55 protein-coding genes, 1 tRNA gene, 1 pseudogene and 1 riboswitch (2 of these 58 running past the window's edge) are annotated in these 54,747 nt (G+C 62.8%); of the genes and pseudogenes, 31 read left to right on the top strand and 26 right to left on the bottom strand.

The window, feature by feature from the left end:
* Nucleotides 1–908, top strand: partial view of a C4-dicarboxylate TRAP transporter large permease protein DctM gene (dctM, locus tag LOY34_RS03965; protein ID WP_093387964.1) — the 3' portion only. 373 nt of this gene lie to the left of the window's left edge; the window shows 908 of its 1,281 coding nt (coding positions 374–1,281); its start codon lies beyond the left edge, outside the window; the stop codon is at nt 906–908.
* Nucleotides 909–976: 68 nt separating this feature from the next.
* Here the strand turns inward: dctM and LOY34_RS03960 are convergent, their stop codons facing one another.
* From LOY34_RS03960 to LOY34_RS03930, 7 genes are all read right to left on the bottom strand, one after another.
* Nucleotides 977–1,669 (bottom strand): sensor histidine kinase KdpD, encoded by a 693-nt coding sequence (locus LOY34_RS03960; RefSeq protein ID WP_195885675.1) that lies wholly within the window; start codon nt 1,667–1,669, stop codon nt 977–979.
* Nucleotides 1,666–3,273, bottom strand: coding sequence for a tetratricopeptide repeat-containing response regulator (locus LOY34_RS03955; protein WP_045196045.1), 1,608 nt, complete (start codon nt 3,271–3,273; stop codon nt 1,666–1,668). Before LOY34_RS03955 ends, LOY34_RS03960 begins: the two co-directional genes overlap by 4 nt.
* Nucleotides 3,274–3,508: 235 nt before the next feature.
* Nucleotides 3,509–6,229 (bottom strand): LuxR C-terminal-related transcriptional regulator, encoded by a 2,721-nt coding sequence (locus LOY34_RS03950; protein ID WP_093387958.1) that lies wholly within the window; start codon nt 6,227–6,229, stop codon nt 3,509–3,511.
* Nucleotides 6,230–6,434: 205 nt separating this feature from the next.
* A complete protein-coding gene (locus LOY34_RS03945) occupies nt 6,435–7,799 on the bottom strand; it encodes a DUF1329 domain-containing protein (RefSeq protein WP_093388214.1) in 1,365 nt (454 codons plus the stop codon).
* A 27-nt stretch (nt 7,800–7,826) separates the two neighbouring features.
* Nucleotides 7,827–9,725 carry a DUF1302 domain-containing protein gene (locus LOY34_RS03940; RefSeq protein ID WP_045196041.1) on the bottom strand — a complete coding sequence of 633 codons (1,899 nt, stop codon included), beginning with the start codon at nt 9,723–9,725 and terminating at the stop codon, nt 7,827–7,829.
* A gap of 334 nt (nt 9,726–10,059) precedes the next feature.
* Nucleotides 10,060–11,742, bottom strand: a complete 1,683-nt coding sequence (locus LOY34_RS03935) for a fatty acid--CoA ligase (protein ID WP_258664300.1) — start codon at nt 11,740–11,742, stop codon at nt 10,060–10,062.
* A 129-nt stretch (nt 11,743–11,871) separates the two neighbouring features.
* On the bottom strand, nt 11,872–12,501 hold the full coding sequence (locus LOY34_RS03930) for a LysE family translocator (RefSeq protein ID WP_045196037.1): 630 nt from the start codon (nt 12,499–12,501) through the stop codon (nt 11,872–11,874).
* A gap of 147 nt (nt 12,502–12,648) precedes the next feature.
* Between LOY34_RS03930 and LOY34_RS03925 the strand changes: the two genes are divergently transcribed.
* From LOY34_RS03925 to LOY34_RS03905, 5 genes are all read left to right on the top strand, one after another.
* Nucleotides 12,649–13,227 (top strand): NAD(P)H-dependent oxidoreductase, encoded by a 579-nt coding sequence (locus LOY34_RS03925; protein ID WP_195885674.1) that lies wholly within the window; start codon nt 12,649–12,651, stop codon nt 13,225–13,227.
* 12 nt (nt 13,228–13,239) lie between these two features.
* Entirely contained in the window at nt 13,240–13,608 is a 369-nt protein-coding gene (locus tag LOY34_RS03920; RefSeq protein ID WP_045196033.1) for a MerR family transcriptional regulator, read from the top strand.
* 20 nt (nt 13,609–13,628) lie between these two features.
* Entirely contained in the window at nt 13,629–14,591 is a 963-nt protein-coding gene (locus tag LOY34_RS03915; protein WP_195885673.1) for a 2-hydroxyacid dehydrogenase, read from the top strand.
* Between the two features lie 51 nt (nt 14,592–14,642).
* Complete coding sequence (locus tag LOY34_RS03910) at nt 14,643–15,641, top strand: class I SAM-dependent methyltransferase (protein ID WP_195885672.1); 999 nt, start codon at nt 14,643–14,645, stop codon at nt 15,639–15,641.
* A 39-nt stretch (nt 15,642–15,680) separates the two neighbouring features.
* Nucleotides 15,681–15,800: riboswitch (yybP-ykoY riboswitch) on the top strand.
* A gap of 88 nt (nt 15,801–15,888) precedes the next feature.
* Entirely contained in the window at nt 15,889–16,476 is a 588-nt protein-coding gene (locus LOY34_RS03905; RefSeq protein WP_045196027.1) for a TMEM165/GDT1 family protein, read from the top strand.
* A 63-nt stretch (nt 16,477–16,539) separates the two neighbouring features.
* Here the strand turns inward: LOY34_RS03905 and LOY34_RS03900 are convergent, their stop codons facing one another.
* Nucleotides 16,540–17,355: a M48 family metallopeptidase gene (locus tag LOY34_RS03900; protein WP_045196578.1), complete on the bottom strand. Its 816-nt coding sequence runs from the start codon at nt 17,353–17,355 to the stop codon at nt 16,540–16,542.
* Between the two features lie 155 nt (nt 17,356–17,510).
* On the opposite strand from LOY34_RS03900, the pseudogene LOY34_RS27440 reads away from it, so the two are divergent.
* Both LOY34_RS27440 and LOY34_RS27435 read left to right on the top strand, forming a co-directional pair.
* Nucleotides 17,511–18,797, top strand: a pseudogene (locus tag LOY34_RS27440) (HAMP domain-containing protein); the annotation flags it as partial.
* Between the two features lie 12 nt (nt 18,798–18,809).
* Nucleotides 18,810–19,652, top strand: coding sequence for a methyl-accepting chemotaxis protein (locus LOY34_RS27435; RefSeq protein WP_371128693.1), 843 nt, complete (start codon nt 18,810–18,812; stop codon nt 19,650–19,652).
* A gap of 58 nt (nt 19,653–19,710) precedes the next feature.
* Here LOY34_RS27435 and LOY34_RS03890 read toward each other — a convergent pair whose 3' ends face one another.
* Genes LOY34_RS03890 through LOY34_RS03880 form a run of 3 tightly spaced genes read right to left on the bottom strand, consistent with a single transcriptional unit; the run spans nt 19,711 to nt 20,789 of the window.
* Nucleotides 19,711–20,334 (bottom strand): SOS response-associated peptidase, encoded by a 624-nt coding sequence (locus LOY34_RS03890; RefSeq protein WP_045196024.1) that lies wholly within the window; start codon nt 20,332–20,334, stop codon nt 19,711–19,713.
* 12 nt (nt 20,335–20,346) lie between these two features.
* Nucleotides 20,347–20,607, bottom strand: coding sequence for a putative signal transducing protein (locus LOY34_RS03885; protein ID WP_038997143.1), 261 nt, complete (start codon nt 20,605–20,607; stop codon nt 20,347–20,349).
* Nucleotides 20,607–20,789: a CPXCG motif-containing cysteine-rich protein gene (locus LOY34_RS03880; RefSeq protein ID WP_045196022.1), complete on the bottom strand. Its 183-nt coding sequence runs from the start codon at nt 20,787–20,789 to the stop codon at nt 20,607–20,609. Before LOY34_RS03880 ends, LOY34_RS03885 begins: the two co-directional genes overlap by 1 nt.
* Nucleotides 20,790–20,913: 124 nt before the next feature.
* On the opposite strand from LOY34_RS03880, the gene LOY34_RS03875 reads away from it, so the two are divergent.
* The gene (locus LOY34_RS03875) at nt 20,914–22,077 is read left to right on the top strand and encodes a 1-acyl-sn-glycerol-3-phosphate acyltransferase (RefSeq protein ID WP_045196020.1); all 1,164 of its coding nucleotides are present in this window, start codon (nt 20,914–20,916) and stop codon (nt 22,075–22,077) included.
* A 48-nt stretch (nt 22,078–22,125) separates the two neighbouring features.
* Here the strand turns inward: LOY34_RS03875 and LOY34_RS03870 are convergent, their stop codons facing one another.
* Nucleotides 22,126–22,386, bottom strand: a complete 261-nt coding sequence (locus tag LOY34_RS03870) for a hypothetical protein (RefSeq protein WP_045196018.1) — start codon at nt 22,384–22,386, stop codon at nt 22,126–22,128.
* 159 nt (nt 22,387–22,545) lie between these two features.
* On the opposite strand from LOY34_RS03870, the gene LOY34_RS03865 reads away from it, so the two are divergent.
* Complete coding sequence (locus tag LOY34_RS03865; RefSeq protein WP_045196016.1) at nt 22,546–22,752, top strand: hypothetical protein; 207 nt, start codon at nt 22,546–22,548, stop codon at nt 22,750–22,752.
* 63 nt (nt 22,753–22,815) lie between these two features.
* Here the strand turns inward: LOY34_RS03865 and LOY34_RS03860 are convergent, their stop codons facing one another.
* Nucleotides 22,816–23,400, bottom strand: a complete 585-nt coding sequence (locus LOY34_RS03860; protein WP_038997150.1) for a YajG family lipoprotein — start codon at nt 23,398–23,400, stop codon at nt 22,816–22,818.
* Nucleotides 23,401–23,574: 174 nt separating this feature from the next.
* Here LOY34_RS03860 and LOY34_RS03855 point away from each other — a divergent pair, with 174 nt between their 5' ends.
* Together LOY34_RS03855 and mqo are read left to right on the top strand one after the other, a co-directional pair.
* Nucleotides 23,575–23,808 carry a hypothetical protein gene (locus LOY34_RS03855; RefSeq protein ID WP_195885671.1) on the top strand — a complete coding sequence of 78 codons (234 nt, stop codon included), beginning with the start codon at nt 23,575–23,577 and terminating at the stop codon, nt 23,806–23,808.
* A 605-nt stretch (nt 23,809–24,413) separates the two neighbouring features.
* The gene (mqo, locus tag LOY34_RS03850; protein ID WP_045196012.1) at nt 24,414–25,919 is read left to right on the top strand and encodes a malate dehydrogenase (quinone); all 1,506 of its coding nucleotides are present in this window, start codon (nt 24,414–24,416) and stop codon (nt 25,917–25,919) included.
* Nucleotides 25,920–25,970: 51 nt separating this feature from the next.
* Here the strand turns inward: mqo and LOY34_RS03845 are convergent, their stop codons facing one another.
* The 3 genes from LOY34_RS03845 to LOY34_RS03835 all read right to left on the bottom strand — a co-directional run bounded on the left by LOY34_RS03845 (nt 25,971) and on the right by LOY34_RS03835 (nt 27,443).
* Entirely contained in the window at nt 25,971–26,261 is a 291-nt protein-coding gene (locus LOY34_RS03845) for a PA4642 family protein (RefSeq protein ID WP_045196010.1), read from the bottom strand.
* A 70-nt stretch (nt 26,262–26,331) separates the two neighbouring features.
* The gene (locus LOY34_RS03840) at nt 26,332–26,799 is read right to left on the bottom strand and encodes a hypothetical protein (RefSeq protein ID WP_258664299.1); all 468 of its coding nucleotides are present in this window, start codon (nt 26,797–26,799) and stop codon (nt 26,332–26,334) included.
* 86 nt (nt 26,800–26,885) lie between these two features.
* Entirely contained in the window at nt 26,886–27,443 is a 558-nt protein-coding gene (locus LOY34_RS03835) for a hypoxanthine-guanine phosphoribosyltransferase (protein WP_010225758.1), read from the bottom strand.
* Between the two features lie 164 nt (nt 27,444–27,607).
* Here LOY34_RS03835 and upp point away from each other — a divergent pair, with 164 nt between their 5' ends.
* Together upp and LOY34_RS03825 are read left to right on the top strand one after the other, a co-directional pair.
* Entirely contained in the window at nt 27,608–28,246 is a 639-nt protein-coding gene (gene upp, locus LOY34_RS03830) for a uracil phosphoribosyltransferase (protein ID WP_045196006.1), read from the top strand.
* Nucleotides 28,247–28,248: 2 nt separating this feature from the next.
* Complete coding sequence (locus LOY34_RS03825; protein ID WP_093387948.1) at nt 28,249–29,523, top strand: uracil-xanthine permease family protein; 1,275 nt, start codon at nt 28,249–28,251, stop codon at nt 29,521–29,523.
* 62 nt (nt 29,524–29,585) lie between these two features.
* On the opposite strand, the gene hemH is transcribed toward LOY34_RS03825, so the two are convergent.
* Together hemH and LOY34_RS03815 are read right to left on the bottom strand one after the other, a co-directional pair.
* The gene (gene hemH / locus LOY34_RS03820) at nt 29,586–30,599 is read right to left on the bottom strand and encodes a ferrochelatase (RefSeq protein ID WP_045196002.1); all 1,014 of its coding nucleotides are present in this window, start codon (nt 30,597–30,599) and stop codon (nt 29,586–29,588) included.
* Nucleotides 30,600–30,612: 13 nt separating this feature from the next.
* Nucleotides 30,613–31,518, bottom strand: coding sequence for a TIGR01777 family oxidoreductase (locus LOY34_RS03815; RefSeq protein ID WP_195885668.1), 906 nt, complete (start codon nt 31,516–31,518; stop codon nt 30,613–30,615).
* A 186-nt stretch (nt 31,519–31,704) separates the two neighbouring features.
* On the opposite strand from LOY34_RS03815, the gene LOY34_RS03810 reads away from it, so the two are divergent.
* The 5 genes from LOY34_RS03810 (at nt 31,705) to LOY34_RS03790 (ending at nt 36,881) form a co-directional block, all read left to right on the top strand.
* The gene (locus LOY34_RS03810) at nt 31,705–32,691 is read left to right on the top strand and encodes an NAD(P)/FAD-dependent oxidoreductase (protein WP_045195999.1); all 987 of its coding nucleotides are present in this window, start codon (nt 31,705–31,707) and stop codon (nt 32,689–32,691) included.
* Between the two features lie 155 nt (nt 32,692–32,846).
* Complete coding sequence (locus LOY34_RS03805; RefSeq protein WP_195885667.1) at nt 32,847–33,815, top strand: DUF523 and DUF1722 domain-containing protein; 969 nt, start codon at nt 32,847–32,849, stop codon at nt 33,813–33,815.
* The gene (locus LOY34_RS03800) at nt 33,805–34,710 is read left to right on the top strand and encodes a MerR family transcriptional regulator (RefSeq protein ID WP_195885666.1); all 906 of its coding nucleotides are present in this window, start codon (nt 33,805–33,807) and stop codon (nt 34,708–34,710) included. The genes LOY34_RS03805 and LOY34_RS03800 overlap by 11 nt, the downstream gene beginning before the upstream one ends.
* Nucleotides 34,711–34,719: 9 nt before the next feature.
* Nucleotides 34,720–36,162: a deoxyribodipyrimidine photo-lyase gene (gene phrB / locus LOY34_RS03795; RefSeq protein ID WP_258664296.1), complete on the top strand. Its 1,443-nt coding sequence runs from the start codon at nt 34,720–34,722 to the stop codon at nt 36,160–36,162.
* Complete coding sequence (locus tag LOY34_RS03790; RefSeq protein WP_230090923.1) at nt 36,159–36,881, top strand: SDR family oxidoreductase; 723 nt, start codon at nt 36,159–36,161, stop codon at nt 36,879–36,881. The genes phrB and LOY34_RS03790 overlap by 4 nt, the downstream gene beginning before the upstream one ends.
* Before the next feature lie 24 nt (nt 36,882–36,905).
* On the opposite strand, the gene LOY34_RS03785 is transcribed toward LOY34_RS03790, so the two are convergent.
* From LOY34_RS03785 to hemA, 6 genes are all read right to left on the bottom strand, one after another.
* Nucleotides 36,906–37,424, bottom strand: coding sequence for an acyloxyacyl hydrolase (locus LOY34_RS03785; RefSeq protein WP_093387937.1), 519 nt, complete (start codon nt 37,422–37,424; stop codon nt 36,906–36,908).
* Between the two features lie 115 nt (nt 37,425–37,539).
* Nucleotides 37,540–38,340 (bottom strand): glutamate racemase, encoded by an 801-nt coding sequence (gene murI / locus LOY34_RS03780; RefSeq protein WP_195885664.1) that lies wholly within the window; start codon nt 38,338–38,340, stop codon nt 37,540–37,542.
* Nucleotides 38,333–39,088 (bottom strand): molybdopterin-synthase adenylyltransferase MoeB, encoded by a 756-nt coding sequence (locus tag LOY34_RS03775; protein WP_195885663.1) that lies wholly within the window; start codon nt 39,086–39,088, stop codon nt 38,333–38,335. The genes murI and LOY34_RS03775 overlap by 8 nt, the downstream gene beginning before the upstream one ends.
* Nucleotides 39,082–39,912: a peptide chain release factor N(5)-glutamine methyltransferase gene (prmC, locus tag LOY34_RS03770; RefSeq protein ID WP_195885662.1), complete on the bottom strand. Its 831-nt coding sequence runs from the start codon at nt 39,910–39,912 to the stop codon at nt 39,082–39,084. Before prmC ends, LOY34_RS03775 begins: the two co-directional genes overlap by 7 nt.
* The gene (prfA, locus tag LOY34_RS03765; protein ID WP_045195980.1) at nt 39,913–40,995 is read right to left on the bottom strand and encodes a peptide chain release factor 1; all 1,083 of its coding nucleotides are present in this window, start codon (nt 40,993–40,995) and stop codon (nt 39,913–39,915) included.
* Complete coding sequence (gene hemA / locus LOY34_RS03760) at nt 40,992–42,269, bottom strand: glutamyl-tRNA reductase (protein ID WP_045195978.1); 1,278 nt, start codon at nt 42,267–42,269, stop codon at nt 40,992–40,994. The genes prfA and hemA overlap by 4 nt, the downstream gene beginning before the upstream one ends.
* Before the next feature lie 176 nt (nt 42,270–42,445).
* Between hemA and LOY34_RS03755 the strand changes: the two genes are divergently transcribed.
* From LOY34_RS03755 to ppk2, 9 genes are all read left to right on the top strand, one after another.
* A complete protein-coding gene (locus LOY34_RS03755; protein ID WP_045195976.1) occupies nt 42,446–44,170 on the top strand; it encodes a tetratricopeptide repeat protein in 1,725 nt (574 codons plus the stop codon).
* Between the two features lie 4 nt (nt 44,171–44,174).
* Nucleotides 44,175–44,792: a lipoprotein insertase outer membrane protein LolB gene (gene lolB, locus LOY34_RS03750; protein ID WP_258664293.1), complete on the top strand. Its 618-nt coding sequence runs from the start codon at nt 44,175–44,177 to the stop codon at nt 44,790–44,792.
* A 3-nt stretch (nt 44,793–44,795) separates the two neighbouring features.
* On the top strand, nt 44,796–45,647 hold the full coding sequence (ispE, locus tag LOY34_RS03745) for a 4-(cytidine 5'-diphospho)-2-C-methyl-D-erythritol kinase (protein ID WP_195885661.1): 852 nt from the start codon (nt 44,796–44,798) through the stop codon (nt 45,645–45,647).
* Nucleotides 45,648–45,681: 34 nt separating this feature from the next.
* A tRNA-Gln gene (locus LOY34_RS03740) sits at nt 45,682–45,756 on the top strand.
* A gap of 48 nt (nt 45,757–45,804) precedes the next feature.
* Nucleotides 45,805–46,746 carry a ribose-phosphate pyrophosphokinase gene (locus LOY34_RS03735; protein WP_010225730.1) on the top strand — a complete coding sequence of 314 codons (942 nt, stop codon included), beginning with the start codon at nt 45,805–45,807 and terminating at the stop codon, nt 46,744–46,746.
* A gap of 137 nt (nt 46,747–46,883) precedes the next feature.
* Nucleotides 46,884–47,483, top strand: a complete 600-nt coding sequence (locus LOY34_RS03730; RefSeq protein ID WP_045195970.1) for a 50S ribosomal protein L25/general stress protein Ctc — start codon at nt 46,884–46,886, stop codon at nt 47,481–47,483.
* Nucleotides 47,484–47,560: 77 nt separating this feature from the next.
* Nucleotides 47,561–48,145, top strand: a complete 585-nt coding sequence (gene pth / locus LOY34_RS03725; protein WP_038997179.1) for an aminoacyl-tRNA hydrolase — start codon at nt 47,561–47,563, stop codon at nt 48,143–48,145.
* Nucleotides 48,146–48,166: 21 nt separating this feature from the next.
* On the top strand, nt 48,167–49,267 hold the full coding sequence (gene ychF / locus LOY34_RS03720) for a redox-regulated ATPase YchF (protein ID WP_045195968.1): 1,101 nt from the start codon (nt 48,167–48,169) through the stop codon (nt 49,265–49,267).
* A 146-nt stretch (nt 49,268–49,413) separates the two neighbouring features.
* Nucleotides 49,414–50,223, top strand: coding sequence for a polyphosphate kinase 2 (gene ppk2, locus LOY34_RS03715; RefSeq protein ID WP_045195966.1), 810 nt, complete (start codon nt 49,414–49,416; stop codon nt 50,221–50,223).
* A 13-nt stretch (nt 50,224–50,236) separates the two neighbouring features.
* On the opposite strand, the gene LOY34_RS03710 is transcribed toward ppk2, so the two are convergent.
* Both LOY34_RS03710 and LOY34_RS03705 read right to left on the bottom strand, forming a co-directional pair.
* Entirely contained in the window at nt 50,237–51,406 is a 1,170-nt protein-coding gene (locus LOY34_RS03710) for an MFS transporter (RefSeq protein WP_093387925.1), read from the bottom strand.
* A gap of 345 nt (nt 51,407–51,751) precedes the next feature.
* Nucleotides 51,752–52,969 carry an MFS transporter gene (locus tag LOY34_RS03705; RefSeq protein ID WP_195885660.1) on the bottom strand — a complete coding sequence of 406 codons (1,218 nt, stop codon included), beginning with the start codon at nt 52,967–52,969 and terminating at the stop codon, nt 51,752–51,754.
* 174 nt (nt 52,970–53,143) lie between these two features.
* Between LOY34_RS03705 and LOY34_RS03700 the strand changes: the two genes are divergently transcribed.
* The 3 genes from LOY34_RS03700 to LOY34_RS03690 all read left to right on the top strand — a co-directional run.
* Nucleotides 53,144–53,665, top strand: coding sequence for an RNA polymerase sigma factor (locus tag LOY34_RS03700; protein WP_045195961.1), 522 nt, complete (start codon nt 53,144–53,146; stop codon nt 53,663–53,665).
* Nucleotides 53,662–54,603 (top strand): FecR domain-containing protein, encoded by a 942-nt coding sequence (locus LOY34_RS03695; protein WP_195885659.1) that lies wholly within the window; start codon nt 53,662–53,664, stop codon nt 54,601–54,603. The genes LOY34_RS03700 and LOY34_RS03695 overlap by 4 nt, the downstream gene beginning before the upstream one ends.
* A gap of 103 nt (nt 54,604–54,706) precedes the next feature.
* A protein-coding gene (locus LOY34_RS03690; RefSeq protein WP_195885658.1) for a TonB-dependent siderophore receptor crosses the window boundary here: on the top strand, nt 54,707–54,747 show its 5' end (the start). 2,374 nt of this gene lie beyond the right edge of the window; the window shows 41 of its 2,415 coding nt (coding positions 1–41); its start codon is at nt 54,707–54,709; its stop codon lies off the right edge, out of view.

Genomic DNA, 54,747 nt, shown 5'->3' with positions numbered 1-54,747 from the left:
GGATGGTTCGGTCCGGTTATCCACAAGCCTTCGGCGCCGGCATCATCTGCAACGCCGGCACCCTGGGTATCCTCATCCCACCGTCGATCGTGATGGTGGTGTATGCCGCCGCCACCGAAACCTCGGTAGGCAAACTGTTCATGGCCGGCGTAGTACCAGGCTTGATGCTGGGCTTGATCCTGATGATCGCCATCTACATCGTGGCGGTGAAAAAGAACCTGCCAGCCCTGCCCCGTGCCACTTTCAGGGAATGGCTCAGTGCCGCCCGCAAGGCCGTCTGGGGTCTGTTGCTGATGGTGATCATCCTCGGCGGCATCTACAGCGGTATGTTCACCCCGACTGAAGCGGCGGCGGTCGCTGCGGTGTACTCGGCCTTCATCGCCTTGTTCGTGTACCGTGACATGTCGTTCAAGGAAGCGCCCAAGGTGCTGCTGGAGTCGGCAAAACTGAGCATCATGCTGATGTTCATCATTGCCAACGCGATGCTCTTCGCCCACGTCCTGACCACCGAACAGCTACCGCAACAAATCACCACCTGGGTAATCGAAGCCGGGCTGACGCCGGTGACGTTCTTGCTGGTGGTGAACATCGTGCTGCTGGTGGCCGGTGCCTTCATGGAGCCATCGGCGATCATCCTGATCCTGGCCCCGATCCTGTTCCCGATCGCTATGAAACTGGGCATCGACCCGATTCACCTGGGCATCATCATGGTGGTCAATCTGGAGATCGGCTTGATCACCCCGCCGGTCGGCCTGAACCTGTTCGTCACCTCGGCGGTAACCGGAATGCCGCTGACGGCAACCGTGCGCGCGGCAATGCCTTGGCTGACGTTATTGGTCGGCTTCCTGATTCTGGTCACCTATGTGCCCTGGATCTCGCTGGTGCTTCCTGATCTGCTTGGTATGTGAGCATCAGGGCTGTGACCGCCAAATGGCGGTCGCAGCTCATTGCCTCAGGTTTGCCCAGGCACTGTTGATCAAGGCAGGTAAAGCCTGAACAGTCCGCCGCCCAGGACCCCGCCGTTGGCAATCTCGATCCGCCCTTTGACCCCGTTGCGCTCATGCAGGCCGGCAATCCGTGCGGCAAAGTACAAACCCAGGCCGGTACTGCCGCTCTGGCCATCGATACCCTGCACATATTCCTGCTGGCGCTCGAGCATGCGCGCCGGGAAGCCCGGGCCGTCATCGTTGATGCTCAGCACCAGTTGCTCGCCCTCGTCATTGATGCTGATCAGCAAGGTGTGGCCAGCGTAGCGAATGGCGTTGTTGAGGATGTTGGCGACCACCGAACCGACCAGTTCACGGTCGAAAAAGCCCAGCGGGCTGGCCGTTTCGATGCGCCAGCTGGCGAGGATGTCGCGATGCTGCAGCAGGTTCTGCTGGGCCGCCAGCTGGGCTTCGATGAAGTCGTCGAGCTCGTGGTAGTCGGGGCACATGGGCAATTGGTTGACGCCCAGTTTGTACAGCCCCAGCAACTGCACCAGCATGCCGTTGAGGTGGCTGAACTCATGCTCCATCACCCCTTGCTCGCTGCCGCTGCGCAGGGCCTCGGGCAGGCGCGCCAGCCACTGGCTGTGGGCCTGGGTCAAGGCGGCGAGGGAGTTTTTCATGTCGTGCACGGTGGAGGCGATCACCGTCGAGAAATCCAGCCCCTGGTTGTCCTGGTTCATGCGCCGAAAGCCCGGATGTGCAGTTTGCGGTAGCGATCATAACGGTTATCGCTTTTCGGGATGCCGGTGACGCTGCCCAGGCACGCGCGGCATTCGTCCATGATCGCCGGTGGCGGTGTCTCACCACCGATGCGCAACAGCGCCTGGGCGGTGTTGAGGGCGATACTGATGTTCTTCGGCTGCAGCGTCAGTGCCCGGCGGAACTGCGCCAGGGCTTCGCTGAGCTGGCCGGCCTGGTAGCTGCGCACGCCCTGGCGGTTGAGGTCGACCGCTTCGGTCACCGCGCCGAGCACGCTCGGGTCATCGGTCAGTTGCGCCACGCTCTGCATGACCTTAGGGTCGTCACCGTAGGTTTCCACGCAGCCCTTGAGAATCGCGGTACCGGCAGATTCCTGGCCGAGTTTCTGCAATTGCGTAGCCACCACCAGCGCCGCCTCGACCGAGAAGAACTGGTCCATCTTCTCCAGCCGGGCCATGGCCTGCTCGGTCAGTTTCGCGGCGGTTTCGGCGTCGCCGGCCTGCTGCAGGCTGGCGGCTTTCATCAGCCGCGCACGCACCTGCAGGCCCTGGTCTTCGACGTTCTCCTTGGCCACTTCGCTGAGCACCGTGTTGATCTCGACCCGGGTGCGCGCATCCAGGCCGTTGCCGGCGTTCTTGTTCATCAATGCCTGGACCAGCCCGAGGTTGCTTTCCGGGTCTTTGTAGCGCGAGCTCTGGCCCTGGTTGACCGCATGCCGGTAGGCCTTGGACGAAGTGTCGTAGTCATCGTTGCTCAGGGCCAGCTTGCCCAGCATCATCTGCCGGCGCACAGCCAGGGGCGAGAGGCGCACGGCCTCTTCCAGCACACCCTGGGCACGCTTGCTTTCGCCCTGGGCCACCAGCACTTCGGCCAGGCCGTCGTACAGGCCGGGCATCATCGGGAAGGCCTTGAGCGCCTGCTCGTACACACCCTGGGCCTGGGTCAGCTGGTTGCGCTTGTACAGCAGGCCGCCAAGGGCGGCATAGGCCCAGGGCGTGGCCCGGCTGGCGATGATGGTGGTGAGGAATTTCTCCAGCTCATCGAAGCGGTTCAGGTCGCGCAGAGCATCGGCGCGGTAGCGCAGGCACAGCGGGGCGAAGCGCGGGTCCTTCTTGCACAGCTCGGCGCAGGCCGCCAGCACCTCGGCCGGGCGGCCGCGGTCCAGGGCCTGGAGGATCGGCTTGAGCAGGGTCTTGCGCTGCACCAGTTTTTCCAGGCGCTGGGCCAGGCCGATGCGGTTGAACGGCTTGGTCAGGTAAGCGTCGGGCTCATGCTCCAGGGCACTGAGGACAATCGCCTGGCTGCTTTCGGCGGTGACCATGAGGAACACACACTCATGGCTGATCAGCTTGTCGAGGATCAGGTCTTCGAGCACCTGCTGGCCATTCTTCTTGCCATCACCCAGGTGGAAATCCTGAAGAATGAAGTCATAGCGTTTTTGCGCACACATGCGCAGCGCCTGTTCGCCGCTGTCGGCGGTATCGACATCACGCACGCCAAGCTCGCGCAGCATCGAGCGGGCCGAACTGCGAAAATCGGAGAAATCATCGACGATCAGAAAGCTTTTCTGGCTGTAGACCTGCATCCACGAAACCTGTCATGGCAAATAAAAAAATAGACGCAGAGACACCTTCACGGACAGGCTCGGCTTCGCGGGTAGATTCGCTGCGGCGCTTAATCGGGCCGCACTCGCAGAGTATCGGCCACACAGGGCGATAGCTTGAGGCGTACAGAGCGCATATTTGCTGGACGCAAGTACCAGCAACGGAACAAATAATGGCATTGCGCCATCATCGAGGATGTTCACCGCCGAGTCAAAGCTAGTGCAGCATGCCTAATGCCTTGGCCCGGGCCACCGCCTGGGTGCGTCGCTCGACGCCGAGCTTGCTGTTGATATGGCTGGCGTGGGTTTTCACCGTGTGCAGGGAGATGAACAGGCGCTCGCTGATTTCCTGGTTCGAGCAGCCCTGGGCGATCAGTTCGAGCACAGCCATTTCCCGGGCGCTCAAGGCCTCGCCGCTACCGCCCGCTTCAGTCGATTCAAGCGCGGGCAACAGCGCCAGCAAGCTGCTTTGCGCAGGCCCCTGGGGTTGCAGCAGCAACTGCTCGCGCAGCCATTGCGGGTGATCCTGCAACAGCCGCTGGAACGGCTGCAGGACGCCGCCGCGCGCGGAATCGAGCGCCAGCGCCAGCAGGCCGCGCGCCTGGGCTTCGTTGTTGTTGGCCAGCAGCAGCAACGTCCACTGGCACAGCGCAGTAACGCAAAGCATCTGCCCGCCACTGGCCTGGCCGCGCTCCACCAGTGCCTGCAAGCGCCGCCCGGCCTGTTCCAGGCGGCCCTGGGTGCGTTCGAGCAAGGCCTGCTGCAATTCGATATGCAGCGGCAGCAACGGGTGGAACTCCGGGGCGGCAGCCGCCTGCTCGCCCCCGTAGGTCTGGCCCAGGCGCAGCAGCCAGGATTCGGCCAGGTCGGTGCGCCCCTGGGCCAGCCACAGCTCGCATTTGACCAGGGTGATCATCGCCAGATAGAAAATCGGCGGGACGTCCCAGATGTGCATCAGCCGTTCGGCTTCAGCAAGCTCGGCAAAGGCTTCGGCAAAGCGCCCTTCACGGCCATCGAGCGAAGCGATCACGCAGTGGCCGATCAGTACGCTGATATCGCGACAGGCGCGCGCCTCGATCAACCCGGCCCGCAGGCGACTGCGGCCGGCCTCCGGTTGCAGCCGGGCCGCCAGCAGATAGCCTTCGTACAGGGTCAGGCGTGCCCGCGCCGCGTACAACCGTTGCGCCGACAAACCCTGCAGGCGCTGCAGGCCCTGGCGCACTTCATCGAGGGCGCGCAACACCTCGCCACGGGCGTGCAGCACCCGTGCCCGGTCGTAATGGGCCAGGGCTTCGAACAACGGGTTGCCGACCCGCTGGGCCAGCTCCAGTGCTTCGCGATTCCAGCCACGGGCACGCCAGAAATCGGCATCGGCGATGGCCAGGTTGGACAATGTCGAGAGGCACACCAGGCGCTGCCCGTAACGCTTGAACGGCAAGCTGTGCAGCGCTTCGGAGCAATATTCGAGGGTACGCTGGCGGTCGCCGCGACCACGGGCGATCACCCCGCTGAGCGCCAGCCACTGAGCGAGCATGGATTTCTGTGCGGTGGCCGAAGGCGCCGGCAAGAAGCGGCTCAGGTGGCTAGCCAGTTCTTCGGCGGCATCCAGCTGCCCGGCCAGGCCCAGGGCCCAGCTATACAGCACGATCAGCCGCGGTGTGCTGATCAGCAGGCTGTCGGGCAGGTCCATCTTCCAGCGCAGCAGCATGCCGACGTTCTGCTCGGCCAGCAGTTGCTCTTCGGAGAGGTTCTGCACCAGGTTGGCGGCCACGTCCAGGTGGCCGGCGCGCAAGGCCTGCTCAACGGCTTCATCGAGCAGGCCCTGGCCATGGAACCAGCGACAGGCGCGCAAATGCAGGCTCGACAGCGGCAGGCTGGCCTGACGGGTGCGCAGCAGGTCGGAGAACAAATGGTGATAGCGAAACCACCGCCCATGTTCGTCCAGCGGCACCAGGAACACCTGGTGGGCCTGCAGGTAACGGAGAATCTCGGCGCTGTCGTGGCTTTCGCGCAGGGCATCGCAAAGCTCGGCGCAAAAGCGCTCCTGGCAGGCGGTGTCGTAGAGAAAGCCTTGCACTTCGGCGGGCAGCATCTCGATGACTTCTTCAAGCAGGTAGTCGCGAATCAGCCCCTCGCCACCGTGCAGGGCCTGGGGCAAGGCGCTGTCGGCACCGGCCTCGTTGGCCGCCAGCAGCCAGAAACGCAAGCCGGCGACCCAGCCATCGCTGCGCTGGATCAGGTTGTCCAGCGCCTGGCCGCGCAACACCGTCGGTTGCTGGCCCAGCACGGCGAGGGACTCATCGGTGGTCAGGCGCAGGTCCTGCTCGTTGAGTTCAAGCAACTGGCGCGACAGACGCAGGCGCGCCAGGTGCCAGTCCGGCCGCTGGCGGCTGGTGACCAGCAACACCAGGCCGGGCGGCAGGTGATTGAGGAAAAACTGCAGGCAGCGGTCAAGCACCGGCCCCTGGGCCAGGTGGTAGTCGTCGAGCACCAGTAGCAAGGGGTTGTGTGGCTGCAGGTGACGGGCCAGTTCATCGAGCAGGCCGTCGAGCCACTCTTCGAAGGCAAACGGCTGGTGCCGCTGGCGCATCTTCAGCAAGCCCAGGGCCTGGCCGCCGAGGGCCGGGCAGTATTGCTGCAAGCCTTCGAGCAGGCGCTCGAGGAAGCGCCCGGGGTCGTTGTCGCGCCGGCTCAAACCCAGCCAGAGGCTGCTCCAGTGGTTGGGCAGGCCCTGGCAGAACTCCACCGCCAACGAACTTTTACCGAAACCCGCCGGTGCATTGACCAGCAGCAAGCGCCCGCCGAGCCCCGCCTGCAAACGCTGACACAAGCGCGCCCGCGGCACATGGCCTTCGGGCAGCGGCGGGCGAAAGAAACGGCCCTCCAGGACGCTCATGGCCTGGCTGGCGAACCCTTGCGTACGGGACAGATCAGTCATGGCCGGCTCGTTTTTAGTTAGGGAATCGTCGGCAGTACGGATCAGCGCAGACTAGCGGGTTAAACAGCACATTTGAAGACAATTGCCGCGCTTTGCGGAAAAAAGACTACAACAAAAAACGACAAGGCTCAGCCGACACGGATGCGCAAACAGAAACGCCCCGGCAAGCCGGGGCGTTCTGGGAGATCACACGGAGGTTTGAAACTTAGCGCACACCTTCCTGGCGAAGCGCTGCAGGCTGGAAGTCAGCCTTGGAGGCAGTGAACCCGAAGTCGTAGGCTCGCTTTTCCTCGTTCTTCATGCCCAGGGCCAGGTAGCGACCGGACTGCAGGTCGTAGATGGCTTCCAGGGTGTACCACGGCACCTGGACGTTGTAGTAGTCCTGGGAGTGGGCTTCGGACACGCGCCACAGCTGGTTGCGACCGTCGTACTGGTCGATCACCGCCGCTTGCCAGGTGTCTTCGTCGATGTAGAAGTCACGCTTGGCGTAGATGTGGCGCTGGCCCGGTTTCAGGGTTGCGACCACATGCCATACCCGGCGCAGTTCGTATCGGGCGAGGTCCTGGTTGATGTGCCCGGCCTTGATGATGTCGGCGTACTTGAGCTTGGGATCGTCAAGCTTGTAGCTGTTGGAGGCAATGAACAGCTCTTTCTTGCCTTCCAGCTTCCAGTCGTAACGGTCCGGCGCGCCGTTGTACATGTCCAGGTTGTCGGAGGTGCGCAGGCCGTCGGCGGCGGTACCCGGGCCGTCGTAGGACACTTGTGGCGCTGCCCGTACCCGGCGCTGGCCGGCGTTGTAGACCCACGCCTTGCGCGGCTCCTTGACCTGGTCGAGGGTCTCGTGCACCAGCAGTACAGTACCGGCCAGGCGCGCTGGCGCCGTCACCTTCTGCTTGAAGTAGAACAGCACGTTGCCCGGGTTGGCCGGATCGTAATCTTTCATCCGGTCGCGGAAGACGAACTGGTCCTGGAAGTACACCAGGCTGAACGAGCCGTTCTGCTGCGGCGTGGCCTGGGTCACCAGGCGAGTCACGCTGCCGCCACGGTAGCGGGTGATGTGGTTCCAGATCACCTCGACGCCGCTTTTCGGAATCGGGAACGGCACGGCGGTGTCGAAGTTTTCCAGACCGTTGCCGCCGCCAACCAGGTTGGTGCTGGTGGCGTTCTTCTTGATCGCCGCGAACACCGCGTCCGGTACGGTAGCGCCCCGGTGGGTCGGGTACACCGGCATCTTGAAGGTGTCCGGATAGCGCTTGAACATGGCGACCTGGCCAGGGGACAGTTTGTCCTTGTACTGGTCGACGTTCTGCGCGGTGATGGTGAACTTCGGTTGTTCGCTGCCATAAGGGTCGGCAAGGAAACCCTTGCTATCGACGCTACCGGCACTTTTGGCAAGCGGCTTCCAGGCCGTGATCGAGCCGTCGGCGTTACCGGCCTTTTCCGCACCCATCGGCGTCAGGCTGGCGCCCAGCTTGGCCGCCTCGTCGGCGGAAACCGCCGCCATGACACTGGTCGCCAACAGGGACAGGCCCAGTACACCGGCTTGCAGCAGAGTCTTGGTTGTTTTCATCTTCATGGTCGTCCTGAATCCGAATTCTTAGAAGTTCACGCCGAAGCTGAGGGCGATGAAATCGCGGTCATCCACGGTGGTGTACTTGCCGTCGAAGAAGTTGGTGTACGACAGGCTGGTGGTGTAGGTGTTCTGGTACTCGGCATCCAGGCCCAGGCTGATCGCCTTGCGCCCTTCCTCGAAGTTGCTGCCAGGGCCTGGCGAGTAGCCAGACACGTCATGGGACCAGGCCACGCTCGGCTTGAGGTTGACCCCGGCGAATACATCCGGGTAGTCCCAGATGGCGCGCGCGCGGTAGCCCCAGGAAGTACTGGTGGTGTAACCGTCGTTCTCGCAGTTGCGGCTGCGGTTGGCGTCCGAAGCGCCAGGGCCTGCGCCGTTGATGGTGCCGGTGTTGATGATCGCCGAGCAGGTATCGAGATTGCCTGCCCCTGGGGTTGCCGGCAGCGGGCCTGGGCCGTAAACCGGGTCGCGGCCGTAACGCACATCGTGGGCGCTTTCCAGGCCGCCGACATGGGTCACGCCGACTTCACCCACCACGGTCAGGCGGCTGGCGCCCATGACCTGGTCGAAGAAGTGCGTCAGGGTGGTCTGGAACTGGGTGATTTCCTTGCGCCGGTAGCCGTTCAGGTCCTGGCCCGGTACACCGTTGAGCAGCGAGGCGTTGGCCAGGGTGCCGCCAATCGGACGCACGCCGGCGTAGAGGATATCGGTGGTGTTGAGCTGCACCGGGGCGTTTGGCCGGTAGCTGATTTCACCGCTCCACGCCGTGCCGGTAGGCAGGGTGGTGGAGAAGCTCAGGCCGTACAGGCGGATGTCTTCCGGGTACTCGACAAAGTAGCTGGAGTTGCCGGCGACGATCAGCGGTGCCAACGGACGCAAGGCTGCGGGCAGCCCGGCCAGGCCGGCATAGACCCGCGGATCGGCACCGTGGGCGCTGAAGATCGGCGCACGGCTGTGGTAGTTCATGAAGTAGGCGCCGAACTCGGTGCCCAGCGGGTCGTACATGTAACGCAAGGCCACGCCGAACTGGCCGCTGTCTCGCGCATCGCGGTCAGGGCCACGGGCGACCCGCACACCTTCGCCATTGACGTCCACACCCTGGCTTGCGAGGAAGCCGCGGGCGGCCGCTGGCAACGCGTTGGCACTGTTGAGTACGCGCAGGTTATCGGTACAGCCGTCGGCAATGATGTCCGGCTGGGAGAAGAAGGTGCCGCAGTTGTCGACGACGGTCTGGTCCCATTCGAGCTGGTAGAAGGCTTCGCCCGAGAGGTTGTCGGTCAGGCTCTGGGACACATAGAACATGTTGACCGGAATCAGGCCTTCCTTGATTTCGGCACCCGGACGGCGGAAGGCCGCCACGTCGATCGGGTTGATCGAGTTGATACCGTTACCGATGAAGGTACTTTCACCCCAGCTGACCACCTGCTTGCCCAGGCGCACCGAGCCCGGCTGATCGGCGATCGAGTAGTTGTGGTAGACGAAGGCGTCGAGGATCTGCCCGCCGGACGACTTGGCGCCCTCTTTGCGGTTGGTGTCGCTGATGTCCTTGAACTCGCGATGCTCATCCTTGAGTTCGAAGTCGTACCAGTACTTGCCACGGACGAATACCCCGGTATCGCCGTACTTGAGTTCCAGGTCGTGGATACCCTTGAAGATTTTCGAGAAGGTCTCACCGCGCTTGAAGTTCAGGTGGCCGTCATCGGAGGTCTGCGACAACCCCTTGCCGCCGTTGTTGACGCCGATCAGGTTCTTGTTCGGGCTGGCTGTCGACCAGCTCGCCCCCACCGACAGCGACGAGTCGAACGAGCCTTCGATTTCACCGATGTTGAAACTGACGCCGAATGCAGGACCGGCGAGCGTAGAAGCGAGGCTGACGGCCAGGGGCAGTTTCGCCCGGCGCCAGAACAGATTTGCTGATGTCATCGACGCTACTCCATGTACTTTATTTTTATGGCAGTGAGTCCTTTGCAGAAACGCATCGCTCGAGCGGTGTGAGCGCACCTTTTTGCTCGAGCGAGTGGCTAGGCACATGCATGTGCGATCCCCCGTTCCTGAAAATCCCCTGAACCGACTATAGCCAGCAGGTTGAACTGCTTGATCCCTCTAAAGTGTGATTTGCATCCCAACCCCTCAGGCAGGGTCTGCATGACCGGCCACTACGCTGGCTGGGGGAAGAATGGCTTAATTTCGTCATTTGACAAGGCGCCCATGCGTCTGGCGTGCGGGTCGCGCCGCTTCAGGCGCGACCCGCCCGGCATTACAGGGTCGAGAGGAAGGTGCTGTTACTGGCTTGCCACTGGCTGATGTCCAGGCGAATGCGCTTCTTGTCGAGCTTGCCGACACTGGTCTTGGGAATTTCAGTAACAAGGGCGATCTGGCTGGGGATCGCCCACTTGTTGATGTGCCCCAGCTCCACGAATGGCTTGAGGTGTTCCTTGAGGACCTTGGCGTCGATGCTCTGGCCTTCGTGGATCACCAGCAAGGCAAATGGCCGCTCGCCCCACTGCGGGTCGGCGACACCGACCACCGCCACTTCGCGGATCGCCGGGTGGCGGCTGATCAGGTCTTCGAGCTCCAGTGACGAGATCCACTCGCCGCCGGTCTTGATCACGTCCTTGATGCGGTCACGGATATCGATCACGCCCATGCTGTCGAGGGTGGCGACGTCACCGGTGTGCAGCCAGCCGCCCTGCCAGAGTTCGGCGCCCTTCTCGGGCTCGCGGAAGTACCCCATGGTCAGCCACGGCGCGCGCAGCACCAGTTCGCCCTGGGTCTCGCCGTCGGCCGCCAGGAAGTTGCCGTTGCCATCGACAATCGCACTTTCCACCAACGGCACCGGCACCCCGGCCTTGATCCGGTAGGTGATGCATTCGTCTTCGCTGCCAGCCAGCAGCTCGTCGTTGAGGTGAGCGCAGGACACCAGCGGGCAGGTCTCGGACATACCGTAAGCGGCGGTCAGCTGAATTCCGTGGGCCTTGGCCGCCTCGTACAGGGCGCGGTTCAGGGCACTGCCGCCAATGATGATTTTCCAGCCGCCGAAGTCCTGTTGCTGGGCACCCTTGGCATTGAGCAGCATCTGCAGGATGGTCGGTACGCAATGCGAGAAGGTCACCTTCTCGTTGCGCCACAGTTCGCAAAGCATCTCCGGCTCGTAGCGCCCGGGGTAGACCTGCTTGATGCCGAGCATGGTCGCCACGTAGGGAATGCCCCAGGCATGGACATGGAACATCGGCGTGATGGGCATGTACACATCATTGCTGCCGAGCAGGCGCACGCTGTCGATACTGCCGGTGACCGTCGCAGCCGCCAGAGTGTGCAGCACCAGTTGCCGGTGGGTGAAATACACCCCCTTGGGGTTACCGGTGGTACCGGTGGTGTAGAACGTGGTGGCAACCGAGTTCTCGTCGAAATCAGGGAAGTCATAGACCGGGCTGGCGGCCGCCAGCAATTGCTCGTACTCGCCGACCAGGTTCGGCAGGTCGGCGGTTTTCTGCTCGCCATCGGTCAGCAGCAGGGTTTTCTCCACCGTGGTCAGTTGCCCGGCGATGGCCTGGTAGAGGCCGACAAAGTCGCTGTTGACCAGCACGAAGCGGTCATCGGCGTGGTTCATGGTGTAAAGGATCTGCTCCGGCGACAGGCGCACGTTGATGGTGTGCACCACCGCGCCAATCATCGGAATGGCGAACATGCATTCGAGGTAGCGATGGCTGTCCCAGTCCATCACCGCCACGGTGTCACCCGCCTTGACCCCCGCTTCGGTGAGCACATTGGCCAGCCGCGCGATGCGCTCGTTGAGGGTCAGGTAGCTGTAGCGCAGCTGATCGCGGTAGACGATCTCGCGGGTTTTCTCGTAACGGCTGCCGGACAGCAGCAGGCGCTTGATCAACAGCGGAAACTGATAAGCGTCCTCGGCAGGAGGAATGACGCGAGTCTGCAACATAGGAGTCCCTTTTCTAGAGTGCACAGGCTGGGCAAGACATGCCTTACTCTAGAACGCCTCCACAGCGGCCAAATCAGCCAAAGGAATGATTTGACCGCTGCAGGGATTAGTGGCGTTTGAACATCATTGTCAGTGCATTTCGGTGAAAGCGATCTTCACCCCCAGGGCAATCAGCACCGCGCCCATGGTGCGATCGAACCAGTGACCCATGCGGGCAAAGCCGGCGCGCACCCGCTGCTGGCTGAACAGCATGGCCACCAGGCAGAACCACAGGCCGGTGGCCACGGCCAGGTACAACCCGTAACCGGCCTGGATCGCCAGCGGCGTGTGCGGGTTGATGACCACGGTGAACAGCGACAGGAAAAACAGCGTCGCCTTAGGGTTCAGGCCATTGGTCATGAAGCCGGCGACAAAGGCCGCCCGCGGTGTGCGCTCGACCGTGGAGGCCTGCACGGCGTCGCTGCCAGGCGCGGCCGGGCGGGCGCGCAGGGCCTTGAAGCCGATGTACAGCAAGTAGGCGGCAGCCAGCCATTTCAGCGCATTGAACAGCATGATCGACTGCGACACGATCAGGCCGATACCCAGCAGCGAATAGCCGACATGCAGGAAAATCGCGGTACCGACGCCAAAGGCCGTCCAGGTACCGGCGCGCCGGCCGTGGGTAACACTCTCGCGCACCACCACGGCAAAGTCCGGGCCGGGGCTGGCTACAGCCAGCAGGTGGATCAAGGCGACAGTCAGAAATTCGGCCCAGTACATGGGGGCTCCTTGCGGCAAAAGGTCAAACGGGGGCAACACACTACGCCCTCGCAGACCTTTGAAACAATCCCTGTGGGTGCTGGCGCCTTGACTCTCCCCCTTGGGGCAGGCGTTAGCCTCAGCGCTTTGCCCCTGGAACTGCCTTCGATGAGCAAACGAATCCTGGTGATACTCGGCCACCCTTCGCGTAACAGTTTCTGCGCAGCACTGAGCGACAGCTACATCAGCAGTGCCCGCGACAAAGGCCATGAAGTCTGCCTGCTGGAGCTCGGCGAGCTGGCCTTCGACCCGATCCTGCGCGAGGGTTATCAACAGGTACAAGCTTTGGAGCCCGACCTGCTGCACGCCCAGCAGCTGATCAGCTGGGCCGAGCACCTGGTGCTGGTCTTCCCGGTCTGGTGGGGCGGGATTCCGGCGCTGCTCAAGGGCTTTCTCGATCGCGTCCTGCTACCCGGCTTTGCCTTCAAGTACCGCAACAACTCGCCCTTCCCCGAACAGTTGCTCAAAGGCCGCAGCGCCGACCTGCTGGTGAGCATGGACACCCCGCCCTGGTACTACCGCTGGGTCTACCGCATGCCGGCGCTGCAGCAGATGCGCCGCACGACCCTGGGCTTCTGTGGAATCAGGACGCAAAAGACGTTAACGTTTGGCCCCATCATCAGCTCGAGCGCAGGCCAGCGCGATGCCTGGCTGCAGCAGGCGCGCAGGCTGGCTCACCGGCACTAACAAGGACGTTCGATGTACATCGGCAAAGCCGCGCAGCTGTCCGGGGCAACCATCAAAAGCATTCGCCATTATGAGCGCATCGGCCTGCTGCCGGCGCCCAGGCGCCAGGGCCGTTATCGCCTGTATGACCAACACAGCGTCGCCCTGCTGAGCCTGATCAAGTGCGCGCAAAAGCTCGGCTTCAGCCTCAAGGAGATGCAAGCGCTGGTGAGTGATGATCAGGCCGGCTTGCCGATCGAGCGGGTGCGCCAGGCGATTGCCGGCAAAAGCGCCCAGCTGCAGGCGCAGATCCAGGCACTGCAGCAGCAACAGCAAGGCCTGCTTGAACTGCAAAGCAGCCTTGAGCACAGCCATTACGATTGCTTCGCCTACAACGCTTGAGCCCTTACTGGAGCCACCCTATGTCCATCTCCCGTCGCGCCGTGTTTCTCGACCATAGCTCCCTGGACCTCGGTGACCTGGCGCTGGATCGCCTCAAGGCCTGTTTCGATGAGCTGCAGCTCTATCCGGCCAGCGCCCCCGGGCAGGTCGCCGAACGCCTGCAGGGCGCCAGCGTGGCGATCAGTAACAAGGTCATGATCGACGCCGCCACCCTCGCCGCCTGCCCCGAGCTGAAGCTGATTCTGGTGGCCGCCACCGGCACCAACAATGTCGACCTGCAGGCCGCCCGCGCCCAGGGCGTGGTGGTCAGCAACTGCCAGGGCTACGGCACGCCGTCGGTGGCCCAGCACACCCTGGCCCTGCTGCTGGCCCTGGCCACACGCCTGAGCGACTATCAAAAGGCCGTCGCCAACGGCCAGTGGGGCCAGGCCAAACAGTTCTGCCTGCTGGACTTCCCCATCGTCGAGCTGGAGGGCAAGACCCTCGGCCTGCTCGGCCATGGCGAGCTGGGTGGCGCCGTAGCACGCCTGGCCGAAGCCTTCGGCATGCGCGTACTGCTTGGCCAGTTGCCCGGGCGCCCGCCCCGCGAAGACCGTATTGCGCTGGATGAGCTGCTGCCGCAGGTCGACGCGCTGACCCTGCACTGCCCGCTCAACGAGCACACCCGCAACCTGATCGGCGCCCGTCAACTGGACCTGCTCAAGCCCGGCGCCTTTGTGATCAACACCGCCCGCGGCGGCCTGATCGACGAGCAGGCCCTGGCCGATGCCCTGCGCGCCGGCCACCTGGGCGGCGCGGCTACCGACGTGCTGAGTGTCGAACCACCGGTCAACGGCAACCCGCTGCTGGCAGCCGATATCCCGCGGCTGATCGTCACCCCGCACAGCGCCTGGGGCGCGGTCGAGTCACGCCAGCGTATCGTCGAGCAATTGAGCGAGAACGCCGAGGCGTTTTTTGCCGGCAGCCCGCGCCGCCAGGTCTAAGCCCGGCCTGGCTCTGGTAAACTGCGCCACTTTTTTCAGGAGTCGCCGTCCATGGACCCGCGCAGTGAAGTGTTGCTTCGTCAGGCCGATCTTTTCCAGGGCTCGCTGTTGCTGGCCGGTTTGCCTGCCGACGACCTGCTCGGCAAGTTGCCTGCGGCCCGTGGCTGGAGCTGGCACGCCGGCGACCAGGCGGCGCTCGAGGCACGCTTCGCCGGGCGCAGCCACTTCGATGTAAACGCACCGGCCCAGGCTTTCGACGCCGCCGTGCTGTTCTTGCCCAAATCCCGGGACCTGGCCAATTACCTGCTCAACGCCCTGGCCTCGCGCCTGGCCGGTCGCCAGCTGTACCTGGTCGGCGAGAAACGCGGCGGCATCGAAGGCGCGGCCAAACAACTGCACGCCTTCGGCAAGCCGCGCAAACTCGACAGCGCCCGCCATTGCCAGCTGTGGCAGGTCACCGTCGAGCACGCCCCTGAAGCCAGGCCGCTGGAAAGCCTGGCCGAGCATTTCCAGCTGGAGCTGGCCGATGGCCCGCTGCAGATCGTCAGCCTGCCGGGCGTATTCAGCCATGGGCGCCTGGATCGCGGCAGCGCCCTGCTGCTGGAAAACCTCGACCAGCTGCCAACCGGCCACGTGCTGGATTTTGGCTGTGGCGCGGGTGTTCTCGGGGCGGCGATCAAACGCCGTTATCCGCAAAACCGCATCACCCTGCTTGATGTCGACGCCTTTGCCGTGGCCAGCAGCCGCCTGACCCTGGCCGCCAATGGTCTGGAAGGCGAGGTGATCTGCGGCGACGGCATCGATGCCGCGCCGCGCGAGCTGGACGTGATCATCAGCAACCCGCCGTTCCACACAGGTGTTCACACCAATTACCAGGCCTCGGAAAACCTGCTGCGAAAATCAGCCTATCATCTGAAAAAAGGCGGCGAAATGCGCTTGGTGGCCAACAGCTTCCTGCGCTACCAGCCGCTGATCGAAGAGGCCCTGGGCAACTGCCGGATCCGCGACGAGGGCCAAGGCTTTCGCATCTACCAGGCAACACGCGGTTAAAAAGAGCGCTTGCCGAAACGGATTTGCCTAGGCAGAATCCGCTCCGTCCTAGGGGAGTAGTCTCCCGCGAGCACCCAGCTCGCCCGGTACGCGTCAACATACTTGGTCTACAGACCATGGCGCGTGCGACCCACGGTCCGCACAGACGGACCCAGGGTTTGACAAGACCTATGACACGAACACCTTACCCGGGGCGGGAAGGCTGTACGTGTCATAGCCGTGTCGACCCGCCCCCGTAGGAATCCTGATGCTGGAATCATTGCTCGTCCCCACCGCGATCGTGGCCCTCGCCGAAATTGGCGACAAAACCCAATTGCTCGCGCTGATCCTTGCCGCGCGCTTTCGCAAGCCCTGGCCGATCATCGCCGGTATCATTGCCGCTACCCTGGCCAACCATGCCGCGGCCGGTGCCGTCGGCGCCTGGTTCAGCACCTTCTTCTCCGCCGCCACCCTGCACTGGATTCTCGCCGCAAGCTTTGCCGCCACGGCACTGTGGACGCTGATCCCGGACAAGATGGACGATGACGAAGCCAGCACCGCACGGCGCTTCGGCCCGTTCCTGACCACCCTGATCGCGTTCTTCATCGCTGAAATCGGCGACAAGACCCAGGTCGCCACGGTGATGCTGGCGGCGCAGTATCCGCACCTGATCATGGTCATTATCGGTACCACCCTGGGCATGCTGATTGCCAACGTGCCGGTGGTATTGGCGGGTAATTTTGCTGCAGAGAAACTGCCACTGACCCTGATCCGCCGCCTGGCGTCGGCTGCATTCTTTGTCCTGGCCGCGGTGGCGGTGTATTCGGCGATGCAGGTCAGTGGCTGGATCGGCTGAATACAATCGCAGGTCAAGCCCGCTCCTACAGTGGCCTGTGGGAGCGGGCATGACCTGCGATTTTTACTTGCGAGCCTGCTCGTACAACGGCATCACCTTCGGAATCGCCGCCTGCAACGAAGCCTGACGGCTGGCCGACGCCGGGTGAGTGCTCATGAACTCCGGCTGCGAGCCACCCGAGGCCTGGGCCATCTTGTCCCACAGGCTGATCGCCGCATTCGGGTTGTAGCCGGCGCGGGCGGCCAGCTCCAGGCCGATCAGGTCGGCTTCGTTCTCGTTGGCGCGGCTGTTGGGCAGGGTCATGCTGTACTGCACCACCGTGTCGGCGATCGCCATGCTGTCCTGGCCCAGGCCCAGCAGGGCACCGGCGCCCTGGCGAGCCATCTGTACGCCATAGGCCTTGGACATCGCCTCACGACCATGCTCACGCAGGGCGTGGGCGATTTCATGACCCATGACCGCAGCGAGCTCGTCGTCGGTCAGCTTGAGTTTTTCGATCAGGCCGCTGTAGACGAAGATCTTGCCACCCGGGCCGCAGTTGGCGTTGAGCTCGTCGCTCTTGATCAGGTTGACTTCCCAGTTCCACTGCGCCGAGTCCGGGCGGAACTGCGGGGCCTGGGCAATCAGGCGGTCAGCGATCAATTGCACGCGCTTGGCGTTGTTGCTGGTCTTGTCGAGCACACCCTTGCTGGATGCCTCGCCCAGGGTTTGCTGGTAGGACTGGGCATACATCTGGTTGACCTCATCGGTCGACAGCATGCTGAACATGTATTGCTTACGCTCGACACCCACGGCGCCGCCGCTGGTGGTGTTCACCGCCTGGCAGCCAGCGAGCAGGACGCTGGCGCTCAATGCACCGATTACAAATGACTTACGCATGAAAACACTCCCTTCGAACATGCCGCGTATCCTAGGCCGACTCCGTTGAGCCCGCCATATCCCTGACGAAGAATTCTCCAGACGGTGCTCATGCTTTCGCCCGGCCGGGCCGATAACGCAAGGCAGACGCCTTTCCTTGCGCTTGGAGCCCCCTCATGAAGTTCCGGTCGATCCAGTTTTCCGTCGCCGCCCTGGCCGGCGCCATTGTCCTGAGCATTGTCGCCGCCCTGGTGCTGTACGCCGTGTATTCCGGCGAACGTACCCAGGAGCTGGTGCAAAGCCGCACCCAGCAGCAGTTCGAGGCGGTGATCGAGCAGCGCCTGACCGCCCTGGCGCGGACCCAGGTCAGCGAGATCCAGCGCGGCCTGGAAGCACCGCTACTGATTGCCAGGGGCCTGGCTACCAGCAACGCCATGCTCGGCATGCAGGACGCCAGCGGCAATCCGCTGCTGAAGATCGAACGCCAGCAAATGATCGCCCTGCTCAAGCAGACAGCACTGACCAACCCGCTGATCCTCGGCACCTACCTGGGCTGGGAAAGCAACGCCCTGGACCACGACGACGCGCGCTTCGTCGGCACCTCGATCACCGGTATCGACAGCGCCAGCGGGCGCTTTCTGCCCTGGTGGTTCCGCAACGAAGACGGCAGCCTGGGCCTGGACAAACTGGCCGACGTCAACGACCAGACCGTCCTCGCCACCGGCGTGCGCGCCAGTGAGTACTACCTGTGCCCGCGGGAATCAAAGAAAGCCTGCGTGATCGACCCGGCACCTTACAAGGTAGGCGACAAAGTGGTGATGCTCGCCTCGTTCGTCGAGCCGATCATGATCGACGGCACGTTCCAGGGCATTGCCGGCGCCGACCTGTCGGTGAACTTCATCCAGGAACTGCTCAATACCGCCGATCGCCAGCTCTATGACGGTGCCGGCGAGCTGGCACTGGTGTCCGGCAACGGCCGCCTGGTGGCCTTTACCAAAGACCCGGGCAAATTCGGCGAGAAAGCCAGCGACGTCCTCGACGCCAATGCCGCCGCCACCCTGGCGCAACTGAGCGGCGAGAACCTGCACTACGAAGTCGACCAGGGCGCAGGCCGCATCGAGCTGTACTTGCCGTTCAAGATCGCCAATACCGACGCGCGCTGGACCCTGCTGCTGGAACTGCCGATCAGCGCGGTGATGGCCGATGTGCAGAAGTTGCAAAGCGACCTCAGCGACCAGCGCCGCACCGACATCACCGGCATGACCGTGGTCGGCCTGGGTATCGCCGCCCTTGGCCTGCTGGTGATCTGGCTGCTGGCCCACGGCATTGCCCGGCCACTGCGGCAGATGGTGGCGATGCTCGATGACATCGCCCAGGGCGAAGGCGACCTGACCCGCCGCCTGAGCAGCGACCGCGCCGACGAACTGGGCTCGATCGCCAAGGGCTTCAACACCTTCCTGAGCAAGTTGCAGGCGATGATCAGCCAGGTGGTGGCCTCGGTGCAGAAGGTCAGCGACTCCTCCGAACACACCGCCGACATCGCCATTCGCACCAACCAGGGCGTACACAAACAAATGGCCGAGATCGACCTGGTGGCCACCGCCGTGCACGAAATGACCGCTACCGCCCAGGACGTCGCGCGCAACGCCACCCATGCCGCCCAGGCCGCCAGCAATGCCGACCAGGCCGCACACCAGGGCCTGGCTATCGTGCGCGATACTTCCAGTTCGATCAGCGCCCTGGCCGAGGAAATCGGCCGAGCGGTGGGTGTGGTGCAGAACCTGGCGCGCGACAGCGAAAACATCAACGCCATCCTCACCGCCATCCGCGCGATTGCCGAGCAGACCAACCTGCTGGCGCTTAACGCTGCCATCGAGGCCGCTCGCGCCGGTGAGCAGGGCCGTGGTTTTGCCGTGGTCGCTGATGAAGTGCGCAACCTGGCGCAGAAAACCCAGCAGGCCACCGAAGAAATCCAGCAGATGATCCAGCAACTGCAGCAAGGTACCCGCGATGTGGTGCGGGTCATGGAAGACAGCCAGGGCAAGACCGACGACAGCGTGCAGCAAGCCGCGCGCGCTGCCCAGGCGCTGGAAAGCATTACCCAGGCAGTGTCGGTGATCAACGACATGAACACGCAGATTGCCAGTGCTGCCGAAGAGCAGAGCGCGGTGGCCGAAGACATCAACCGTAACGTGATCAATATTGGCCAGGTGGCCAACGAGGTGGCTGGCGGGGCGGATGAGTCGAGTACCGCCAGCGCCGAGCTGACCAAGCTGGCCGAGCAACAGCGGCGCTTGATCAATCAGTTCAGGGTGTAAAGCCAGCCCCCACAGAGCAAAGGGTCAGCTGAGGGAGCAGGCTTGACCCGCGGTGCTTTTAAGCCGGGGTCAGACACTCCGGCCCATTGAGCTTGGGATCATTGACCATATTGGCCAGCACCCGCTCACGCAGCGGCGCCTGGCCGCCCGCCAGCAGCTCGTACAAGCGCGCCGGCGGGGTTTCGGGATCGAGCCAGGCAGCCTGCCCGGCCTCATCGAGTATCAGCGGCCGGCGCTGGTTCAGCGCCGCCTGGGTTACCACCGCGGTACTCAGCCAGACCTGATCCTGCACCGGATATGCCTCCCAGATCGCTGCAAAAAACAACGACGAGCCCTCCCCCGGCGTCAGCCAGTACGGCCGCTTGCGCTGGGTGCCGCGCCATTCGTAAAAGCCGTTGGCCGGTAGCAGACAGCGACGCAGGCGAAACGCCTCACGGAACATCGGCTGTTCGGCCAGGGTTTCGGCGCGGGCGTGGGCCGGGGTGCGCGACAAGTCGGTTAGCCAGGCCGGGGTCAGGCCCCAGCGTGCCCGCGCCAGCTCCAGCTGGCCACCCTCGAGGCGGCGCTGGATCAGCACCGAGGCGCCGGGGGAGATATTCCATTGCGCTTGCTGGTCACTGGGAAATCCCGGCAGGGCAGCAAAGGCGGGAGACCAGCGAAACAGCGCATAACGTCCACACATGAGGGCAAAAACCTAGCAAATCAGGGTTCCGGGGATGTTCTCCGGTTCGTCGCCGGCAAGTGGCTGGGCGCTATTGTACGCGGCGATCAGCTCGCGTGCGCAGGCAGCCTGCTCATCGGCCACCGCCAAACCGAGCAAACCGTGCATCGGCAGGTCGCCCATGGCGCCCATCAGGTCGCGGCCGACCAGGTGCACTGTGATGCCTTCGCTGGCGAGCATGCCGATGAGCATTTGTGCTTCGAGCAGGCTTTCAGGGTCGTAGATTCGCTGCATCAGTCATTCTCACCATAAACGTCCAGCATCCATTCCTCGCCATGCACCTGCAGCACGAAACGGATCGGCTTGCAGCACACCTGACAGTCTTCGATGTACTCCTGATCACCGCCCGACAGGTCCACTGTCGTCTCGACTTCTTCACCACAATAAGGACAATCGTAAAGCGCTGTCTCCAGCATCGCGGCCTCCCGAGTGACTTGTGCGTATAATTGCCGGTCTATTTACAGGCCCTGAGTGTGTCTGAGCCGTTTTTCAGACCCCGGCCCTACCTATTACCCTAGCCGTTTCCAACAAGAGAGCATGATGGGCGAATTCGATGCCATCCGACCGTACGACGACGCTGAAGTCCCTGCCGTTCTGGCACGACTGCTCAGCGACCCGGCATTCCTCGATATCCTCACCCACTTCCGCTTCCCGCGCATGGCCGGGGCCTTCGGCTGGCTGCTCAAGCCGCTGATCGCCCGGCGCCTGCGCAAAGAGTTTGCCGGGGTTACCTGCGTTTCGACCCTGCAGGACAAGGTCGAGTACTACGTCGACCATACCATCGAGCGGGCAACCGACGGCGTGACCTACACCGGCGTCGAGCAGCTCAAGGCCGGTACCGCCTACCTGTTCCTGGCCAACCACCGCGACATCGTCATGGACCCGGCCTTCGTCAACTATGCCGTGTACCACGCCGGCCTGCCGACCCCGCGCATCGCCATCGGCGACAACCTGCTGCAAAAACCGTTCGTCAGCGACATGATGCGCCTGAACAAGAGTTTCATCGTGCACCGCTCGATCACCGGCCGGCGGGAAAAGCTCGCGGCTTACCAGCTGCTGTCGGCCTACATCAACCATTCGATCCGTAACGACGGCCAGTCGATCTGGATCGCCCAGGCCGAAGGCCGGGCCAAGGATGGTGATGACCGTACCGATTCGGCAATCCTGAAAATGTTCCACATGAGCCGCAAGGACGAGCCGTTTGGCGCCGTGATCCAGTCGCTGAACCTGAGCCCGGTGTCGATCAGCTACGAGTACGACCCCTGCGACCAGGCCAAGGCCCGCGAGCTGTATATCCGCGCCACCACCGGCACCTACAGCAAGGCGCCGGGTGAAGACGACATCAGCATCGCCCAGGGCATCACCGGCTACAAAGGCCGCGTGCACATCAACTTTGCCCCGCCGGTGACGGAGTTCGTCGAGGACACCAAGCAACTGGCAGCAGAGATTGACCGGCAGATTCTGGCCGGCTACCGGTTGTTCCCGGTGCATTACCTGGCCTATGCGCAGTGGGCCGATGCCGACCCGGCGCTGGAGGTGCCAGCAGCGGCCAAAGTGTTTGCGGCCGATGAACTGGCCCGCGCCCAGGCCGAATGGCAGCGCCGCCTGGACGCCTGCCCGGCCGAACAGCGGCCGTACCTGGTGCAGCAGTATGCGATGCCGGTACGCAATCAGTACCGGGTCAAGGCAGGGTTGGCGTTGTAAATTTATCGCGGGTCAAGCCCGCTCCCACAATTAACTTGGGAGCAGGCTTCACACCCAGGTGCTGAACCAGGACAACAGCAAGGCCAGCGCCAGGAAGGCAAAGCCAAGAATGTAGTAGAAGCGGTTGATGCGCAGGCTCATGCCATCGATCACCGCTTCATCACCAGCCAGGCCCGCCAGGGTTTGCGCCGCGCGGCGGCGGGCACTGTGCAGCAGCAGGCCGCCCGGGCAGGTCAGCAGCAGGGCCAGCAGATTGATCAGCTTGGCCGGATGGGCGGCGAACAGCCCCCAGATCACTTGCAACGACATCGCAAAACCTCAAAGAGTACTTTCGACACGGCGGGCATTCTACCCAAGCGCCGTGCCCTTGCCTGTGCTTTGCGACAAATGACGATTAATTCCCGGCGTCACACGCTCGTCATCAAGACACGCCACTCTGTTGGCCGTCGCCACTCACCGGAGCTTGTCATGCTGCACGCCGAAAACCAGGACCGCCTCTACCTGATCGCCCAGAGCGATGAGCAGCAGGCGTTGATCGACGGCCTGGCGTTCAACGTCCAGGACCGCCAATGGCTGGTGTACTGCGCCCTGGGCGGGCATGCCCATGAAGACCTGCCCGAGGTCGACGGCCCTACCGGCATCAGCGTGCTGGACTTCTACGTCGAAGCCGCCTGAACCTGCAAAAACACAAAAGCCCGATGCCTGCCATGCAGACATCGGGCTTTTTGCTGGTGAGGCTTATTCGCCGAGGATCTGGCCGATGGCCTGGTCCTTGAACAGGCGGGTCAGCGCATCGCTGAGCACATCACCCACCAACTTGGTGTTGGTTTCCTGGTTCGGCGCCATGCCGAAGCGCTGGTCCAGCGACGCGCCGTAGCGGCCGCTGTAGCGACGGTTGGCGTTGGCCACGTCAGCCTTGAAGGTTGCGCCGATGGTGGCTTCGGTCACGTACATGCCTTCTTTGGGCGACTGGTACTTGAGCTCGGCCAGGGTCACGGTCAGCTGCGGCGCGTTGTAGGCGTTCGGCGTCGGGGTAAAGCCCAGCAGGCGCACAGCTGCTTCGGCCTGGGCCTGCAGTTTTGGCAGGATGTCGTTGCCGGTCACGGTGATGGCGCTGGTTTCAGGGTACAGGCCGCCACGGGTGCCGAGGGTTTGCGAAGCGCGGCCATCGACCACCTTGACCACCACTGGCTGGCCATGACCGACCGGCGCCAGCTGGGCGTTGAGTTTCGGTTGCGGGCTGAGTTGTTGCGGGCTGTGGGCACAACCGGCCAGGGTCAGACTGGTCACCGCGATCAAACCGAACAACAAACGTTGCAACATGCTCATCTCTCCAGAATAGGCAGCAAAGGCCGCCAGTATAACCAGCACGGGGCAGCCCAGCTATCGGCGTGCCATTAGTGAATAAGACAGGCATACCCGGGCCCGGTTCGCTGTCACAATCGTTTCATCACTGGCTGGTTATCCTTGCCTCAGTTCTCCACAGGGATACCCGCCATGTCCTCGCTCCTGGCCCTGCTGTTCAAACGCACCCCACAACGCTGCTTCGCCCGCCTCGACGCCCACGGCCTTTGCCAGGCCTTCAAGCAGTGCGCGCAGGCCCCGGCGACCAGTGGCTGGGTGGAAATAAGCGAAATTCGCCTCGCCTGGCTTAACCGTCCGCTGCCCGCCAGCGCCCGTGTTTCAAAGCGTGTCAGTGGAAACTGGCTGCAACGCAGCCTCGCCGCCTGAGTTTTGCCTCAATAAAAGTCGCTAATAAAGAGCTTTTCTGCCCGCGACATCGCTATAATCTCCCCCCGATTATAAGGACGTCTCCTGATCGGGCCTCGCAGTACCGCCAATGCCCAGCATTGCGCATCCCCCGCACCGCCCACAGAGAGCCTTCCACACAGGTCTTGCACCAGCCAGTGTGCCTGCGTCATCCGGCCATCTGCTCTGCCTGAACCTGCCGGGTCTGCCATCGCGCAGCCCATTTTGAGGTTCACGTCTCCAAAAGAGCGTGAAAAAACGGGTTTTCACAACTTCACGAGAGTGTGGCGAGCAATGAACAGTCTGGCATGTGCAAAAGCACCTAAAGTGTCCCGAACAGCCCTGAACAGCTGGCAACAGCGCTCATTTGCAATGGGTGCCTGAAACCGGTCCATAACGCACGACGGATACCTTGACCATAAGTCGAATTGCCGCACCGGCTGTAAAATGCGTTCATAGGCAACGCAAAGCCCGGTTGGTGGTGTCCGCTGAAGTTGCAAAAACTGCGAATAATCGGACATGGCGATCCTGGCAAGCCAGGGATCCTATGCTGTCAATTTGGTGCTGAAGATTTTGGAGACGCGTTAATGGCGCAGAACGAAGCAGTCGATGTAGTACTGGTAGGGGCAGGCATCATGAGTGCCACCCTGGCCGTACTGCTCAAGGAACTCGACCCGGCGATCAAGCTGGAAGTCGTCGAGTTGATGGATTCGGGTGCCGCGGAAAGTTCCAACCCGTGGAACAACGCCGGGACCGGCCATGCCGGGCTGTGTGAACTGAACTACACGCCACAGGCCGCCGACGGCAGCATCGATATCAAGAAAGCGGTGCATATCAATACCCAGTTCGAGGTGTCCCGGCAGTTCTGGGCCTACCTGAGCAAAAAGGGTGCGTTCAGCTCGCCGCGGGCGTTCATCAACCCCGTGCCGCACCTGAGCTACGTCGAGGGCGAGAAGGGCATCAGCTTCCTCAAGAAGCGTTTCGAGATGCTCAAGCAGCACCACGCCTTCAGCGAAATGGAGTACACCGAAGACAAGGCGGTGATGAACGAGTGGATGCCGCTGATGATGCCGGGTCGCCCTGCCGACCAGCAGATCGCCGCCACCCGCGTCATGAAAGGCACCGACGTCAACTTCGGCGCGCTGACCAACAAGCTGCTCAAGCACCTGGCCAACGCCCCCGAAGCACAGGTCAAGTACTGCAAGAAAGTCACCGGCCTGCGCCGTAACGGCAGCGGCTGGACCGTCAGCATCAAGGACGTCAACAGCGGCAGCAGCCGTGAAGTCGATGCCCGCTTCGTGTTCCTCGGCGCCGGTGGCGCGGCCCTGCCGCTGCTGCAACTGTCGGGTATCGAAGAGAGCAAGGGCTTTGGCGGCTTCCCGGTCAGCGGCCAGTGGTTGCGTTGCGACAACCCGGAAGTGGTCAAGCGCCACCAGGCCAAGGTCTACAGCCAGGCCGCGGTAGGTTCGCCACCGATGTCGGTGCCGCACCTGGATACCCGCGTGGTCGACGGCAAGACCTCGCTGCTGTTCGGCCCGTACGCAGGCTTCACCACCAAGTTCCTCAAGCACGGCTCGTTCCTCGACCTGCCGCTGTCGGTACGCATGGGCAACATCGGCCCGATGCTGGCCGTGGCCCGCGACAACATGGACCTGACCAAGTACCTGGTCAGCGAAGTGATGCAGTCGATGGAGCAGCGCCTGGATTCACTGCGCCGCTTCTACCCCGAGGCCAAGGCCGAGGACTGGCGTCTGGAAGTGGCTGGCCAGCGCGTGCAGATCATCAAGAAAGACCCGAAAAAAGGCGGCATCCTGCAGTTCGGTACCGAACTGGTTGCAGCCAAGGACGGCTCCCTGGCCGCCCTGCTCGGTGCTTCCCCTGGTGCTTCGGTAACCGTGTCGATCATGCTGGATCTGATCGAGCGCTGCTTCCCCGAGCAAGCCAAGGGCGCCTGGGCGGCCAAGCTCAAGGAAATTTTCCCGGCCCGGGAAAAGGTCCTGGCCACCGACGCTGCCCTGTACCACAAGATCAGTGCGTACAACGACGAGGCCCTGGGCCTGGTCGAAAGCAGCCCGGCGCAGAGCTACGCATAATCTGCCGGCATAAAAAACGCCCTTCGGGGCGTTTTTTTATGGGCGCTGGTATCAGCCGCGAGCCTTGTCGATGATCTCGGTGTACTCGGGCGCATTGCGCTGATCCGCGATGGCTTCGACGAAGGTCTTACCGTGCTCGTCCTTGCCGTCCAGGTCATAACCAGCCTCGACGAAGAAGCCGACATAGCGCTCGAAGTCATCGACGCGCAGGCCGCGGTAGCCCTTGATCAGCTTGTGATGCGAAGGCGAAGTTACGCCATCGGCCGGCTCGTATTGCAGGAACGACTTAATGTAGTCATCACTGATCTCATCACCAATCACTTGCTTCTTGTCTTTACGCATTGCCGACTCCAACTGAACCATCACGGACATTTTCACGGGCCGGCAGTTTACCCCCGGGCAACGCCGGCACTCAACGCGCGCGTACGCTTCCGGTATGCAGATCGGCCCAGATGTGACCGTTGGGATAGCTGAGGAACTGCACATAGATGGTATCGTTGCGCAGCAGGTCGAGCATCACCCGGTACTGGGCCAGCGGGTAGTTGAGTGTGAGGGTTTTGCTCTTGTCGTCGAACACCGGCTTTTTCAGGCTTTTGCTTTCGGCATCGAAGCTGATCAGTACCTGGCTGATGGTCGCGCCCTTGCTCAGCGGCTTGCCCTTGAGGCGCAGAATCAACGGTGAGGTGACCGGAATCGGTTGCTGGTTGGACTGGCGCTGGTTGCCCACTACCACCGAATAGCTGGTGACCTGCAGCAACTGCTGCGAATCGGCAACTTCCTTACGCAGCCCGAGGTCGTCGGGCGGCAGGAACTGGCTGTGCAGGGGCGCCGCAGCCAGCGGCATGCTCAGCAGGAACAGCAGGGGGAAAATCGCACGCATGTCAGGCTCCTTGGGGGCAGCCTGGCACTCTAGCATGGGGTAAGGCAAACGGGGCAAGCCGGGTCGACCGGCCCCGCCTGTGGACCTCAGAGACCCTTTACAGCGTAGATACCGTTAGCGTTGCGCCAGTAGCCTTTGTAGTCCATGCCATAACCGAACACATAGCGGTCAACACAGCTCAAGCCGCAGAAGTCAGCCTTGAGGTCGGCGCTGGCCTTGCGGTCGTGGTCCTTGTCGATCAGCACGGCAGTGTGCACGGCGCGGGCACCGGCATGCTTGCAGAAATCGATGATTGCGCTGAGGGTATGACCTTCGTCAAGAATGTCGTCGATGATCAGCACGTCACGATCGATAAACGAGACTTCCGGCTTGGCCTTCCAGAACAGGTCGCCGCCGCTGGTCTGGTTGCGGTAGCGGGTGGCGTGCAGGTAGGACGATTCCAGCGGGAATTGCAGATGGGTCAGCAGTTTGCCGGCGAAGATCAGGCCGCCGTTCATCACACAGAACACTACCGGGTTGCTGTCGGCCAGCACCTCGGTGATTTGCGCGCCCACGCGGGCGATGGCGGCCTCGACTTCGGCTTCGGTGTGCAGGCAGTCAGCCTCGCGCATGACTTGACGGATGTGCTCGAGATCGGCGGACATGGCGCTCTCCAAGGGGCGGCAATTGAGAAAAGCGGGCAAAGGTACGCATCCCGTCGCATCAGATCAAGCATTTCTGGACTAACGTCCAGTAAGTCTGAGGACATGCATGGCTGAATAGATTAATCTAGCGCGGTTTTTTTGCCCGCCCCCCGGAGCTTTTCCCTATGCCTACCCGTGAGATCCGCCATCCGCTGATCCGCCACAAGCTCGGCCTGATGCGCCGCGCCGACATCAGCACCAAGAATTTTCGCGAGCTCGCCCAGGAAGTCGGCACGCTCCTGACCTACGAAGCAACCAAAGACCTGCCGCTGGAAAGCTACGAAATCGACGGCTGGTGCGGCAAGGTCCAGGTCGAGAAGATCGCCGGCAAGAAAATTACTGTAGTACCGATCCTGCGCGCCGGCATCGGCATGCTCGACGGCGTGCTCAGCCTGATCCCGGGCGCCAAGGTCAGCGCCGTGGGCGTGGCCCGCAACGAGGAAACCCTCGAAGCGCACACCTACCTGGAAAAACTCGCCCCGGAGATCAACGAGCGCCTGGCGCTGATCATCGACCCGATGCTGGCCACCGGCGCCTCGATGGTCGCCACCATCGACCTGCTGAAAAAGGCCGGCTGCAAGGACATCCGCGCCATGGTCCTGGTCGCTGCCCCCGAAGGTATCGCCGTGGTCGAGAAAGCCCACCCGGACGTGCAGATCTACACCGCTTCGATCGACCAGTGCCTGAACGAGCACGGCTACATCATCCCGGGCCTGGGCGATGCCGGTGACAAGATCTTTGGTACCAAGCAGAAGGACGCCTGAACATGCAGGATGAGTTCAACGACCCGCTCTGGCGCCAGGTCGTCTCCGGCGCGCAGATGCTCTTCGTCGCCTTCGGCGCGCTGGTATTGATGCCGCTGATTACCGGCCTCGACCCCAACGTCGCGCTGTTCACGGCGGGTTTGGGAACTCTGCTGTTTCAGATAGTGACCGGCCGTCAGGTGCCGGTATTCCTGGCCTCAAGTTTCGCTTTCATCACCCCGATCATCCTCGCCAAGGGCCAGTTCGGCCTGGCCGAGACCATGGGCGGGGTCATGGCGGCGGGCTTCGTCTACACCTTCCTCGGCCTTGCGGTAAAAATCAAAGGCACCGGCTTTATCGACCGCCTGCTGCCACCGGTGGTGATCGGCCCGGTGATCATCTCGATCGGCCTGGCAATGGCGCCGATAGCCGCCAACATGGCCATGGGCAAGGCCGGTGACGGCGCCGAGCTGCTGCCGTACGGCACCGCGATGATGATCTCCATGCCGGCGCTGCTGACCACCCTGATCGTCGCGGTGTTCGGCAAGGGTATCTTCCGCCTGGTGCCGATCATTGCCGGGGTGCTGGTGGGCTTTGCCCTGTCGTTCTACTTTGGCGTGGTCGACACCGCCAAGATCGCCGCCGCGCCCTGGCTGGCGCTGCCGCACTTCACCGCGCCAGCGTTCAACTGGCAGGCGATCCTGTTCATCGTACCGGTGGCCCTGGCGCCGGCGATCGAGCACATCGGCGGGGTGATTGCGGTGGGCAGCGTGACCGGCCGCGACTACCTGAAAAAACCTGGCCTGCACCGCACCCTGCTCGGTGACGGCATCGCCACTACCACTGCCGGCCTGTTCGGCGGGCCGCCCAACACCACCTACGCCGAAGTGACTGGCGCGGTGATGCTGACCAAGAACTACAACCCGAAGATCATGACCTGGGCGGCAATCTTTGCCATCACCCTGGCCTTCATCGGCAAGTTCGGCGCGCTGCTGCAGAGCATTCCGGTGCCGGTAATGGGCGGCATCCTCTGCCTGCTGTTCGGCTCGATCGCGGCGGTGGGCATGAACACCATGATCCGCCACAAGATCGACCTCAGCGAAGCGCGCAACCTGGTGATCGTGTCGGTAACCCTGGTGTTCGGTATCGGCGGCGTGCTGATCGGTAGCGGCACAGGCCCCGATGACTGGGGCCTGAAGGGCATCGCCCTGTGCGCGGTGGTGGCTATTGCCTTGAACTTGCTGCTGCCGGGTAACGACAGCTGGAAGAACAAGGCGCTGGACGATCAGTTGCCTTGATCTGAAGGTCTAGCCCCCTCCCAAGCAGTCTGTGGGAGCGGGCTAGACCGGCGATGAGGCCCTCAAGCCTCTTCGCACATCCCCTTCAACGCCTGCACCCACTGCGGGTGATCATTCAGGCACGGCACCAGCACCAGCTCTTCGCCGCCGGCCTCGACAAACTGCTCGCGCCCGCGGTCACCGATCTCTTCCAGGGTCTCGATGCAATCGGCGACAAACGCCGGGCACATTACCAGCAGCTTTTTCACCCCTGACTTGCCCAGCTCGTCCAACCGCGTTTCGGTGTACGGCTCGATCCACTTCGCCCGCCCCAGCCTTGACTGGAACGACACCGACCACTTGCCATCGGGGATGCCCATCTTTTGCGCGAACGCCTGGGCGGTGCGCAGGCACTGGCCGCGATAGCAGACCGCAAGCACCTCGGGCGAAGCGGTGCGGCAGCAATCGGCGTCCTGGAAACAATGCTTGCCGGTGGGGTCGAGTTTTTTCAGGTGTCGCTCGGGCAGGCCATGGAAGCTGAGCAGCAGGTGATCGTAATCCTCCTGCAAGTACGGCTGCGCGCTGGCTACCAGGGCGTCGATGTATTCCGGCTTGTCGTAGAACGGCTGCAGAATCGCCATCTCGAGCGGCAGCTTGTGCTCGCCAATCACCTGTTTCGCCTGCTCGATGACCGTGGTCACGGTGCTGTCGGCAAACTGCGGGTACAGCGGCGCCAAGGTGACCTTCTTCACGCCCTGGCTGGCCAGGCGCGTCAGCACCGTCGGCAACGAAGGCTCGCCGTAGCGCATGGCGATTTCCACCGGGCCGTGACTCCACTGCTCGCGCATTGCGGCCTGCAGGCGGCGGGTCAGCACCACCAGCGGCGAACCCTCGTCCCACCAGATCGAGGCATAGGCATGGGCCGATTGCTCCGGGCGCTTGATCAGGATCAGCGACACCAGCAGCCGCCGCACCGGCCACGGCAGGTCGATGACATAGGGGTCCATGAGAAACTGATTGAGGTACCGGCGCACGTCGGCGACAGAGGTGGAGGCCGGTGAACCCAGGTTGACCAGCAGCAAAGCGTGATCGGTCATGCAACGTCCTATTTCAGAGGCGCCTGGACAGTTCATCCAGGGCCGATTGCAGATCATTGAAGCGGAAGGTAAAACCGGCCGCCAGCAAACGTACCGGCCGCGCCCGTTGCCCGCCCAGTAGCAAGGTCGACAATTCGCCCAGCCCGGCCTTGAGCAGCAGCGCCGGCATCGGCATCAATGCCGGGCGGTGCAGGGCCCGGCCCAGACGCCTGGCGAACTCGCGGTTGCGCACCGGCTCCGGGGCGCAGGCATTATAAGGACCGCTGGCATCCTTGTGCTGCAAGAGAAAATCAATCAGGGCGATCTGGTCGTGTATATGGATCCACGGCATCCACTGCCGACCGTCGCCGATAGGCCCGCCCAGCCCGAGTTTGAACGGCAGGCGCAGGCGCGACAAAAAGCCGCCCTCGCTCGCCAGCACCAGCCCGGTACGCACCAGCACCACGCGAATCCCCAGCGGTTGCGCGGCCATGGCGGTTTCTTCCCAGGCGATGCACAGCTGGCTGGCGAAATCCTCCTTGACCGGCTGCGAAGCCTCGGTGAGTTCACGCTCGCCACCATCGCCATACCAGCCTACCGCCGAACCCGAGATCAGTACCTCGGGCCGCTGCTGACGCTTCTCCAACCAGGCCAGCAATTGCTCGGTCAAAGTGATACGACTGGCCCAGAGCAAGGCGCGACGGCTGGAGCTCCAGGGCCGGTCGGCAATCGGTGCGCCGGCCAGATTGATCACCGCGTCCACGCCGTCGTCATCGGCCAGCTCATCGAGCCGGGCTACGCCACGCACCCCGGAGCCACACAACTTGCCCACCTGTTCAGGGCGCCGACTCCATACCGTCAGCCGATGTCCCTGGGCCAGCCAGTGCTGACACAGGTGTTGGCCGATCAACCCGGTACCGCCGGTCAGCAATATATGCATGGCTGTGTCCTCGCATGGCGCGCCAGTGGTCTATTTTTAACAACAAGGCACTTTTTTGACCGATCGCTCTCGGATAAACATAGGCCAACCTGTGGTAACGAGCGGAATCATCTTATACAGGATTCGTGCATTGTACAGGTTTGCCGGGCAGCGTAGTCTGCAACCATTAGGTTCGAAGAGGCCATCATGACTGTACCTATTGCCATCATCGGGGCCGGTATCGCCGGCCTGTCCGCCGCCCAGGCGTTGCAAAAGGCCGGGCAGACCGTTCATTTGTTCGACAAGGGCCACGGCAGCGGCGGACGCATGGCCAGCAAACGCAGCGATGCCGGCGCCCTTGATCTCGGCGCCCAGTACTTCACGGCCCGCGACCGGCGCTTTGTCGACCAGTTGCAGCAATGGGTAGCGGCCGGTTGGGCGGCCGAATGGAAGCCGCAGCTGTATCACTATCAGGATGGCGTACTGAGCCCCTCCCCCGACGAGCAGACGCGCTGGGTTGGCGTGCCGCGCATGAGCGCCATCACCCGCGGCCTGCTCAAGGATGTCACGGTAAACTTCAGCTGCCGTATTGCCGAAGTCTATCGCGGCCAGAAGTACTGGCACCTGCAGGACACCGACGGCTGCAGCCACGGGCCGTTCAGCCGGGTGGTAGTCGCCGTGCCGGCGCCTCAGGCCACCCAGTTGCTCAGTGCTGCGCCCAAGCTGGCCGCCACTGCCGCCGGCGTGCAGATGGACCCGACCTGGGCCATCGCCCTGGCGTTCGACACCCCGCTCGACACCCCGATGCAAGGCTGCTTCGTACAAGGCAGCGCCCTCGACTGGCTGGCGCGCAACCGGAGCAAACCCGGGCGCGACGAACACATGGACACCTGGGTGTTGCATGCCACTTCCAGCTGGAGCAAGCAGCACATCGACCTGCCCAAGGAGGCGGTGATCGAGCAGCTGTGGGGCGATTTCGCCGAGCTGGTCGGCTGCGTGGTGCCCGCCCCGAACTTCTCCCTCGCCCACCGCTGGCTGTATGCCCGCCCGGCCAGCAATCACGAATGGGGCGCCCTGGCCGACGCTGACCTGGGCCTGTATGCCTGTGGCGACTGGTGCCTGTCGGGCCGGGTCGAAGGCGCTTGGCTCAGCGGCCAGGAAGCGGCCCGTCGGCTGCTTGAGCATCTGGAGTAACAGCTGCCGGGGCTGCTCCTGTTCAGCCCCGCCTGACATTTTCGACGTCCTGCACAAAAGTTGTACAAGTGGTTTGACTTGCACAGGTTTGCCCCTATGATGGGATTTACCTGTACATAAAACTCTATTTGTACAATATTTTTCAGGATCTGTTCATGAACGCTCGTGACCTGCCGCGCAAGCCCCGCATTGCTGTCAGCGCCTGCCTGATCGGCCAGGAAGTGCGTTTCAACGGTGGCCACAAAGCCTCGCGCCTGTGCAACGAGGTCCTCAGCGAACACTTCGATTTGGTCCCGGTTTGCCCAGAAGTCGCCATCGGCCTGGGCGTGCCACGTGCACCCATCCGCCTGGTAGGTGATCCTGCCGACCCGCAGGCCGTGTGCAGCCGCGACCCCGGCCTGGATCTGTCCGGCCCGTTGCGCGCTTACGGGCAGCAGATGGCCAAGGATCTCGACGATATTTGCGGCTACATCTTCATGCACAAATCCCCCTCCTGCGGCCTGGAGCGAGTCAAGGTCTATCAGGCCAATGGCTATCCAGCGCCCGAGGGCGGCCGCGGGTTGTTCGCCGCCGCCTTCTGTGAGCAGCGTCCCGATTTACCGGTGGAAGAAGATGGCAGGCTCTGTGATCCGGTGCTGCGCGAGAACTTCATCACCCGGGTATATGCCTACGCCGACTGGCAGCAGTTGATCGCCGCTGGCGTCAGCCGCGGCGCCCTGATCGCGTTTCATTCCCGCTACAAGTACCAGCTGATGGCGCACAACCCGCAGCAGTACAAAGTCCTGGGCAAGCTGTTGGGCAGCATGGGCCGCGACGACGATCCCGAGTTGCTCGCCTCGCGTTACTTCAGCCAGTTGATCCAGGCCCTGAGCCGCTGCGCCAGCCGTGGCACCCACAGCAATGTACTGTTGCACCTGAGCGGTTACCTGCGCGATGTCTTGAGCCGCGCCGACAAGCAGGAAATCCAGCAACTGATCAGCCAGTACCATGCCGGCGTGGTGCCGCTGGTGGTGCCGCTGACCCTGCTCAAGCATCATTTGCGCAACCATCCCGACCCCTACCTGGCGCAGCAGGTGTACTTGCAACCGCACCCGGAAAACCTGAGCCTGCGCAATGCCATCTGAAACCCTGTTACCGATCCGCGAGGTGACGCGCCTGACCGGTATCAACCCGGTCACCCTGCGTGCGTGGGAGCGTCGTTACGGCTTGATCGTGCCGCAACGCACCGGCAAGGGGCATCGCCTCTACAGCCAGGAAGACGTCCAGCGTATCCAGCAGATCCTCACCTGGCTTGACCGGGGCGCGGCGGTCAGCCAGGTCAAAGCCTTGCTGCAAGCCAGCCCGGGGGAGTCACCGGCGCCGGCCGGCAGCGACTGGCAGGCCCTGCGCGAGCAACTCAAGGAAGCCATCGCCGCCCTCGCCGAGCGCCGGCTTGAGCAGCAGGTGAACCAGGCCATGGCCCTATACCCGGCGGCAACCCTCTGTGAACAGCTGTTGATGCCGCTGCTTGCCGACCTCGAACTGCGCTGGCAGGGCCAATTCGCCACTGGCCTTGAGCAGGTGTTCTTTTTCTCGTGGCTACGCAGCAAGCTCGGGGCGCGGGTCTATCACAACAACCATCAGCTCGGCGGCGCCCCCTTGCTACTGGTAAACGGCTCTGACCTGGCCTTCGACCCACGGCTGTGGCTGACGGCCTGGCTGGCCAGCAATGCCGGTTACCCGGTGCAGGTCTTCGACTGGCCACCACCGGGCAACGAGCTGAGCCTGGCGGTCGCCCAGTTGCGGCCATGGGCGTTGCTGCTGAGCATCGACAAGTCGCTGGACATCGCCCGCTTACAAAGAAACCTGGCCGACGTCGAAATTCCGAAACTCCTGTGCGGCCGCGCAGTCAGCATTCATAAGCATGCCCTGCAAGCCTGGACGGACGAGACGCTGTTTGTCCTCGATTCGCCCCAGGCGGCGCTTCAGTGCCTGCGCCAACTCAGGGGCGAACAGCCTGAATTTCACCTTCAAGGGTAACCAAACAGCATGCAACTGATCTGGCTGCGCAGCGACCTGCGCGTAATTGACAACACTGCACTGGCAGCAGCCTGCGAACGCGGCCCGACCCTGGCAGTATGGCTGCTCAGCCCTGGGCAGTGGCAGGCCCATGACGATGCGCCGTGCAAGGTCGATTTCTGGTTGCGCAATCTGCAAAGCCTGCGTGCGGCACTGGCGCAGTTGAACATCCCCCTGCTGATCCGCCACGCCGACACCTGGCAGCAGGCACCGCAGGTCTTGCTGCAACTGTGCCAGGAGCATCAGGTGCAGGCGCTGCACTTCAACGAGGAATATGGCGTCAATGAAAGCGCCCGCGACCAGGCGGTGCAGGCTGCCCTGGGCGAGCACGGTATTGCCGCGCACGGCTATCTTGACCAGTTACTATTCCGCCCAGGCAGCATCCTGACCCGCAGCGCCAGCTACTTTCAGGTATTCAGCCAGTTCCGCAAAGTGTGTTACGAACGCCTGCACCTGGGCGTGCCACCCTTGGTCAACCCAATCAGGGCGCAAGCGCCGACGGCTGTCGCCAGCGATCCGGTTCCCGTTGAGGTAACCGGTTTCCCACACCCTGCGCAGGCCTTGCGCGAGCTCTGGCCTGCCGGTGAAGAAGAAGCACAGCACCGCCTGCAACGCTTTATCGACGAATGCGCCGCGGACTACCAGAATCAGCGCGACCTCCCCGCCGTCGCCGGCACCAGCCAGCTGTCAGCCTACCTGGCCGCCGGGGTGATATCGCCGCGTCAGTGCCTGCATGCCGTGCTGAACCACAACTTCGGCGAGTTCGACAGTGGCAACCGCGGCCTGGTGACCTGGATCAACGAGCTGCTCTGGCGCGAGTTCTACAAACACATCCTGGTGGGCTATCCACGGGTCTCGATGCACCGTGCCTTCCGCCCGGAAACCGAGGCCCTGCCCTGGCGCCATGCACCGGAGGAACTCAAGGCCTGGCAGCAAGGACAGACCGGCATCCCGATCATCGATGCGGCCATGCGCCAATTGCTTGCCACCGGCTGGATGCACAACCGCCTGCGCATGATCGTTGCCATGTTCCTGACCAAGAACCTGCTGATCGACTGGCGCGAGGGCGAGCGCTTTTTCATGCGCCACCTGATCGATGGCGACCTGGCCGCCAACAACGGCGGCTGGCAGTGGAGTGCTTCGACCGGCACCGACGCAGCGCCCTATTTCCGCATTTTCAACCCTGTGAGCCAGTCTCAGCGTTTCGATAGCGCAGGGCATTTCATTCGGCAATGGCTGCCTGAGCTTGCCGACCTGGATGAAAAAAAAATCCACAATCCCGTGCCAGGTGGCGATCTTTTTGCTACTAATCATTATCCACAGCCTATTGTGGACCTCGGTAGCAGTCGCCAACGTGCGTTGAATGCATTCAGGAATTTACCCACGCGGCAGGAAGAGAGGGCAGTCATGTGAGCGAACCCATCGCGCGCAAGGTGTGGGTCACCGGCGCAAGCAGCGGCCTGGGCCTGGCGCTGGTGCAACAACTGCTTGAGCAGGGCTGGAAAGTCGCTGCCAGCGGACGTCCTTCGCCCGAGCTAAAGGGCCTTTCGCAGCTCAACCCCGAGCAGTTGCTGCTGCTTGACGGCAATCTCGATGATGGCACGCAGGCCGCACACGCTGGCCAGCAACTCCAGGCCCACTGGGGCGCCCTCGATTGCCTGCTGGTGAATGCCGGCACCTGCGATTACCTGGACCCTGGCCTGCCGCCGACGGCCATTTTCGAAGCCATCGCCAGCAGCAACCTGAGCGCTTCGGTTCATTGCTTGAACGTGGCAGTGCCGCTGCTGGAAAAAGGCCAGGCGCCACAGGTGCTGGCTGTGCTCAGCCGCTATTCGGCGCTGCAACTCTACGAGCCCAGCCAGCCGGCAACCCCGGACAACAACCTGACACAAGTGTTTCGCGCTGAGCGTCAGAAGCTCGAGGGCAAAGGCATCGCCTTGACCGTGGTCGCACCACAGGCGTTGAAAACGCCACTGCTGGCGGTTCAGGTCCGACCTGAACAATGGACACCGGAAACGGCTGCCGATGTGATCATCCAGCGTTTGCCAGAGCGCGCCCCCGAGCTACTGCTCGAAGCCCTCAACCTCAACAGCCTCTGGCCACTGCCCGAACTACCTGCAAGCCCTGTGTAAAACACAGGGCTGTGCTCTTTCAGGTCAGAGCGGCATGCGGTAGTGCAACGCGTAACTTTCTACCCCATCGTTGGGCGTTTGCAGCCCGGCGTTGGAGTAGTGGATCGCCCGCACGCCGACTTCATGCCCGCCGGCAAAGCGCAAACCAAAGCCGATGCGATCTTCGAACTGGAACGAAGAGCCGAGTTTGTTGCTTTCAACTTCGGTACTGGAGAATGCGGCCACACCAATACCGGCTTCGATATAGGGTTTGACCGACTCACCGGCGAACTCGTAAACGAACACCGGCGCAAACGACAGGCTGTGGTTACTCGACTTCTCGTCGCCATCCCAATAGGTGTAGGCACCGTCCCAATAGCCGGTGATACGGCCTACGCTGGTTTGCCACCAACTGACATCCCAGTTCGATTGCAGGCCGAGGCGATAGGTCATGGTCGAGTCGCCGGTCTGCCCGACCGAGAACGACACGTCCGCTGCTTGAGTTGTGAAAGATTGCCCCAGGGTAACGGCTGCAAGAGCAGCCAAGCAAAGCAGTTTCTTCATGAGAAACGTCCTTTTTCCTAATGCTGTTGTTGGTATTTCTGTCTCACCAGACAATAAATAGAAATCGGCAGCGTTGCGTTAGTTCAGTCAATGTTGAGTGCTTTTCACACTTTTTTTACATTGGGAAGCTTCGCACACTGTCAGATTTATTCCACAACATTGGAAGGATCTTTCGCAAATGTTCAGGGCTGGCACTGGTCCAGAATTGCGCGTCGCGCGCCGGTCCTGCAGCCAGCAATTCAGCCTCGCCCAACAGGCGTTGCAATTGCCGGGCAACGGCTGCGCCGGTATCGATGATCGCCACCGAGGCGGGGATCATTTGCGCCAGCAGAGGCTTGAGGAAGGGGTAATGGGTGCAGCCCAGGATGAGGGTATCGCAGCCGGCGTCGAGCAAGGGCTTTACATACCCCTGGAGCATCTCACGCACCACCGGGCTACTCAGGTCGCCAGCCTCGATGCACTCCACCAGGCCCGGGCAAGGCTGGGTGACGACGCGAATGTCGTTGGCAAAGCGATCGAGCAAGGCAACGAACTTGGCGCTTTGCAGGGTGCCGGTGGTGGCCAGCACGCCGACCACACCGCTGCGGGTCGCGGCAGCGGCGGGTTTGACCGCAGGCTCCATACCGACGATCGGCCAGTGCGGATACTGTTCGCGTAAATCTGCCACTGCCGCCACGGTGGCGGTGTTGCAAGCCAGGACCATGGCCTTGGCGCCTTGCTCGCGGAAGAACTCGGCGACCATGCGACAGCGCTGGCGGATGAACGCCGGCGACTTCTCGCCATAGGGGATGTAGCCGCAGTCGCCGACGTACAGCAGCGACTCGTCGGGCAGCAGGCGCTGGATCTCGGCCAGTACCGACAGGCCGCCGACTCCCGAATCGAAAACGCCGACCGGCGCCGCCGCAGCGTCAGCCATGATGCTCGCCACACACGCTGCAGCCCGGGTCGCGCTTGACCCGCAGCTCACGGAAGCGGCTGCCAAGGGCGTCGATCAACAGCAAGCGCCCCACCAGCGGCTCGCCGAAACCGGCCAGCAGCTTCAGCGCCTCAAGTGCTTGCAGGCTGCCAACCAGCCCCACCAGCGGGCCCAACACGCCGGCTTCGCTGCAGGTCAGTTCGGCTTCGCTGCCGTGCCCGTACAGGCAGTGGTAGCAGGGGCTTAGCGGGTTACGCGGGTCGAACACCGACAACTGCCCTTCCAGGCGAATCGCCGCGCCGCTGACCAGCGGCTTGCCGTGGGCGACGCAGGCGGCATTGACCGCTTCGCGGGTAGTGAAGTTGTCCGAGCAATCGAGCACCAGGTCCACGGCCTTGACCGCTTCAGCCAGGGAGTCCTCATCCAGCGCGCGGCGATGCGCTTTGAGGGTGATTTGCGGGTTGATCGCGGTGAGCCGGGCAAGCGCCGAATCGACCTTGCTCAGGCCTACCGACGCGCTGTCGTGCAAGACCTGGCGCTGCAGGTTGGTGACATCCACCGTATCGAAGTCGGCCAGGTGCAATTCGCCAACCCCGGCGGCCGCCAGGTACAGCGCCACTGGCGAGCCGAGACCGCCGAGGCCGACGATCAGCGCCGTGCTGTTTTTCAGCCGCAGCTGACCGTCGATATCCACCTGCGCCAGGAGGATCTGCCGGCTGTAGCGCAACAGCTCCTGGTCGCTCAGCACGACAGCCGCCCCAGGGTGATGCGCTCGTGGCCGTTGAGGTCGAGGCGGCTTTCGATCTGCTCGAAATCATGCCTGGCCAGCAGCTCGCGCACGGCGGCGGCCTGGTCGTAACCGTGCTCGAGCAGCAGCCAGCCAGCCGGCAGCAGGTGCGCCGGCGCCTGGCTGACGATGCAGCGCAGGTCGTCCAGGCCGTCTTCGCCGGAGACCAGCGCGCTGCTGGGCTCAAAGCGCACGTCACCGGCCACCAGGTGCGGGTCGGCGGCGGCAATGTACGGCGGGTTGCTGATGATCAGGTCAAAGCGCTCGCCGGCCAGGGCATCGAACCAGTGGCTGCTGCGCACGTTGACGTTGTTCAGTTGCAGGCGCTGGCGGTTGCGCTCGGCCAGGGCCACGGCTTCGAGCACGCGGTCGACTGCGGTGACCTGCCACAACGGGCCCTCACTGGCCAGGGCCAGGGCAATCGCCCCGGTGCCGGTGCCCAGGTCGAGCAGCTTGACCGCATTACCCGGCAGCAACTGCAGGGCGGTTTCCACCAGCAGCTCGGTTTCCGGACGCGGGATCAAGGTATGCGGGGCCACTTCCAGGTCGAGGTTCCAGAACCCCTGCTGACCCAGAATGTAGGCCACCGGCTCACCGGCGCGGCGGCGCTGCAGGTAGTCGGCAAAGGTCAACGCCGCTTCGCTGCTGACAATCCGCTCCGGCCAGGTGTGCAGGTAGCTGCGCGACTTGCCGATGGCCGCCGCCAACAGCAGTTCGATATCCAGACGCGCGGTCGGCGAATCCGGCAGCTCCGCACCGCGGAGCAAGCTGGCAATAATCGTCATTTACTCACCCAGTGCCGCCAGTTGATCCGCCTGGTACTCGGCCAGCAACGGCTCGATTACCGCGTCGACCCCACCGGCCAGAACGTCATCCAGGGAATACAGGGTCAGGTTGATGCGGTGATCGGTCACCCGCCCCTGTGGATAGTTGTAGGTACGAATTCGTTCGGAACGGTCACCCGAGCCGACCAGCAGCTTGCGCTCGCTGGCCATGGCATTCTGCGCCGCGCTGGTCTGGATGTCGTTGAGCTTGGCCGACAGCCAGGACATCGCCCGGGCACGGTTCTTGTGCTGGGAACGTTCTTCCTGGCACTCGACGACAATGCCGGTGGGCAAGTGGGTGATGCGGATTGCCGAGTCAGTCTTGTTAATGTGCTGACCACCGGCACCGGAGGCACGGTAGGTGTCGACACGCAGGTCCGCCGGGTTGATCTCGATCGCCACCTGCTCGTCCGGCTCCGGCAGCACCGCCACGGTGCAGGCCGAGGTGTGAATGCGGCCCTGGGATTCGGTCTCGGGTACACGCTGGACGCGGTGCGCACCGGACTCGAATTTCAACTTGCCGTAGACGCTGTCGCCTTCGACCCGGGCAATGATTTCCTTGTAGCCGCCGTGTTCGCCCTCGTTCTCCGAGAGAATTTCCAGGCGCCAGCCGCGCTTTTCGGCATAGCGCGAATACATGCGGAACAGGTCGCCGGAAAAGATCGCCGCCTCGTCACCACCGGTACCGGCGCGGATTTCCAGGAACACGTTGCGCCCGTCGTTGGGGTCCTTGGGCAGCAACATGCGCTGCAGCTGGTTTTCCAGCTGCGCCAGTTGCTCCTTGGCTTCGCGCACTTCTTCCACGGCCATTTCGCGCAGGTCCGGGTCGCTGTCCTTGAGCAGCGCCTGGGCGCCGGCCAGGTCATCCTGGACCTTGCGCCACTGGGCGTAGGCGACGGCGACCGGCTCGACTTCAGCGTATTCACGGGAATAGGCGCGAAAGCGCGTCTGGTCGCAAATGACCTCGGCATCGCCCAGCAGGGCGGTCAGTTCCTCGAAACGGTCCTGGAGCGTGTCCAGTTTATTCAGCAGCGACGCTTTCATTGCGGGGTTTTATCCGTCGAACCCTCGGAGAGGGCAAAGAGTTCCTGGGCCATGGCCAGCGCATCGAGGCGGCCTTCGGCAGAGAGCTTTTTCAGTTGCACGCTGGGCGCATGCAGCAGCTTGTTGGTCAGGCCACGGGCCAGTTGCACCAGCACCTCATCGGCACTGGCGCCATTGGCCAGCAGGCGCTGGGCCTTTTGCAGCTCTTCGTCGCGCAGGCGTTCGCTCTGCTGACGGTAAGCCTTGAGTACATCCACCGCGGCCAGCTCGCGCAGGCGCAGCATGAAATCTTCGGCGCCCACCGAGACCAGCTCTTCAGCGGCCTGGGCAGCACCCTGGCGGCTCTTGAGGTTCTCGGCGACCACTTCGTGCAGGTCATCGACGGTGTACAGGTAAACGTCATCGAGCTCGCCCACCTGTGGCTCGATATCGCGCGGCACGGCGATGTCGACCATGAAGATCGGCTTGTGCCGGCGCTGCTTCAGGGCGCTTTCCACCGCACCCTTGCCGAGGATCGGCAACTGGCTGGCGGTGGAGCTGATGACGATATCGCTGTTGACCAGCTCCTGGGGAATGTCGGCCAGCAGCACCGCATGGGCGCCGAACTGCTCGGCCAGGGTGCTGGCGCGCTCCAGGGTGCGGTTGGCGACGACGATGCGCCGCACGCCCTGCTCGTGCAGATGGCGGGCGACCAGGGTGATGGTTTCACCGGCGCCGATCAGTAGCGCCTGGCTGCGGCCCAGGTCGCTGAAGATCTGCTTGGCCAGGCTCACCGCGGCAAAGGCCACCGACACCGGGTTTTCGCCGATGGCGGTATCGGTACGCACCTGCTTGGCAGCGCTGAAGGTTGCCTGGAACAGCCGCCCGAGCAGCGGGCCGATGGTTCCGGCTTCGCGCGCCACGGCATAGGCCGACTTCATCTGGCCGAGGATCTGCGGCTCGCCCAGCACCAGCGAGTCGAGCCCGGAGGCCACCCGCATCATGTGCCGCACGGCATCGTGATCTTCATGGATGTAGGCGCTGGCGCGCAGTTCATCCAGGCTCAGTTGATGATATTCGGCCAGCCAGCGCAGGATGCTCTCTGCAGCCAGGTGGTCCTGCTCTATATAAAGCTCGCTGCGGTTGCAGGTCGAAAGGATCGCGGCTTCGCGGCTGGCGGTCAGTCGGCAGAGCTGCTGCAAGGCGTCCACCAGCTGCTCAGGGGTAAACGCCACGCGCTCGCGTACGTCTACCGAGGCAGTCTTATGGTTGATACCGAGGGCAAGAAAGGCCATGCAAGGTCGCTGATTGTGACGAGAAGCCGATAATTGTCCTACTTCGCAGAGCGCAGAACAACCACCGCTCGCTATTGTCTCTATAGTCTACCCCTACCGAGACCTTCGCTTATGGGTTTGCCCCGGCGCTTGTGTCATGATGATCCGACCGCTGGTAAGCCGCCCAAATCCCGATTATGAATAGATCCTACGCGTTGCTCCTTGCCCTTGCCTTGCTCCAGGGCTGCCAGACCCTGGCTCCGGATTCCCCGGATGCCAAGGCGCCTGCAGATGCCGCCCCGGTGCAACCGGCCAAGCCCACCGTCTACGGATCGTTCAGCCAGGACACCGTGTACAGCCTGCTGACCGCAGAACTTGCCGGCCAGCGCGATCGTTTCGATATCGCCCTGGACAATTACGTCAGCCAGGCAATCAAGACTCAGGACCCGGGTATTTCCGAACGCGCCTACCGCATCGCCGAATACCTGGGCGCCGACCAGGCCGCGCTCGACACCTCGCTGATCTGGGCGAAAAACGACCCCGGCAACCTCGACTCCCAGCGCGCCGCCGCCATCCAGCTGGCTCGCAGCGGTCGCTATGACGAGTCCATGGTCTACATGGAAAAGGTCCTTCAGGGCCAGGGCGACACCCACTTCGACTTCCTCGCCCTGTCGGCACTGGAAACCGACCCGGACACCCGCGCCGGCCTGCAAAACAGTTTCGATCGTCTGCTGGTGAAGTACCCTGACAACGGTCAGCTGGTGTTCGGCAAGGCCCTGCTGCTGCAACAGGATGGCAAGGCCCAGGCGGCCCTCGACCTGCTCGAAGAACACCCGCCCGAAGCCGGCGAGATTGCCCCGGTGCTGCTGCGCGCGCGCCTGCTGCAAGGCCTGGACCGCGGCAAAGAGGCCCTGCCGCTGCTGCAGAAAACCATTCGCCAGTACCCGGACGACAAACGCCTGCGCCTGACCTACGCGCGCATGCTGGTCGAGCAGGATCGCCTGGCCGATGCCAAGGCCGAGTTTGTCAGCCTGGTCCAGCAATACCCGGACGACGATGAACTGCGTTACTCGCTGGCCCTGGTCAGCCTGGAAACCAAGGACTGGGACGAAGGCGCCGGCTACCTCGAAGAGCTGATCGCCCGCGACAGCCATGTCGATGCCGCGCACCTGAACCTGGGGCGCATCCATGAAGAGCGCAACGACCCCGAAAGCGCCCTCAACGAGTACGCCCTGGTCGGCCCCGGCAACGACTATCTGCCAGCGCAACTGCGCCAGGCCGACATCCTCATTGCCAACGGCCGCAGCGCCGAGGCCTCGCGGCGCCTGGCCGCAGCCCGCGAAGCCCAGCCCGACTACGCCATCCAGCTGTACCTGATCGAAGCCGAAGCCCTGGGCAACAACGACAAGGACGCCCAGGCCGAGCAGGTGCTGCAGCAAGCGATCAAGCAGTACCCGGACGACCTCAACCTGCTGTACACCCGGGCCATGCTTGCGGAAAAGCGCAACGACCTGGCGCAGATGGAAAAAGACCTGCGCAGCATCATCAGCCGCGAGCCGGAAAACGCCATGGCCCTCAACGCCCTGGGCTACACCCTGGCTGACCGCACCAGCCGTTATGCCGAAGCCAAGACCCTGATCGACAAGGCGCACCAGATCACCCCGGACGATCCGGCGGTGCTCGACAGCCTCGGCTGGGTCAACTACCGCATGGGCAACCTCGACGAAGCCGAGCGCCTGCTGCGCCAGGCCATCGAGCGTTTCCCCGATCACGAAGTCGCTGCCCACCTGGGTGAAGTGCTTTGGGCCAACGGCAAGCGCCGCGAAGCCCGCCAGGTCTGGGCCAAAGGTTTCGAAGCCCAGCCCGACAGCCCTATCCTGCGCAAGACCGTCCTGCGCCTGACCGGATCCGAGACTCTATAAGCCTATGTTTTTGCGCCACTGCATCACCTTCTGCCTGATTGCCCTGCTTGCCGGTTGTGCCGGCTTCGGCTCCCATGAGGCCCTGCGGGGTGAAGGCAACCCCCAGCTGTGGCGCGAGCACAAGCAACAGCTGAGCACCCTCGATGGCTGGCAGATCAACGGCAAGGTCGGCATCCGCGCGCCGAAAGACTCCGGCAGCGGCACGCTGTTCTGGCTGCAGCGCCAGGACTACTACGACATCCGCCTGTCCGGCCCGCTCGGCCGCGGCGCTGCACGCCTGACCGGGCGCCCCGGCGGCGTCACCCTCGAGGTCGCCAACCAGGGCCGCTTCGAGGCGCAAAGCCCGGAAGCCCTGCTGGCCGAACAGCTGGGCTGGGAGCTGCCGGTGTCGCACCTGGTCTGGTGGATTCGCGGCCTGCCCGCCCCCGACAGCAAGAGCCAGCTGACCCTCGACGGCGACAGCCGCCTGGCCAGCCTCAAGCAGGACGGCTGGGACGTGCAATACCTGAGCTACGCCGAACAGAACGGCTACTGGCTGCCCGAGCGGATCAAGCTGCACGGGCAAAACCTCGACGTGACCCTGGTGGTCAAAGACTGGCAACCACGGCAACTGGGCCACTGATCAATGAACACTGCAACCCTGACCCTGCCGGCCCCGGCCAAGCTCAACCTGATGCTGCACATTCTTGGCCGCCGCGCCGATGGCTACCATGAGCTGGAAACCCTGTTCCAGTTTCTCGAGCATGCCGACGAGCTGTCTTTCGCCCTGCGCGAAGACGGTGAAGTGCGCCTGCACAGCGAGATCGACAACGTCCCCCATGAAAGCAACCTGATCGTCAAGGCCGCGCGCAAGCTCAAGGCCCTGACCGGCTGCGACAAGGGCGTGGATATCTGGCTGAAAAAAATCCTGCCCATGGGCGGCGGCATTGGCGGCGGCAGCTCCGACGCCGCCACTACCCTGCTCGGCCTCAACCATTTATGGCAACTGGGCTTGAGCGAAGACCAGCTGGCTGAACTGGGCCTGAGCCTGGGCGCCGACGTGCCGGTTTTCGTCCGCGGCCATGCGGCGTTCGCCGAGGGCGTGGGCGAGAAGCTGACCCCGGTCGACCCCGAAGAGCCCTGGTATGTCGTGCTGGTCCCGCAAGTATTTGTTAGCACAGCAGAAATTTTTTCAGATCCGCTGTTGACACGTGATTCCTTGCCCCTTAAGATGCGCCCCGTTCCCAAGGGAAACAGTCGAAATGACTGCCAACCGGTGGTAGAGCAGCGTTACCCAGAGGTACGCAATTCATTGAATTTGTTAAACGAATTCACTGAGGCTCGGCTTACCGGAACTGGAAGTTGTGTGTTTGGGGCCTTCCCAAACAAAGCTGAAGCTGATAAAGTTTTGGCCCTTCTTGCAGAGACCCAAACAGGGTTTGTAGCTAAGGGAAGCAACGTTTCGATGTTGCATCGCACGCTGCAGAGTCTGCTCTAGGAATCGAGCACCAGGTGCTCGCAGCAACAGATACAGGGGCGTCGCCAAGCGGTAAGGCAGCAGGTTTTGATCCTGCCATGCGTTGGTTCGAATCCAGCCGCCCCTGCCATTTTCCTTATACTCATCCAGGTATACCCTCAGCCTTCAGGTACTGCGCGTGTCCAAGATGATGGTCTTTACGGGGAACGCTAACCCCGATCTGGCTCGGCGTGTCGTACGTCAGCTGCATATCCCACTGGGTGATGTTTCTGTCGGCAAATTCTCCGACGGCGAAATCAGCACTGAGATTAATGAAAATGTTCGTGGTAAGGACGTTTTCATCATTCAGCCGACTTGCGCGCCAACCAACGATAACCTGATGGAACTGGTAGTGATGGCCGATGCCTTCCGCCGCTCCTCAGCTTCCCGAATCACTGCCGTGATTCCTTACTTCGGATATGCCCGCCAGGATCGCCGTCCGCGTTCGGCGCGTGTTGCTATCAGCGCCAAAGTCGTCGCTGACATGCTCACCGTCGTCGGTATCGACCGTGTTCTCACTGTCGACCTGCACGCTGACCAGATCCAGGGTTTCTTCGATATTCCGGTAGATAACATCTACGGCTCCCCCGTTCTGGTGGATGACATCGAAGACCAGCGTTTCGAGAACCTCATGATCGTGTCCCCGGACATCGGCGGCGTCGTGCGTGCACGTGCTGTTGCCAAGTCCCTGGGTGTCGATCTGGGTATCATCGACAAACGCCGTGAAAAGGCCAATCACTCCGAAGTGATGCATATCATCGGCGACGTCGAAGGACGTACCTGTATTCTCGTCGACGACATGGTCGACACCGCCGGCACCCTGTGCCACGCGGCCAAGGCCCTGAAAGAACACGGCGCTGCCAAGGTTTACGCCTACTGCACGCACCCTGTCCTCTCGGGTCGGGCGATCGAGAATATCGAGAACTCCGTGCTGGACGCACTGGTGGTGACCAACACCATCCCGCTGTCCGCTGCAGCACAAGCCTGTGACCGTATCCGCCAACTGGATATTGCACCGGTTGTTGCCGAGGCGGTTCGCCGCATCAGCAATGAAGAATCGATCAGCGCGATGTTCCGCTGAGGGTTTTCCCTCGCGAACCTCTCGTTGACGAAAAGCGCCCCGCCCCAACACCTGTTGTTGGGGCGGGGCTTTTTTGCCCACCCCGTTTGGCGCTGGTCGCAAACGCCTGCGGGTGATGGCTATTTTGGAGATACAAAATGACTGATTTCACTCTGAACGCCCAAGCGCGTACCGACCTGGGGAAAGGTGCGAGCCGCCGCCTGCGTCGTCTCGCCGCCCAGATCCCTGCCGTTGTTTACGGTGGTGACAAAGAAGCTCAATCCCTGACCATCGTGGCCAAGGAAATCGCCAAACTGTTCGAAAACGAAGCTGCCTACAGCCACGTTATCGAGCTGAACATCGACGGCAAGAAAGAAAACGTCGTTGTCAAAGCGATGCAGCGTCACCCAGCCAAGCAGTTCATCCTGCACGCTGACTTCGTCCGCGTTGTTGCTGGCCAGAAACTGACCGCCAAAGTACCTGTGCACTTCGTCAACGAAGAAGCTCCGGTCAAGAAAGGCGGCGAGATCTCCCACGTTGTCAACGAGATCGAAGTTTCCTGCGAAGCCAAAGACCTGCCTGAGTTCATCGAAGTCGACCTGGCCAACGCCGAAGTCGGCGCGATCATCCACCTGTCGGACCTCAAAGCTCCGAAAGGCGTCGAGTTCGTCGCTCTGGCTCACGGTAACGACCTGGCTGTTGCCAACGTTCACGCTCCGCGTGTTGCGCCTGAAGCTGCAGAAGGCGCTGCCGAGTAATCTACTCAGCACGCCGGCGTTGACCGGGTTACAGTGCCCCGCACTGTAACCCACAACTCCAAGGAAGAGCCCCTGACGTGACCGCCATCCAACTGATCGTCGGCCTGGGAAACCCCGGCCCCGAATACGAACAGACCCGGCATAACGCAGGGGCTCTTTTCGTAGAACGCATTGCCAGCGCCCAGCGCGTCAACCTGACCGCTGACCGCAAGTATTTCGGCCTGACGGCTAAATTCAGCCATCAGGGCAACGACGTTCGTCTGCTGATCCCGACCACCTACATGAACCGCAGCGGCCAGGCCGTTGCTGCACTGGCGAACTTTTTCCGCATCCCGCCAGATGCCATCCTGGTGGCCCACGACGAACTCGACCTGCCTCCCGGCGTCGCCAAGCTCAAAAAGGGCGGCGGCCATGGCGGGCACAACGGGCTGCGCGACATCATCGCCCAGCTCGGCAACCAGAATGACTTTCACCGTCTGCGGCTTGGCATCGGCCACCCGGGTGACAGCAGCAGGGTCTCCGGTTTCGTCCTCGGCAAGGCGCCACGCGCCGAGCAGGAGAAGCTGGACGCCAGTATCGATTTTGCCCTCGGCGTGCTGCCGGACATCCTCGCCGGCGACTGGACGCGTGCGATGAGAGAGCTGCACAGCCAAAAGGCCTGACTCCACGAAGAGGGATTCACCATGGGTTTCAATTGCGGCATCGTCGGCCTGCCCAACGTCGGCAAGTCCACCCTGTTCAACGCCCTGACCAAATCCGGCATCGCCGCTGAGAACTTCCCGTTCTGCACCATCGAGCCGAACAGCGGCATCGTGCCGATGCCCGATGCACGCCTGGACGCGCTGGCGGCCATCGTCAAGCCGAACCGCGTGCTGCCGACCACCATGGAATTCGTCGACATCGCCGGCCTGGTTGCCGGTGCCTCGAAAGGTGAAGGCCTGGGCAACAAGTTCCTCGCCAACATCCGCGAGACCGACGCCATCGCCCACGTGGTGCGCTGCTTCGAAGACGAGAACGTGATTCACGTCTCCAACAGCGTCAACCCCAAGCGCGACATCGAGATCATCGACCTGGAACTGATCTTCGCCGACCTCGACAGCTGCGAGAAGCAACTGCAGAAGGTTGCGCGCAACGCCAAGGGTGGTGACAAGGACGCCCTGGCGCAGAAAGCCATCCTCGAAAAACTGATCCCGCACTTCACCGAAGGCAAGCCTGCGCGCAGCCTGATGAAGAACATGGCAGACGACGAGAAGGCCCTGATCCGCGGCTTCCACCTGCTGACCAGCAAGCCTGTGATGTACATCGCCAACGTTGCCGAAGACGGTTTCGACAACAACCCGCACCTGGACGTGGTCAAGGCCATTGCCGAAGAAGAAGGTGCGATCGTGGTGCCGGTGTGCAACAAGATCGAAGCCGAGATCGCCGAGCTCGACGACGGTGAAGAGAAGGACATGTTCCTCGAAGCCCTGGGCCTCGAAGAGCCAGGCCTGAACCGCGTGATCCGCGCCGGTTACTCGCTGCTCAACCTGCAGACCTACTTCACTGCCGGCGTGCAGGAAGTCCGCGCCTGGACCGTGCGCGTCGGCGCCACCGCCCCGCAGGCGGCCGGCGTGATCCACACCGACTTCGAGAAAGGCTTCATCCGTGCCGAAGTGGTCGCCTACGACGACTTCATCCAGTACAAGGGTGAAAGCGGCGCGAAAGAAGCCGGTAAATGGCGTCTGGAAGGCAAGGACTACATCGTCAAGGACGGTGACGTGATGCACTTCCGCTTCAACGTCTGACCCGCTGCCAGCAGCCCGAAACCCCTTGAGGTCATGCCTCAAGGGGTTTTTCTTTGCCTGCGCCATGAGCAAACGCGGGCCAATACCTGGATCTATACTCAAAGCCGCATTCAAACGGCTCTTGTCCACAGATCAGGTATCGGCGCATGGCTAAGAAAAAGGAAAAGCAAGACAGCAGCGAACGCCTCCCCCGTAAAGAATACGAGCAAGCCCTCAAGGCCCTGCACATCGAGCTGGTCAAGTTGCAACAGTGGGTGGTGGCCAAGGGTTTGAAGGTCTGTATTGTCTTCGAAGGCCGCGACGGCGCCGGCAAGGGCGGCACCATCAAGGCCATCACCGAGCGCGTCAGCCCGCGGGTGTTTCGCGTGGTGGCGCTGCCAGCACCGACCGAACGGGAAAAAAGCCAGATGTACGCCCAGCGCTACATACAGCACATGCCCTCGGCCGGCGAAGTGGTGATCTTCGACCGCAGCTGGTACAACCGCGCCGGCGTCGAGCGGGTGATGGGCTTTTGTACCGAAGAGCAGTCCAGCAAGTTCCTGTCAGTGGTGCCATCGTTCGAAAAGATGCTGGTCGAGTCCGGCATCGTGCTGGTCAAGTACTGGCTGGAAGTCAGTCCTCAAGAGCAGGAGCGGCGCCTTAAGGAGCGCATTACCGACGGGCGCAAGATCTGGAAGCTGACGCCGATGGACCTCAAGTCCTTCACCCGCTGGGACGACTACACCCGCGCACGGGATGACATGTTCGCCGCCTCCGACACCTCCTGGGCCCCCTGGTATGTGGCGGTTTCCGAAGACAAGCGGCGGGTGCGCCTGAACATCATCAGCCACTTTCTCAAGCAGGTGCCCTACGAGGACATCACCCACAAACAGAAGATCGAGCTGCCCAAGCGCGGCAAGATCGGCCGCTACAAGAGCACCCGCTACACCTCGCGCATGGTGCCTGAGCGCTTCTGAAGCGCCAAGCGTGCTAGGCAGCGCCCTGCCCGGCACGCTGGGCGCGGAAGGCCCGGCGCCGGGCGCTGCGGGCGAATACCACGAACAGCGCGGCCATGGCCGTCAGCGCCATCGGCAGGCCATGGGGAGCGACGTCCATGGCCGCACCACTGAGCAGCGGCCCGAGCAGGCTGCCGACACCCCAGAGCAGGCCGACGCTGGCGTTGGCAGTGACCAGGTCCTGGCCCTTGAACTGCTGGCCGATCAGCACCAACGCCAGGGTATAGACCCCACCGGCCACCGCGCCGAGCACCACCAAGGCCGGCCACAGCAGCCATTGCATACCGATCAGCCATGGCAGCGCCAGGCCGATCAGCATCGCCACCACACCGCACACCAGGTGTACGGTGGTGCGCTCGCAGCGGTCGGCCAACCAGCCGATCGGCAACTGGAAGAGCATGTCGCCGGTAAGAATCACCGTCACCATCAACGCTGCGACGCCCACGGCGTAGGCATGGTTGGTGGCATACACCGGCAGCAGCGAAAGGATCACCGCGTCGAAGAACGAGAAGAACAGCACGCCCATGCACAAGGCCGGCGCCACGCGGAAAAAGCCCGCCAGGGAAAAGCTCTTGCCGCCCTCTTCGCCATGCTCGACGTGGTCATTGGGCACCGTCAGCACGATGCACAGCAGCGCCAGGCCATAGCAACCTGTTACCACCGTGGTCACCCAGGTGCTCTGCGCGCCGAGCAGCGCCAGCATCGCCGGGCCGAGCATCTGGAAGCCGGTAAAGGCGGTGGCGTACAGGGCCATGATCTTGCCGCGGTTGTGTTCCGGGCTCAGCTCGTTGACCCACGACTCGCCGAGAATGATGGCAATGCCCATGCCGATCCCCAGCGCCAGGCGCAACAGGGCAAGCAGGTAGAGCGAGGAAAAGCCCCATTCGAGCAGGCCGATGCTCAAGGTGCACAGGCCGAAACACAGCAGGTAGATGGTGCGCCGGGTCAGGTGCCGGCAGCAGGCATCGACCATGAACGCCGAGAGCATCATCCCCGCCGCCGGAATCGCCGAGACGATACCGATCTGCAAGGTACTGGCACCTGCGTCGAGCAAACGCAGCGACACCAATGGCAAACTCGCCCCGAGGCTGAAACCGACTACCGAAACCGCAAACAACAAGCCCAGCAACAAACGCGTATTCATCACCACTCCGAACTCACCGGCGCAAAGCACGACATCGCACCTGCGCAGGCGCATACATGACCGTAATAAGATTTGCATACAGGCGCGCCAGCCACGGCAGAACGCCGGGCATGCAGCTGCCAGGTCAGGAGGTGGGGCGGTGAGGCGAGAAGGTAAAGGCGAACAGCACACTGCGCCGACGCTTGAGGACGGTATCGCTCGGCCAGTCGCAGCAGCGGGTCAGGACGACCGGCTGGCGATGCGCGAATGTGTGGCTGAAGCGGCTCATACGTCGGTTACACCGTAAAGGATGGGCGGCACTCTAGGAGAACCCGTGCCACCCGTCAATAGCCCGTCCTTGAGCCTTCAGCGCTTGCCGGTGGACGGCAGCAGGATCGCCAGCAGGCCGAACAGCGGCAGGAACGAGCACAGGCTGTAGACGTACTCGATGCCCTTGAGGTCGGCCAGATAACCCAGCGCCGCCGCGCCGATGCCGCCAAAACCGAACATCAGGCCGAAGAAGATCCCGGCGATCATGCCGACGTTACCCGGCACCAGCTCCTGGGCGTAGACGACGATGGCCGAGAATGCCGAGGCGAGAATGAAGCCGATGATCACGCTGAGCACGCTGGTCCAGAACAGGTCGGCATAAGGCAGCATCAGGGTGAACGGCGCAACGCCGAGGATCGAGAACCAGATCACCGCCTTGCGCCCGATGCGGTCACCGATCGGGCCGCCAAAGAAGGTCCCGGCCGCTACCGCGCCGAGGAACAGGAACAGGTACAGCTGCGAGCTGGCCACCGACAGGTCGAACTTCTCGATCAGGTAGAAGGTGAAGTAGCTGGTGAGGCTGGACATGTAGAAGTACTTGGAGAACACCAGCAGCCCCAGCACCACCAGAGCGCCGATCACCCGCTGGCGGGAAAGGCCATGGGTGGCGCGCTGGCCCTGCTTGGCCTTGAACAGGTTGAGGTGTTCCTTGTACCAGCGGCTCAGGCCGTAGGTGACCAGCACGGCGCAGACCGCGAACAGGCCGAACCAGGCCACATTGCTCTGGCCGAAGGGGATGATGATCGCCGCCGCCAGCAAGGGCCCGAAGGCGGAGCCAGCATTGCCGCCGACCTGGAAGGTCGACTGCGCCAGGCCAAAGCGCCCACCGGAGGCCAGCCGGGCGATACGCGAGGTTTCCGGGTGGAAGGTCGACGAACCGATGCCCACCAGCGCCGCCGCCAGCAGAATCATCGGGAAGCTGCCGACAAACGCAAGCATGACGATCCCCACCAGGGTGCACAGGGTGCCCAGCGGCAACAGGTTCGGCATCGGCTTGCGGTCGGTGTAAAAGCCGACCCACGGCTGCAGCAGCGACGCGGTGATCTGGAAGGTCAGGGTGATCAGCCCGATTTGGGTAAAGGTCAGGCCGTAGTTGGCCTTGAGCAGCGGATAGATCGACGGCAGCACGGCCTGGATCAGGTCGTTGATCAGGTGCGCCAGGGCACAGGCGGCGATGATACGCATCACCAGCGGGCTGCTCTGGGCAGTTGCGGTGCTGGCGGGTGACGTTGACGAGGCAGTGCTCACAGCCATGACAAAAGCTTCCATCCGGGGGGCGGGATCCAATTATCCAGAAATCGTTAGCAAGCGCACTATTCTTTTCGACCAACGTGCTTTTGACGTGCTTGTTAATAATTCTCAATAACGTTAGCATCGGCTGCGTTTTTACAGACTCCACTGCCTGCCTATTCGAGGCCCGCATACGCCATGTCCGACGACCAGGACAACCGCAGCCTGTCGCTGCTCTATCAGCATCACCGCAGTGAACTGCTGGCCTTCCTGACCCGCCGCGTGCGCTGCCGGGAAACCGCCCGCGACCTGCTCCAGGATGCCTTTGTGCGGCTGATGCACAGCGAGCGGGGCGAGGTTGGCAACCTGCGGGCCTTTCTGTACCGCATCGCCAACAACCTGAGCATCGACCATGCTCGACGCAACCAGGTACGTGGGGTCAATGACGAGCAGGCGCTGGAGCATCTGCTCAACGAAACCTCACCCGAGCGCAGTGCCGTGGCCGGAAATACCCTTGACCATCTTGAACGCCTGATCGACGGCCTGCCCTCGCCGACCCGCGAGGTATTTTTACTCGCCCGGGTCGAGCAATTGAGCTACAAGGACATCGGCGCGCGCCTGGGACTCGACCCGCGTGCGGTCGAGCGTCATTTGAACAAAGCCCTGAGCCATTGCGCCGCGGCTGCCCTGCATAACCGAAACAAGACTGACCAGCCATGAACCCATCGCCAAATTCCGCCCATCCGAACGAGCCTGGCGACCGCGAACAGCAAGCCCTGGACTGGTTTACCCGGCTGCGCGCCCACGATGTTCCGCGGGAGCAACGCCAGGCCTTTGAACACTGGCGCCTGGACCCCGAGAATGCCCGCACCTTTGCCGAGGTCGAGCTGTTCTGGCAACAACTGGAGATGCCCGCGCGTCGCCTGCACAAGGTCAAACGGGGTACGGCCCCACGCTCCTGGGGGGGCTGGGCGGTGGCGGCGAGCATCCTGCTGATCAGCGGCCTGGTGATGTTGCAGTTGCCATTGCTGCAGCGCTTGAACAGCGATGTCGCCACCGCGGTTGGCGAACGCCGGCAGATCCAGCTGGCCGATGGCTCACGGCTGACCCTCGACAGTGCCAGCGCCGTCGATATCGACCTGCGCGGGCCGGTGCGCACGCTGCGCCTGGTGCAAGGGCAGATGTTCATTGAAGTGACCCACGATGGCCGGCCCTTCGTGGTCGATGTCGACGAGGCCCAGGTACAGGTGCTGGGTACGCGCTTCTCGGTCAGCCGCGGCCGCGATCACGATGAAGTGGTGCTGCTCAAAGGCAAGGTCGAGGTCAGCAGCGCCGGCGACAAACGCATGCTCGCCCCTGGTGAACGTGTGACGCTCAGCGGCAGCCGCCTGGACCAGGTCGAGAAGGTCGATGCCGAACGCCTGCTGGCCTGGCGCGAGGGGCAGTTGCGGGTGCGTGAGGTGCCCTTGCGCCGGGTGCTCGAACAGCTTGCCGAGTACCAGGGCAGCCGCCTGCTGTACATCGATGAACAGGTCGGCCGGCGCCCGGTCAGTGGCAGCTTTAACCTCGACCAGGCCGCCACTGCCATCGATGCCCTGGCGCGCACTCAGAACCTCAACGTGAGCAACCTGGCCGGACAATGGATCATCGTCCGCTAAGCCGGTGAAAATATATTTCCCAGGCATTCGGTAATTGTCTTTGCTGCTGCGTCACACCTCCACATAAGAAGCATTATCGTTTGTATTCTCTGGGGGAGGACACATGCAGTACCCACGCGATTTCCGATTCAGCCGTCAGCCGCT

This window comes from Pseudomonas sp. B21-009 (assembly GCF_024749345.1).
In the GTDB taxonomy this organism is placed as follows: Bacteria; Pseudomonadota; Gammaproteobacteria; order Pseudomonadales; family Pseudomonadaceae; genus Aquipseudomonas.
This window is presented reverse-complemented; position numbering and strand designations above follow the sequence as displayed.

What these genes read in the sequence shown, in the direction of transcription:
- LOY34_RS03960 (WP_195885675.1), bottom strand. Translation starts at nt 1,669, where the DNA reads ATGAACCAGGACAACCAGGGGCTGGATTTCTCGACGGTGATCGCCTCC.
- LOY34_RS03955 (WP_045196045.1), bottom strand. Translation starts at nt 3,273, where the DNA reads ATGCAGGTCTACAGCCAGAAAAGCTTTCTGATCGTCGATGATTTCTCC.
- LOY34_RS03950 (WP_093387958.1), bottom strand. Translation starts at nt 6,229, where the DNA reads ATGACTGATCTGTCCCGTACGCAAGGGTTCGCCAGCCAGGCCATGAGC.
- LOY34_RS03945 (WP_093388214.1), bottom strand. Translation starts at nt 7,799, where the DNA reads ATGAAAACAACCAAGACTCTGCTGCAAGCCGGTGTACTGGGCCTGTCC.
- LOY34_RS03940 (WP_045196041.1), bottom strand. Translation starts at nt 9,725, where the DNA reads ATGACATCAGCAAATCTGTTCTGGCGCCGGGCGAAACTGCCCCTGGCC.
- LOY34_RS03935 (WP_258664300.1), bottom strand. Translation starts at nt 11,742, where the DNA reads ATGTTGCAGACTCGCGTCATTCCTCCTGCCGAGGACGCTTATCAGTTT.
- LOY34_RS03930 (WP_045196037.1), bottom strand. Translation starts at nt 12,501, where the DNA reads ATGTACTGGGCCGAATTTCTGACTGTCGCCTTGATCCACCTGCTGGCT.
- LOY34_RS03925 (WP_195885674.1), top strand. Translation starts at nt 12,649, where the DNA reads ATGAGCAAACGAATCCTGGTGATACTCGGCCACCCTTCGCGTAACAGT.
- LOY34_RS03920 (WP_045196033.1), top strand. Translation starts at nt 13,240, where the DNA reads ATGTACATCGGCAAAGCCGCGCAGCTGTCCGGGGCAACCATCAAAAGC.
- LOY34_RS03915 (WP_195885673.1), top strand. Translation starts at nt 13,629, where the DNA reads ATGTCCATCTCCCGTCGCGCCGTGTTTCTCGACCATAGCTCCCTGGAC.
- LOY34_RS03910 (WP_195885672.1), top strand. Translation starts at nt 14,643, where the DNA reads ATGGACCCGCGCAGTGAAGTGTTGCTTCGTCAGGCCGATCTTTTCCAG.
- LOY34_RS03905 (WP_045196027.1), top strand. Translation starts at nt 15,889, where the DNA reads ATGCTGGAATCATTGCTCGTCCCCACCGCGATCGTGGCCCTCGCCGAA.
- LOY34_RS03900 (WP_045196578.1), bottom strand. Translation starts at nt 17,355, where the DNA reads ATGCGTAAGTCATTTGTAATCGGTGCATTGAGCGCCAGCGTCCTGCTC.
- LOY34_RS27435 (WP_371128693.1), top strand. Translation starts at nt 18,810, where the DNA reads ATGATCAGCCAGGTGGTGGCCTCGGTGCAGAAGGTCAGCGACTCCTCC.
- LOY34_RS03890 (WP_045196024.1), bottom strand. Translation starts at nt 20,334, where the DNA reads ATGTGTGGACGTTATGCGCTGTTTCGCTGGTCTCCCGCCTTTGCTGCC.
- LOY34_RS03885 (WP_038997143.1), bottom strand. Translation starts at nt 20,607, where the DNA reads ATGCAGCGAATCTACGACCCTGAAAGCCTGCTCGAAGCACAAATGCTC.
- LOY34_RS03880 (WP_045196022.1), bottom strand. Translation starts at nt 20,789, where the DNA reads ATGCTGGAGACAGCGCTTTACGATTGTCCTTATTGTGGTGAAGAAGTC.
- LOY34_RS03875 (WP_045196020.1), top strand. Translation starts at nt 20,914, where the DNA reads ATGGGCGAATTCGATGCCATCCGACCGTACGACGACGCTGAAGTCCCT.
- LOY34_RS03870 (WP_045196018.1), bottom strand. Translation starts at nt 22,386, where the DNA reads ATGTCGTTGCAAGTGATCTGGGGGCTGTTCGCCGCCCATCCGGCCAAG.
- LOY34_RS03865 (WP_045196016.1), top strand. Translation starts at nt 22,546, where the DNA reads ATGCTGCACGCCGAAAACCAGGACCGCCTCTACCTGATCGCCCAGAGC.
- LOY34_RS03860 (WP_038997150.1), bottom strand. Translation starts at nt 23,400, where the DNA reads ATGTTGCAACGTTTGTTGTTCGGTTTGATCGCGGTGACCAGTCTGACC.
- LOY34_RS03855 (WP_195885671.1), top strand. Translation starts at nt 23,575, where the DNA reads ATGTCCTCGCTCCTGGCCCTGCTGTTCAAACGCACCCCACAACGCTGC.
- mqo (WP_045196012.1), top strand. Translation starts at nt 24,414, where the DNA reads ATGGCGCAGAACGAAGCAGTCGATGTAGTACTGGTAGGGGCAGGCATC.
- LOY34_RS03845 (WP_045196010.1), bottom strand. Translation starts at nt 26,261, where the DNA reads ATGCGTAAAGACAAGAAGCAAGTGATTGGTGATGAGATCAGTGATGAC.
- LOY34_RS03840 (WP_258664299.1), bottom strand. Translation starts at nt 26,799, where the DNA reads ATGCGTGCGATTTTCCCCCTGCTGTTCCTGCTGAGCATGCCGCTGGCT.
- LOY34_RS03835 (WP_010225758.1), bottom strand. Translation starts at nt 27,443, where the DNA reads ATGTCCGCCGATCTCGAGCACATCCGTCAAGTCATGCGCGAGGCTGAC.
- upp (WP_045196006.1), top strand. Translation starts at nt 27,608, where the DNA reads ATGCCTACCCGTGAGATCCGCCATCCGCTGATCCGCCACAAGCTCGGC.
- LOY34_RS03825 (WP_093387948.1), top strand. Translation starts at nt 28,249, where the DNA reads ATGCAGGATGAGTTCAACGACCCGCTCTGGCGCCAGGTCGTCTCCGGC.
- hemH (WP_045196002.1), bottom strand. Translation starts at nt 30,599, where the DNA reads ATGACCGATCACGCTTTGCTGCTGGTCAACCTGGGTTCACCGGCCTCC.
- LOY34_RS03815 (WP_195885668.1), bottom strand. Translation starts at nt 31,518, where the DNA reads ATGCATATATTGCTGACCGGCGGTACCGGGTTGATCGGCCAACACCTG.
- LOY34_RS03810 (WP_045195999.1), top strand. Translation starts at nt 31,705, where the DNA reads ATGACTGTACCTATTGCCATCATCGGGGCCGGTATCGCCGGCCTGTCC.
- LOY34_RS03805 (WP_195885667.1), top strand. Translation starts at nt 32,847, where the DNA reads ATGAACGCTCGTGACCTGCCGCGCAAGCCCCGCATTGCTGTCAGCGCC.
- LOY34_RS03800 (WP_195885666.1), top strand. Translation starts at nt 33,805, where the DNA reads ATGCCATCTGAAACCCTGTTACCGATCCGCGAGGTGACGCGCCTGACC.
- phrB (WP_258664296.1), top strand. Translation starts at nt 34,720, where the DNA reads ATGCAACTGATCTGGCTGCGCAGCGACCTGCGCGTAATTGACAACACT.
- LOY34_RS03785 (WP_093387937.1), bottom strand. Translation starts at nt 37,424, where the DNA reads ATGAAGAAACTGCTTTGCTTGGCTGCTCTTGCAGCCGTTACCCTGGGG.
- murI (WP_195885664.1), bottom strand. Translation starts at nt 38,340, where the DNA reads ATGGCTGACGCTGCGGCGGCGCCGGTCGGCGTTTTCGATTCGGGAGTC.
- prmC (WP_195885662.1), bottom strand. Translation starts at nt 39,912, where the DNA reads ATGACGATTATTGCCAGCTTGCTCCGCGGTGCGGAGCTGCCGGATTCG.
- prfA (WP_045195980.1), bottom strand. Translation starts at nt 40,995, where the DNA reads ATGAAAGCGTCGCTGCTGAATAAACTGGACACGCTCCAGGACCGTTTC.
- hemA (WP_045195978.1), bottom strand. Translation starts at nt 42,269, where the DNA reads ATGGCCTTTCTTGCCCTCGGTATCAACCATAAGACTGCCTCGGTAGAC.
- LOY34_RS03755 (WP_045195976.1), top strand. Translation starts at nt 42,446, where the DNA reads ATGAATAGATCCTACGCGTTGCTCCTTGCCCTTGCCTTGCTCCAGGGC.
- lolB (WP_258664293.1), top strand. Translation starts at nt 44,175, where the DNA reads ATGTTTTTGCGCCACTGCATCACCTTCTGCCTGATTGCCCTGCTTGCC.
- ispE (WP_195885661.1), top strand. Translation starts at nt 44,796, where the DNA reads ATGAACACTGCAACCCTGACCCTGCCGGCCCCGGCCAAGCTCAACCTG.
- LOY34_RS03730 (WP_045195970.1), top strand. Translation starts at nt 46,884, where the DNA reads ATGACTGATTTCACTCTGAACGCCCAAGCGCGTACCGACCTGGGGAAA.
- ychF (WP_045195968.1), top strand. Translation starts at nt 48,167, where the DNA reads ATGGGTTTCAATTGCGGCATCGTCGGCCTGCCCAACGTCGGCAAGTCC.
- ppk2 (WP_045195966.1), top strand. Translation starts at nt 49,414, where the DNA reads ATGGCTAAGAAAAAGGAAAAGCAAGACAGCAGCGAACGCCTCCCCCGT.
- LOY34_RS03710 (WP_093387925.1), bottom strand. Translation starts at nt 51,406, where the DNA reads ATGAATACGCGTTTGTTGCTGGGCTTGTTGTTTGCGGTTTCGGTAGTC.
- LOY34_RS03705 (WP_195885660.1), bottom strand. Translation starts at nt 52,969, where the DNA reads ATGGCTGTGAGCACTGCCTCGTCAACGTCACCCGCCAGCACCGCAACT.
- LOY34_RS03700 (WP_045195961.1), top strand. Translation starts at nt 53,144, where the DNA reads ATGTCCGACGACCAGGACAACCGCAGCCTGTCGCTGCTCTATCAGCAT.
- LOY34_RS03695 (WP_195885659.1), top strand. Translation starts at nt 53,662, where the DNA reads ATGAACCCATCGCCAAATTCCGCCCATCCGAACGAGCCTGGCGACCGC.